The 57,092-nt window shown below is 75.2% G+C and carries 47 protein-coding genes (2 of these 47 running past the window's edge); 23 read left to right on the plus strand and 24 right to left on the minus strand.

Annotated elements, in window-relative coordinates; all coding sequences use genetic code 11:
* Positions 1-1,100: the 3' portion of an alginate O-acetyltransferase AlgX-related protein gene (locus tag EAH89_RS00260; protein WP_140880742.1), read on the plus strand. Its footprint begins 70 nt before the window's first position; only the last 1,100 of its 1,170 coding nucleotides appear in the window; the start codon falls outside the window, past its left edge; its stop codon occupies positions 1,098-1,100.
* 102 nt (positions 1,101-1,202) lie between these two features.
* A complete protein-coding gene (locus tag EAH89_RS00265; protein ID WP_140880744.1) occupies positions 1,203-3,779 on the plus strand; it encodes a tetratricopeptide repeat protein in 2,577 nt (858 codons plus the stop codon).
* 13 nt (positions 3,780-3,792) lie between these two features.
* Here EAH89_RS00265 and EAH89_RS00270 read toward each other — a convergent pair whose 3' ends face one another.
* The 5 genes from EAH89_RS00270 to galE all read right to left on the minus strand — a co-directional run bounded on the left by EAH89_RS00270 (position 3,793) and on the right by galE (position 8,559).
* Complete coding sequence (locus EAH89_RS00270) at positions 3,793-4,500, minus strand: ABC transporter permease (RefSeq protein ID WP_140880746.1); 708 nt, start codon at positions 4,498-4,500, stop codon at positions 3,793-3,795.
* The gene (locus tag EAH89_RS00275) at positions 4,497-5,489 is read right to left on the minus strand and encodes an alginate O-acetyltransferase AlgX-related protein (protein WP_140880748.1); all 993 of its coding nucleotides are present in this window, start codon (positions 5,487-5,489) and stop codon (positions 4,497-4,499) included. The genes EAH89_RS00270 and EAH89_RS00275 overlap by 4 nt, the downstream gene beginning before the upstream one ends.
* An 89-nt stretch (positions 5,490-5,578) precedes the next feature.
* Positions 5,579-6,574 carry an alginate O-acetyltransferase AlgX-related protein gene (locus EAH89_RS00280; protein WP_161993440.1) on the minus strand — a complete coding sequence of 332 codons (996 nt, stop codon included), beginning with the start codon at positions 6,572-6,574 and terminating at the stop codon, positions 5,579-5,581.
* A gap of 149 nt (positions 6,575-6,723) precedes the next feature.
* Positions 6,724-7,485 (minus strand): GDSL-type esterase/lipase family protein, encoded by a 762-nt coding sequence (locus EAH89_RS00285; RefSeq protein WP_162861300.1) that lies wholly within the window; start codon positions 7,483-7,485, stop codon positions 6,724-6,726.
* 63 nt (positions 7,486-7,548) lie between these two features.
* Complete coding sequence (galE, locus tag EAH89_RS00290; protein WP_140880752.1) at positions 7,549-8,559, minus strand: UDP-glucose 4-epimerase GalE; 1,011 nt, start codon at positions 8,557-8,559, stop codon at positions 7,549-7,551.
* Positions 8,560-8,697: 138 nt separating this feature from the next.
* Between galE and EAH89_RS00295 the strand changes: the two genes are divergently transcribed.
* Complete coding sequence (locus tag EAH89_RS00295; RefSeq protein ID WP_140880754.1) at positions 8,698-9,846, plus strand: glycosyltransferase; 1,149 nt, start codon at positions 8,698-8,700, stop codon at positions 9,844-9,846.
* Positions 9,847-9,922: 76 nt separating this feature from the next.
* Positions 9,923-11,380 (plus strand): DUF6212 domain-containing protein, encoded by a 1,458-nt coding sequence (locus EAH89_RS00300; RefSeq protein WP_140880756.1) that lies wholly within the window; start codon positions 9,923-9,925, stop codon positions 11,378-11,380.
* A 16-nt stretch (positions 11,381-11,396) separates the two neighbouring features.
* Here the strand turns inward: EAH89_RS00300 and pcaF are convergent, their stop codons facing one another.
* From pcaF to EAH89_RS00315, 3 genes are all read right to left on the minus strand, one after another.
* Positions 11,397-12,605: a 3-oxoadipyl-CoA thiolase gene (gene pcaF, locus EAH89_RS00305; protein WP_140880758.1), complete on the minus strand. Its 1,209-nt coding sequence runs from the start codon at positions 12,603-12,605 to the stop codon at positions 11,397-11,399.
* A 69-nt stretch (positions 12,606-12,674) separates the two neighbouring features.
* Entirely contained in the window at positions 12,675-13,802 is a 1,128-nt protein-coding gene (locus EAH89_RS00310; RefSeq protein WP_206667413.1) for an MFS transporter, read from the minus strand.
* A gap of 132 nt (positions 13,803-13,934) precedes the next feature.
* On the minus strand, positions 13,935-14,534 hold the full coding sequence (locus tag EAH89_RS00315) for a hypothetical protein (RefSeq protein ID WP_140880762.1): 600 nt from the start codon (positions 14,532-14,534) through the stop codon (positions 13,935-13,937).
* A gap of 268 nt (positions 14,535-14,802) precedes the next feature.
* Here EAH89_RS00315 and ugpA point away from each other — a divergent pair, with 268 nt between their 5' ends.
* From ugpA to EAH89_RS00350, 7 genes are all read left to right on the plus strand, one after another.
* Complete coding sequence (gene ugpA / locus EAH89_RS00320; RefSeq protein ID WP_140880764.1) at positions 14,803-15,684, plus strand: sn-glycerol-3-phosphate ABC transporter permease UgpA; 882 nt, start codon at positions 14,803-14,805, stop codon at positions 15,682-15,684.
* Complete coding sequence (ugpE, locus tag EAH89_RS00325) at positions 15,684-16,604, plus strand: sn-glycerol-3-phosphate ABC transporter permease UgpE (protein ID WP_140880766.1); 921 nt, start codon at positions 15,684-15,686, stop codon at positions 16,602-16,604. Before ugpA ends, ugpE begins: the two co-directional genes overlap by 1 nt.
* A 4-nt stretch (positions 16,605-16,608) precedes the next feature.
* Positions 16,609-17,676: a sn-glycerol-3-phosphate ABC transporter ATP-binding protein UgpC gene (ugpC, locus tag EAH89_RS00330; protein ID WP_140880768.1), complete on the plus strand. Its 1,068-nt coding sequence runs from the start codon at positions 16,609-16,611 to the stop codon at positions 17,674-17,676.
* Positions 17,677-17,729: 53 nt separating this feature from the next.
* On the plus strand, positions 17,730-19,976 hold the full coding sequence (locus EAH89_RS00335; RefSeq protein ID WP_140880770.1) for a glycosyltransferase: 2,247 nt from the start codon (positions 17,730-17,732) through the stop codon (positions 19,974-19,976).
* Positions 19,977-20,123: 147 nt separating this feature from the next.
* Positions 20,124-20,330 carry a hypothetical protein gene (locus EAH89_RS00340; RefSeq protein ID WP_140880772.1) on the plus strand — a complete coding sequence of 69 codons (207 nt, stop codon included), beginning with the start codon at positions 20,124-20,126 and terminating at the stop codon, positions 20,328-20,330.
* 54 nt (positions 20,331-20,384) lie between these two features.
* Complete coding sequence (locus EAH89_RS00345; protein ID WP_140880774.1) at positions 20,385-20,945, plus strand: NUDIX hydrolase; 561 nt, start codon at positions 20,385-20,387, stop codon at positions 20,943-20,945.
* Positions 20,942-21,367 (plus strand): hypothetical protein, encoded by a 426-nt coding sequence (locus EAH89_RS00350; RefSeq protein ID WP_140880776.1) that lies wholly within the window; start codon positions 20,942-20,944, stop codon positions 21,365-21,367. The genes EAH89_RS00345 and EAH89_RS00350 overlap by 4 nt, the downstream gene beginning before the upstream one ends.
* On the opposite strand, the gene EAH89_RS00355 is transcribed toward EAH89_RS00350, so the two are convergent.
* The 6 genes from EAH89_RS00355 to EAH89_RS00380 form a co-directional block, all read right to left on the minus strand.
* Positions 21,361-22,188, minus strand: coding sequence for a creatininase family protein (locus tag EAH89_RS00355; protein ID WP_241666774.1), 828 nt, complete (start codon positions 22,186-22,188; stop codon positions 21,361-21,363). The genes EAH89_RS00350 and EAH89_RS00355 overlap by 7 nt on opposite strands.
* Positions 22,188-23,237: a signal recognition particle-docking protein FtsY gene (ftsY, locus tag EAH89_RS00360; protein ID WP_408906279.1), complete on the minus strand. Its 1,050-nt coding sequence runs from the start codon at positions 23,235-23,237 to the stop codon at positions 22,188-22,190. Before ftsY ends, EAH89_RS00355 begins: the two co-directional genes overlap by 1 nt.
* A gap of 268 nt (positions 23,238-23,505) precedes the next feature.
* Positions 23,506-24,336: a diaminopimelate epimerase gene (gene dapF, locus EAH89_RS00365; RefSeq protein ID WP_140880780.1), complete on the minus strand. Its 831-nt coding sequence runs from the start codon at positions 24,334-24,336 to the stop codon at positions 23,506-23,508.
* Positions 24,337-24,384: 48 nt separating this feature from the next.
* Positions 24,385-24,924, minus strand: a complete 540-nt coding sequence (locus EAH89_RS00370) for a deaminase (protein ID WP_140880782.1) — start codon at positions 24,922-24,924, stop codon at positions 24,385-24,387.
* On the minus strand, positions 24,921-26,336 hold the full coding sequence (locus tag EAH89_RS00375) for a serine/threonine protein kinase (protein WP_241666775.1): 1,416 nt from the start codon (positions 26,334-26,336) through the stop codon (positions 24,921-24,923). The genes EAH89_RS00370 and EAH89_RS00375 overlap by 4 nt, the downstream gene beginning before the upstream one ends.
* 5 nt (positions 26,337-26,341) lie before the next feature.
* On the minus strand, positions 26,342-27,079 hold the full coding sequence (locus tag EAH89_RS00380) for a metallophosphoesterase family protein (RefSeq protein WP_140880785.1): 738 nt from the start codon (positions 27,077-27,079) through the stop codon (positions 26,342-26,344).
* Between the two features lie 227 nt (positions 27,080-27,306).
* Here EAH89_RS00380 and rpmI point away from each other — a divergent pair, with 227 nt between their 5' ends.
* The 5 genes from rpmI (at position 27,307) to EAH89_RS00405 (ending at position 32,274) form a co-directional block, all read left to right on the plus strand.
* Positions 27,307-27,513, plus strand: coding sequence for a 50S ribosomal protein L35 (rpmI, locus tag EAH89_RS00385; RefSeq protein WP_073132793.1), 207 nt, complete (start codon positions 27,307-27,309; stop codon positions 27,511-27,513).
* Positions 27,514-27,531: 18 nt separating this feature from the next.
* Complete coding sequence (gene rplT / locus EAH89_RS00390; protein ID WP_140880788.1) at positions 27,532-27,915, plus strand: 50S ribosomal protein L20; 384 nt, start codon at positions 27,532-27,534, stop codon at positions 27,913-27,915.
* A gap of 140 nt (positions 27,916-28,055) precedes the next feature.
* Positions 28,056-29,138 carry a phenylalanine--tRNA ligase subunit alpha gene (pheS, locus tag EAH89_RS00395; protein ID WP_140880790.1) on the plus strand — a complete coding sequence of 361 codons (1,083 nt, stop codon included), beginning with the start codon at positions 28,056-28,058 and terminating at the stop codon, positions 29,136-29,138.
* A gap of 6 nt (positions 29,139-29,144) precedes the next feature.
* A complete protein-coding gene (pheT, locus tag EAH89_RS00400; RefSeq protein WP_140880792.1) occupies positions 29,145-31,640 on the plus strand; it encodes a phenylalanine--tRNA ligase subunit beta in 2,496 nt (831 codons plus the stop codon).
* A 55-nt stretch (positions 31,641-31,695) separates the two neighbouring features.
* Positions 31,696-32,274, plus strand: coding sequence for a peroxidase-related enzyme (locus tag EAH89_RS00405; protein ID WP_140880794.1), 579 nt, complete (start codon positions 31,696-31,698; stop codon positions 32,272-32,274).
* 6 nt (positions 32,275-32,280) lie between these two features.
* Here EAH89_RS00405 and EAH89_RS00410 read toward each other — a convergent pair whose 3' ends face one another.
* Entirely contained in the window at positions 32,281-33,081 is an 801-nt protein-coding gene (locus EAH89_RS00410; protein WP_140880795.1) for a siderophore-interacting protein, read from the minus strand.
* Positions 33,081-33,674, minus strand: coding sequence for a PadR family transcriptional regulator (locus tag EAH89_RS00415; protein ID WP_140880796.1), 594 nt, complete (start codon positions 33,672-33,674; stop codon positions 33,081-33,083). The genes EAH89_RS00410 and EAH89_RS00415 overlap by 1 nt, the downstream gene beginning before the upstream one ends.
* Before the next feature lie 160 nt (positions 33,675-33,834).
* Here EAH89_RS00415 and lepA point away from each other — a divergent pair, with 160 nt between their 5' ends.
* The 5 genes from lepA (at position 33,835) to xdhB (ending at position 40,955) form a co-directional block, all read left to right on the plus strand.
* Positions 33,835-35,640 carry a translation elongation factor 4 gene (gene lepA / locus EAH89_RS00420; protein WP_140880797.1) on the plus strand — a complete coding sequence of 602 codons (1,806 nt, stop codon included), beginning with the start codon at positions 33,835-33,837 and terminating at the stop codon, positions 35,638-35,640.
* Between the two features lie 99 nt (positions 35,641-35,739).
* Positions 35,740-36,735: a tripartite tricarboxylate transporter substrate binding protein BugD gene (locus EAH89_RS00425; protein ID WP_140880798.1), complete on the plus strand. Its 996-nt coding sequence runs from the start codon at positions 35,740-35,742 to the stop codon at positions 36,733-36,735.
* Between the two features lie 117 nt (positions 36,736-36,852).
* The gene (locus EAH89_RS00430) at positions 36,853-37,215 is read left to right on the plus strand and encodes a response regulator (protein WP_140880799.1); all 363 of its coding nucleotides are present in this window, start codon (positions 36,853-36,855) and stop codon (positions 37,213-37,215) included.
* A 57-nt stretch (positions 37,216-37,272) separates the two neighbouring features.
* Positions 37,273-38,643, plus strand: a complete 1,371-nt coding sequence (locus tag EAH89_RS00435) for a xanthine dehydrogenase small subunit (protein ID WP_140880800.1) — start codon at positions 37,273-37,275, stop codon at positions 38,641-38,643.
* Positions 38,643-40,955, plus strand: coding sequence for a xanthine dehydrogenase molybdopterin binding subunit (gene xdhB / locus EAH89_RS00440; protein ID WP_140880801.1), 2,313 nt, complete (start codon positions 38,643-38,645; stop codon positions 40,953-40,955). Before EAH89_RS00435 ends, xdhB begins: the two co-directional genes overlap by 1 nt.
* Before the next feature lie 13 nt (positions 40,956-40,968).
* Here xdhB and EAH89_RS00445 read toward each other — a convergent pair whose 3' ends face one another.
* The 8 genes from EAH89_RS00445 to EAH89_RS00480 form a co-directional block, all read right to left on the minus strand.
* Positions 40,969-42,936, minus strand: a complete 1,968-nt coding sequence (locus EAH89_RS00445; RefSeq protein ID WP_140880802.1) for an AsmA family protein — start codon at positions 42,934-42,936, stop codon at positions 40,969-40,971.
* A 154-nt stretch (positions 42,937-43,090) separates the two neighbouring features.
* Positions 43,091-45,193 (minus strand): hypothetical protein, encoded by a 2,103-nt coding sequence (locus tag EAH89_RS00450; protein WP_140880803.1) that lies wholly within the window; start codon positions 45,191-45,193, stop codon positions 43,091-43,093.
* Complete coding sequence (locus EAH89_RS00455) at positions 45,190-46,497, minus strand: glycosyltransferase family 4 protein (RefSeq protein ID WP_140880804.1); 1,308 nt, start codon at positions 46,495-46,497, stop codon at positions 45,190-45,192. Before EAH89_RS00455 ends, EAH89_RS00450 begins: the two co-directional genes overlap by 4 nt.
* A 145-nt stretch (positions 46,498-46,642) precedes the next feature.
* Positions 46,643-48,037, minus strand: coding sequence for a putative O-glycosylation ligase, exosortase A system-associated (locus tag EAH89_RS00460; RefSeq protein WP_140880805.1), 1,395 nt, complete (start codon positions 48,035-48,037; stop codon positions 46,643-46,645).
* A 36-nt stretch (positions 48,038-48,073) separates the two neighbouring features.
* Positions 48,074-50,887 (minus strand): XrtA/PEP-CTERM system TPR-repeat protein PrsT, encoded by a 2,814-nt coding sequence (gene prsT, locus EAH89_RS00465; RefSeq protein WP_140880806.1) that lies wholly within the window; start codon positions 50,885-50,887, stop codon positions 48,074-48,076.
* Positions 50,884-52,317, minus strand: coding sequence for a PEP-CTERM-box response regulator transcription factor (gene prsR, locus EAH89_RS00470; protein WP_140880807.1), 1,434 nt, complete (start codon positions 52,315-52,317; stop codon positions 50,884-50,886). The genes prsT and prsR overlap by 4 nt, the downstream gene beginning before the upstream one ends.
* Complete coding sequence (gene prsK / locus EAH89_RS00475; RefSeq protein ID WP_241666776.1) at positions 52,314-54,428, minus strand: XrtA/PEP-CTERM system histidine kinase PrsK; 2,115 nt, start codon at positions 54,426-54,428, stop codon at positions 52,314-52,316. Before prsK ends, prsR begins: the two co-directional genes overlap by 4 nt.
* A gap of 28 nt (positions 54,429-54,456) precedes the next feature.
* Positions 54,457-55,851 (minus strand): exopolysaccharide biosynthesis polyprenyl glycosylphosphotransferase, encoded by a 1,395-nt coding sequence (locus tag EAH89_RS00480; protein ID WP_241666777.1) that lies wholly within the window; start codon positions 55,849-55,851, stop codon positions 54,457-54,459.
* 506 nt (positions 55,852-56,357) lie between these two features.
* On the opposite strand from EAH89_RS00480, the gene EAH89_RS00485 reads away from it, so the two are divergent.
* Complete coding sequence (locus EAH89_RS00485; RefSeq protein ID WP_241666809.1) at positions 56,358-57,047, plus strand: XrtA/PEP-CTERM system exopolysaccharide export protein; 690 nt, start codon at positions 56,358-56,360, stop codon at positions 57,045-57,047.
* A gap of 12 nt (positions 57,048-57,059) precedes the next feature.
* Positions 57,060-57,092: the 5' portion of an XrtA system polysaccharide chain length determinant gene (locus tag EAH89_RS00490; protein ID WP_140880809.1), read on the plus strand. 1,461 nt of this gene lie beyond the right edge of the window; only the first 33 of its 1,494 coding nucleotides appear in the window; it begins with the start codon at positions 57,060-57,062; the stop codon falls past the right edge of the window.

Genomic DNA, 57,092 nt, shown 5'->3' on the forward strand with positions numbered 1-57,092 from the left:
CCGCCGGCGCCTGGCAGGGCGTCGCGGCCCTCGCGAGCCCGGAGGGCGAGGCGCGGCTGCGCCCGGCGCTCGACCTTCCCGCCTTCCTCTCGGGACGGCTGACGGGCGCGGTCAACCACGTCATGGCGCACGACCTTCCCGCCGATCCCCTGCTGCGGGCGGCGGGCGGCGTGCTCCGGTACAACCTCTTCCACTCGGGCGGGCCGGCGGTGCGCGTCGGCTGCGGCGGGACCCTCTTCCTCACGGAGGAGCTGCGCCCCTGGCCGGACGCGGGGCCAGCGATGGCGGAGCGCGCCGCGGGCGTCCGGCGGCTGCGCGACGCCCTCGGCCGCCAGGGCATCGCGCTCGTCGTCGCGGTGGTGCCGGACAAGGCGCGGGTGGTGGCGGCGAAGCTCTGCGGCGCGCCGCGCTCCGCCCAGGCCGAGGCGCGCCACAACGCCTTCCTGGCCGCGCTCCGCGCCGAGGGGGTCGAGCCCGTCGCCCTCCTCCCCGCGCTCGCCGCGGTGGAGGCGGCCAGCGCCGCCTGGTACCGGACCGACACCCACTGGAACCAGGAGGGCGCGCGGGCCGCGGCCGGGGCGATCGCGGAGGCCGTCGCGGGCCTGCCGCTCACCCGCGGCGAGGCCTACCGCACCCGGGCGGCCGCGGAGGAGACGGAGGGGCCGGGCGACCTGCTCCGCCTCACCGGCCTCGACCGGGTGCCCGACGCGCTGCGCCCCCGGCCGGACCGCCAGCGGCTGGAGCGGACGGAGAAGGAGGAGGGCGGCGGCGGGCTGCTCGACGAGGCGCCGCCGCCCGAGGTCGCGCTGGTGGGGTCGTCCTACTCGGTGAACGCGAACTTCCACGGCGCGCTCCAGGCGGCGCTGCAGGCCTCCGTGGTGAACGCGGCCCTGGCGGGCGGCGGCTTCGCCGGCAGCGCGGCCGCCTATCTCGGCAGCGAGACCTTCCGGCAGTCGCCGCCCCGCCTCGTCGTCTGGGAGATCCCGGAGAGGGTGGCGGCGCAGCCGCTCACCCCGGCCGAGCGGGAATTCATCGGCCGCTGGCCGCCCACGGTGGTCGAGGCGAGCCGCAATTCACCTGTGCAACTTCTCGCGAGATGATTAAGAAGTGAACGCGTCGGCCCGGATCCGGGCGGCGCAGGAGGGGTCCTGATGTCCGCTTGCCGACCGCGCCGCCCTCGTCCCGCACGGGCGGGCCGGCCTGTGTCCGACCTCGCGCGGGACGAGGCCGCCCGGCCCCGGCGCGCGGTGGTCGCGGCGGTGGTGGCGGCGCTCGCGGGCGCGCCCGCCGCGGCGCAGTCGCCGGGCGCCGAGCCCGTCCCGGCGCCCCGTACCAGCCCCTCGCGCCCCGCCGGGCACGGCGCCGCCATCCTTCTCGACCAGGCCAACTACTGGACCGCCCAGGGCCGCCCGCAGCTCGCCCAGCAGGCGCTCGACCGCCTGCTGCTGCTCGAGCCGAACAACCCGGAGGTGCTGGCGACGGCGGCCGAGGTGGCCGCGCAGAGCGGCGACCGTCCGAACGCCGAGGGCTACATCGTCCGCCTGAACGGGGTGGCGCCGGGCAGCGCCGCCGCGCATCGGGCCATGACGGCCTTCCGCGCGATGCTGGTCGACCAGCCCACGCTGGCCGAGGCGCGCCGGCTCGCGCAGGCCGGGCAGCGGGAGGCGGCGATGCAGAAGTACCGCGAGCTGTTCCCGGACGGCGAGATCCCCCCGATCTTCGCGGTCGAGTACTTCCAGACGCTGGCGGGCACGAGCCCGGAGAACTTCGACCTCGCACGGGTGGGCATGGAGCGGCTGATCGCCCTCCACCCGGCGAACACCGCGCTTCGCCTCGCCCACGCGCAGATCCTCACCTACAGCGAGGCCTACCGCCTGACGGGGGCCGAGCACCTGCGCGCGCTGGCCGATGACCCCGCCATGGGCAGGGCCGCGCGGGTGGCCTGGCGGCAGGCGCTGCTCTGGTCCCCGACCGATCCCGACACGGCCGAGGCCATCGGGCACTACCTTCGCACGAACCCGCCCGATCCCGAGATCCAGGCGAAGTACGACGAGGCGCGGGGCACCGTGCTGCCGGGCTGGATCCTGGAGCGGATCAGCGGCTGGAACGCCTTCGGCGAGCGCCGCTTCGACGACGCCGAGCGGCACTTCCGGGCCGTGCTGGAGGGCGACCCCACGGACGCGGAGGCCTATATCGGCCTCTGCGTCGTCCGCAAGCTGCAGTTCCGCTTCGCCGAGGCCCGCGCCTTCTTCGCCAAGGCCGTCGAGCTCGCCCCCTACCGCGAGGAGGAGTTCGTCGAGAAGACGGGCAACCTCGACGGCTTCCCGGCCGCGCGGCCCGGCGCCGGGCGCGGGTTCCGCGGCGGGCGCGGCGTCCCGGCGCCGCCTGGCAGCGCCGCGCTCGCCTGGCAGAACCTCGGCCGCAACGCGCTGGACCGCGCGGCCGAGCAGGCCCAGCGCGCGCTGCGCGGGAACGCGGAGGAGCGCCTGCAGGGCGAGGTCGTGCTCGGCCTCGTGGCCCTCCGCCGCGACGACTTCTCGACGGCCGAGACGCGCTTCCGCAACGCGCTCGCGATCCGCCCGGCCGAGGCCTCGGCGCAGGGCGGGCTCTTCGAGGCGCTGCAGCGACAGGGCCGCTTCGCCGACGCCGACCGCCTCCTCGCCGAGACGGGCTTCCGCCCGCCCGAGGGCGCCCGGAGCTTCCGCGCCGCCGCCCTGCGCGGCGAGGCCCAGCGCACGCGCGACCGGGACGCGCGGATCGCCCTTCTCCGCGGCGCGGTCGCGGCGGACCCGGCAGACGCCTGGAGCGCCTTCGACCTCGCGCGCAACCTGAAGGAGCGCGGCCAGCTGGACGAGGCGCGGCGGCTCGAGCGCGACCTCGCCGCGCGCGGCACGCCCGACGCGCTCTTCGCCGCCTCCCTCCTCTCCAACGCCGACGGGCGGCTGACCGAGACGGTGGCGCGGCTGGATGCCATCCCGCCCGCGGCGCGGACGGAGGACGGGCGGCGGCTGCTCGAGGCGAACCGCCGCGCGCTCGAGGTCCGGGAGCTGGAGCGCGCCGCGCGCGGCAACCCGGCCTCCGAGGCGGCCCGTCGGCTCGTGGCGCTGGCGGCCCAGCCCGACCCCGGCGGCGAGACGGCCGCCGCCGTGATCCGCGCCTTCAACCGCCTGCGCCAGCCGCGGAACGCCGAGGCGGCCGCGCGGGCCGCGGCGGGCACGCCGGCCGCCCGCGTCGCGGTCGCCGCCGCGCTGCTCGAGGGCGGGCTGGTGGCGGAGGCGGAAGGGCTCTCCGCCGGCGTGGAGCGCGACGCCCTGGCGCCGGCCGAGCTGCGGCGGCAGGCGGCGGGGCTGCGCGCGGCCTCGGCCGCCTCGGCCGCGGATCGGCTGAACGACGGCGGCGACCGGCAGGGGGCCATGCGCCGCCTCGCCCCCGCCCTCGGACAGGCGCCGGGGAACGCGGACGTTCAGCTCAGCCTCGCCCGCGTCCTCGCGGGCTCCGGCCGCGCGGAGGAAGCCCTGCGCATCGCCGACGGTATCCTGGGCGCGAGCCCCGAGAACGTGCGCGCCCGCGCCGTCGCGGGGGAGGCCGCGGTCCTCGCCAAGGAGATCGGGCGGGCGGAGGATATCCTGCGGGAGGGCCGCGAGAGGGGCGCCGACGAGCTGCAGATGGCGCTGCTCGAGGCCCGCATCGCGCGGGCGCGGGACGACCGGCTGCGCGCGCGTCGCGCCCTCGAGGAGGCCGCCCGCCTGCGCGCGCGGCAGCTCCAGGCGAGCAACTAGGCGGCGCGCGCCGCTAGTTGCGCCAGCGCGCCGTCGCGTCGCGCCCGATGAAGGCGACCAGCCCCTGGCCCTCGGGGCGGAGGAGCCAGAGGCTGTACATGCCGCCCGCCTCCAGCCCCTCGAGCTTCACGTCGGGCGCGGCGGCGCCGGCGCAGCCGACGCGGAGCTCGGCCGTGACGGGCTGGACCGTGCGCGTCGCCATCGCGCCCGAGGCCACCGGCCCCGGGAAGACTGCGGGCCCGTCGGGCGCGAGCAGCACGGAGGCGTCCGCGCAGCCCGCGACGTTGTAGAAGCTCAGCCGCGCGCGGGCGCGGTTGAAGTCCACCGGGTCGGTGAGCGGCGTGGCCGCGATGCCGCCGTCGGCCGAGGCCTGGAGGAGGACGGTGTTGAAGCTCTTCGGCTGCAGATGGAGCACGACGCGCGCGCTGCGCCGCCCCGCGCTCGCCTCGACCACGATCTCGCGGCCTCCCGAGACGCGCGGCGCGACGTTGTAGACCGTCACACGCTCCTCCGGCCGCGTGCCGAGGCGGAGGGCGGGCATGAACGCGGGGCGCAGAGCGACCTCCTCGCCGAGCGCGTTGACGAAGCGGACATAGGCCGAGTCCGGCGGCGGCTCGGGGTCGTAGACCTGCCCCTGGGCGCGCGCGCCCGCCGGCGCGAGGCCGGCGAGCGCGGCGAGGGCGGCGGCGGCCGCGCGGCGGGCGGGGGCGCGCGGGCTCACGCGGCGACGGCCTGGCGGAGGTCGCCGAGGAATTTGTCCGGCGACATCGCGTTCGTGCCCCAGCCGGAGCTGCTCGGCCCGGCGGGCATGTCGAGCTCGAGCTGCGCCCAGACGAGCATCTTGGGACGGTGCTGGCGGAAATCGGCGCTGGTGAGGTACTGCATGAGGGTCGCGAAGGGTCCGATGCTGTTCGGCTTCCAGAAGAGCCCGACCGGCCGCCCGATCTGGTTCGAGAAGACCGGCTGGAAGGCGTAGCGCGGTTCCATGTAGCTGCTGCCGACGATCGTCACCTCGGCCGCGTCGTCCGCGAGGAGGGCGTTCTGCCCGGCGGGCGCGACGACGTCGCGGACCTGATAGGGCTCGGGCGGGTAGGCCGCCCGCTGCGCCTCCGGCAGGTTCCGCACGAGGTCGCCGCGGGGCGAGACGCGGTTGATCGGGGCCGAGACCTGCAGCCCCGGCCGGCTGCTCAGGGGAAGGGCGGGGCCCACCACCTTCGCCGTCTCGACGGCCGCGAGCTCCGCCCCCATCGGCGTCCAGTGCGTGTCCGACTTAAAGAAGAGCGGCGTGCTGGCCGCCCGCGCCCGGAACGCGGCCTCGAGGTCGGGCGAGAGGGCGCCGGCCGCGCGGAGGTCGTTCAGGTAGGCCGCGTAGCGCCGGTCCGCGCCCGGCGCGACCTGCATGCCGTCCGGCAGGAACTGGCGGTAGGTCCGTGCCTTGGAGGGGACGACGAGGACCGTCACCTCGATGCGGGCGGCCCTGAGGATGCCGATCGCGCGGGTGACGACCGCCGTCGCCTGCTTCACCTGGTGGGGCTCGTCCTCGGTGATCTTGTCCCAGACGGCGAAGAGCCAGCCGTCCTTCCCGACGATGGCGAAGGAGGATTGCGCCGCCGCCGGGCGCGGCGCGGCGAGGGCGGCGGCGCCGGCCGCGACGAGCGCGCGCCGGCCGAGTGTCGCGGCGGCACGGGGCGGATCGGGGAAGCCATCCATCGGGTCTCTCCGCGGTGTCCCCGGCGGCCTGCGACGCGCCGGGAGGAATGAAGCGTCGGGAAGAGGCGTCGCCGCGCCCCGGCCGCGACTCAGGCGAGGGCCTGGCCGATCCCCGAGAGGAATTCGTCGGCCGGGATCGCGTTGTTGGGGAAGGCGCGCCCGTCGGAGGGGAGCAGGCCGAAATCCTGCTCGATGATGTTCCAGACGATCAGCTTCGGCCGGTGCCGCTTGAAGCCCGCGCCCCTCAGGTAGTCGAGCAGCACGCGGTAGGGCCCCTTGAGGTGGTTCTCCCAGGAGAGCGAGACCGGGCGGTTCAGCAGCGAGGAGATCATCGGCGCGAGGTTGTACTTCGGCTGGGCGAAGCTGTTGCCGACCACCGCGACGTCGGCCGCGTCGTCCTGCACGAGGGCGTCGCGCCCGGCGGCGGCCAGCGGGCGGCGGACGAGGAACGGCTCCACCTGGTACTTCGAGCGCTCGGGCGCGGGCAGGAGGTTGAGCAGGTCGTTCTCCGTGCCCGGCATCTGCACGCGCTCGCCGAGGCGGGTGCCGGGGGCGCGGCTCGGCGGCAGGCGGAGGCGCGGGGAGAGCTGCGCGACGAGATCCGTCGCGGCCAGCTCCGCCGCAGCAGGGGTCCAATGGATGTCGTTGCGGAAGTACAGCGCCTCGCCCGGCGCGCTCCGGCGCTGGGCCGCGAAGACCTGGGCGAGGTCCGGCACCACCGCCCCGCCGGCGCGGAGCCCCTCCACGGCCAGGCCGTAGCGCTGCGCGGCCTCGGGACTGAAGGTCCAGTCCTCCGGCAGGAACTCCGGGTAGACGCGCGCCTTGGCGGGGGCGACGAGGATGGCGCACTCGATGCCGCGGGCGCGGATCAGGCCGACCGCGTCGTTGATGATCTTCGTGACCTGGCCAAGGCGGGCGCTGCTCGCCTGGCGCGGGTCGTCGAAGGCGAGGAAGAGCCAGCCGTTCTTCCCCACCACGACCCCGTTCATGATCGTCGCCGCCCGTGCGCCGGGAGGCGTGGCGAGGCCGGCGGACAGCCCCAGGCCCGTCCGCAGGGCGGTCCGACGCGAAAGATCCGCAGCCACGTTCAAGGAGACCTCGTCCGAAAACAATTTCGTGAGGTGTATCATGGTAACCGGCGATCGGAAGCGGCGGCGGGCGGCGCCGCCGCGTTCGTTGCGGGTTATGGCCGGGCGGACACAGCCTTGCCGCGTGCCGGGCGGATGGACCGGCCTCAGCGCGCGAGGAGGTCGCGGATCGTCGGCTCCAGCGCGGCCGAGAGGCGCGCGTAGCCCTCGGGCGCGAGGTGGAGGCGGTCGGGCGCGATCGAGGCGGCGAGGCGCCCCCGGGCGTCGAGCAGCACCGGCCCCGGATCGGCGTAGAAGACCCACTCGCCGTCGGCGCAGCGGGCGACCAGCTCGTTGACGCGGGCGTTGACGCGCCGGGTGGGGTCGCTGGCCTCCGCCCCGCGCGGCAGGATGCCGAGGACGAGCACCCGCGTCTCCGGCGAGCGCCGGCGGATGAACCGCACGACCTCCGCGATGCCGAGCGCCGTGTCCTCGGGCCTGGAGTTATAGCTCGCGTTGTTGGTGCCGATGAGGAGGACCGCGAGCCGCGGGCGGAGCGTGGCCGGCCAGTGCCCCTCCTGCTGGAGCCGCCAGAGCAGGCCCTGCACGAAGTCGCCCATCACCCCGAAGTTCACCGCGCCGCGGGCCGCGTAGTGGGCGGCCCAGGTCGCGGGGTCCCAGGCCTGAGTGATGGAGTCGCCGAGGAAGATCATCCGCGCCCCGGCCAGGCCGCCGGCCGCGACCCGGGACAGCTCCGCCACCCGGGCGAGCGAGGGCGGGTAGTGAAGCCTCTCCGGTCGCGCCTCGCGCGGCATCGGGTCGCGGGGGGGCAGCGCGGCGCAGGCCGGGGCGCCCTCGGCGGGCAGGGCCGCAAGCCCAGCCATCAGGCCGAGCGCCCCGGCGAGGCGGCGGAAGCCGTGGGGCGGCATGGGCGGGAGAGACCTCCTTGTTGGCGCCTCCCCCTCGCCGCCCCGCGGCGCATGGCCAGGGCCTCAGGCCGCGGCGTCGGAAACCGCGTCCTGGTAGCCGCGGGGATGCTTCTTCCGCCATGCATAGGCCGTGCCGACGATGTCGTCGATCGCGCCGAGCCGGGGCGTCCAGCCGGTGTCGCGCCGCAGCGCCGCGTTGGAGGCGACGAGGACCGGCGGGTCGCCCGCCCGCCGCGGGCCGAGGACGTGGGGCACTGGGCGCCCCGCCGCGCGCTCCACTGCCGCGATGACCTCGAGCACGGAGGCGCCGGTGCCGCTGCCCACGTTGTAGCGGCAGGAGGGGCCGTCCTTCAGCCGGTCGAGCACCCGCAGATGCGCGTCGGCGAGGTCGGTGACATGGACGTAGTCGCGGATGGCCGTGCCGTCGGGCGTCGCGTAGTCCGTGCCGAAGACGGTGAGCGCGGGGCCGAGGCCGAGCGCCGCGTTCACCGCGTTGGGGATGAGGTGCGTCTCGGGGTTGTGGTCCTCGCCCAGCCGGCCGCCGGGATCGGCGCCGGCCGCGTTGAAGTAGCGCAGCGCCGCCGAGCGCAGCCCGTGCACCCGGTCCGCCCATTCCAGCCCGCGCTCGACCATGAGCTTGGACTCGCCATAGGGCGAGACGGGCGCGAGGGCCTCGTTCTCGTCGATCGGGATGCGGGCGGGCTCGCCGAAGAGCGCGGCGGTGGAGGAGAGCACGAAGCGCCGCACCCCCGCCTTCACCGCGGCGTCGGCGAGCCAGAGGGAGTTGCCGAGGTTCTCGGCGAGGTAGCGCAGCGGCTCGCGCATGCTCTCGCCGACCAGCGACAGGGCGGCGAAGTGCAGCACGCCGTCGAAGCGCCAGCCGGCGAGCACCTCCTCCACCTTGCGGCGGTCGGAAAGGTCGCCCACGACGAGTTCCATGCCCGGCTGGACCGCGCCGCGATGCCCCTGGCGGAGGTCGTCGAGGATCACGACGTCGTCGCCCCGCTCCTGCAGGGCGAGGGCCACATGGCTCCCCACATAGCCGGCGCCGCCGGTCACCAGGTACCGTCCCATCAATGATCCTCTATGCTCGATGCGCTCAACATTCATCGCGGCGCGGCCATCGGCCGCCCTGGGGCTGGACGGCTTCGCGCATCCGTCGGAGACCGTCCAGTCACATAACCTAACGCGGGGCGGGGCTGGACGATGCGCATGGGTCGCCTTCTGGTCCTTCTGCCCGGCGAGGGCTTCGGGGAGGCCGGAGCCTTGGCCCTGCGCGTGGCGGGGGCGGCCGCTGGCCTCGGGGTGGAGGTCGCCGTCGCGGCGCAGGAGCCGGCGCGGGACCGCCTGCGCGCGGGGTCGCCGCCCGCGGGAGCCCTGGCGCTGGTGGATCCCCCCCTGCCCCGGAACCGCGGTCCCTCGGGCGTGGTCCGGCAGGCGCAGGCCGAGGCCACAAGCGCGGTCCTCGCCGCCGCGCGGCCGGACGCCGCTCTCCTTTCCCTTCCCTGGCCAGACAGCGGCGCGGGCGCCATGGCGGCGCTGGCCGTGGCCGCGCTGCCGGTCCTCGTTCTCCTCCATCTGGCCCCCCGCGGCGGTCCCCGGCCGGTCGCGCTCGACGACGCCGCCCTCGCGGACGCGGCGGCGATGCGGGCCGAGTGGGTGGCCGTCTCCGGGCCGGTCGCGGCGCGGGCGGGGCGGCTGCTCGGCCTGCCGGAGGGGCGGGTCGCGGTCATCCCGCCCGGGGCGGAGCGCCCGCGGCCGGCCGACCGCGCCGCCTGCCGGGCCGCGCTGCGGGAGCGGCTCGCGGTGGCAGCGGAGACGCCGGTCGCGCTTCACCTCGGGCCGCTCGAGGCGGCCAAGGGCGCGGACCGGCTCTTCGGCATCGCCGAGGGCTTCGCGGCCCGCTGCGGCGGCGTCGTCGCCTGCTCCGGGGAAGGCATCCTGGAGGCGGCCCTGCGCGAGCCCGCGGGCGAGGACTACCCGCTCCGGATGCTCGGCCACGACCGGGACCCGGCCGCGCTGCTCGCGGGGGCGGACCTGCTGGTCCTGCCCTCCCGCCTCGAGGGGGCGCCCACCACCTTCCTCGAGGCCGCGCTCGCCGGGCTTCCCGTGGCGGCGAGCGAGGAAGCGCTGGAGGCGCTCGGCGCGGAGGCGGAGCGCGTCGCCGCCCTCGCCGACGGGGACGACGGCCCCGCCATGGCCCGGGCCATGGCGGAATGCCTGGATCGTAGCGGCCCCGCGGCCGGCCGGGCCGAGGCCGCGCGGCGCCTCGCCCTCACCCAGGACGCCGGGGCCATGACGGCGCGCTACCTCGGGCGGCTGCGTCGGCTGGGCGCGCTTGGCGCGGCGGAGGGCGGGTGATACGCCGCCCCCGCCCGTGGCCCCGCGCGGCGGGCCATCCCGGGCCCGGGGCCCGCTTCGACGAGGTGCCTCTGCCTTGATCCCTCGCGCCGCCCCCGCCCACCTGCCGCGCCTCGCGGAGGGATCGCCCCTCGTCATCGTCTCGGAGGGGGTCGCGGACCCCTCGCCGATCGCCTCCCCGGCGCTGGACGTCTGGATCGCCTCGGTGCGGGCGGGCGGAATGCTGCTCCACCCGCTCGGCACGCGGGCGCCCGACCCGGCGGAGGCCGCCCCGCTCGCGCAGCCGCCGGCCGGCGCCCTGGCCCTGGTGGCGCCGGACGCGCGGGTCCTCGCCCCGCTCGCCCGCTGGTGGGAGGGCCCTTCCCTCCGGCCGCCGCCCTACCCGGTGGTGGCCGCGACGGGGGCCGAGGCCCTGGGCGGGCTGCTCGCCGCGGCGGCGGAGGCGCTCTCCACCGCGTGGCTGCGCGAGGCGGAGCCGCCGCGGCAACGTCCGGCCGAGGAGGACGCCGGCCCCGCTGCCTTGCCTCCCGAGGAAGCCTGCGTCGTCGGCGCGGACGGCGCGATCGACTGGGCGGCGGCCCGCGCGATGGAGGGGGGAATCGACCTCGTCGCCCTCGGGGACGAGGCGCCGCGCCCGCTGCTCCGGGCCCGCCCACGCGGCCGGGCGATCCTCCTCCTGCCCGGCGTCGAGGCCGGCGGGCGCGACCGGCTGCGGGTCTCGCTCGCGCATGGCAGCGGGCGCGGGGCGTCGGTGGCCGCCTGGCTTCGCCCGGAGGGAGAGGCGCCGGCGGACCCGGCCGACCTCCTGCGCGAGGCGCCCGGCGCGGCCTGGACGGGATGGCGGCCGCTGGAGGAGGGCGCCGCCCTTTCCCTGCCCGTCCCGGCCCTCCTCGGCCGCGGCACCCTTGCGATTGGGCTGCGGGCCGGGGAGGAGGAGGCGGTAGTGGAGGTCGAGGGCGCGGCGCTCTCCGCAGGGGCGGAGGCCGGCGATCCGGCCCCGGCCGAGGCGGAGAAGTGGGCGCCTCCCTCTGCCCCTTCCGACCCCCGGGAGGTGGCGGCGCCGGAGCCCCCGGCCGTGGCGCCGAACGCCGACGACGCGGTGGCGGCGACGCAGGAGGGCGTCCGGCTGAAGGGCTACGAGGCGGAGGGGCCGCACCGCCATCTCGACCTTGAGACCCGCAGCCTTGCCGCCGGGGCGGAGCAATGGCCGCTGGTCCGGGTGAACATCGCGCCCGGCGAGGGGGGGCCGCGGCTCGAGTTCCGGCTGGGCGCGGAATGGCCGCCCGTGTTCCAGGAATGGCTGGGGCGGCAGAGCGACCGCTTCGGCCCTCTCCTCCGCGTCGCCGAGGGGGAGGTCGCGGACTTCCTGGATCTCGTCTCCCACCCGCGCGACGCCGCCCTCGTGCGTGCCCTCCTCGCCGTCCTGCCGGCGGTGGTCGAGGAAGGATGCCGGCAGGCCGGGATCGATCCGGACGCCGCGCCCGAATGGGTGGAGGGCGCGCGGGCGCTCCGGGCCGCGGCCCGCCCCGCCTGAGGCGGGGCGGAGGGGCTCAGACGCGCTCGATGATCATCGCGATGCCCTGGCCGACGCCGATGCACATGGTGCAGAGCGCGTAGCCGCCGCCGCGGCGGTGCAGCTCGTGAGTCGCGGTCTGCACCAGCCGCGCGCCGCTCATGCCCAGCGGGTGGCCGAGCGCGATGGCGCCGCCGTTGGGGTTCACGTGCTCGGCGTCGTCGGGCAGGCCGAGGTCGCGCGTCACGGCCAGCGCCTGGGCGGCGAAGGCCTCGTTCAGCTCGATGACGTCCATGTCGGACAGCTTGAGCCCCGCCTTCTCCAGCACCTTCCGCGTCGCGGGCGCGGGGCCGAAGCCCATGATGCGGGGCGGCACGCCGGCGGTGGCGGAGGCCACCACCCGGGCGCGTGGGGTCAGGCCCTGGCGGCGGGCCATCGCCTCGTCGGCGAGGAGGAGGGAGCAGGCACCGTCGTTCACGCCCGAGGCGTTGCCGGCGGTGACCGACCCGCCCTCCTTGCGGAAGGGGGTGGGCAGCTTCGCCAGCGCCTCGGCCGTGGTGTCGGGGCGGAGGTGCTCGTCGGCCGCGAAGACCACCGGGTCGCCCTTGCGGCGGGGGATGGTGACGGGGACGATCTCCTCCGCAAAGCGCCCGGCCTTCTGGGCGGCGCCGGCGCGGGCCTGGCTGCGCAGCGCGAAGGCGTCCTGGTCGGCGCGGCTCACCTGGAAGTCCTGGGCCACGTTCTCGGCGGTCTCGGGCATGGAATCCACGCCGTGGGCCTTCCTCATCAGCGGGTTCACGAAGCGCCAGCCGATGGTGGTGTCGTATATCTCCGCGTGGCGGCCGAAGGCCTCGGCGCTCTTGCCCTGCACGAAGGGCGCGCGCGTCATGCTCTCCACCCCGCCCGCGATCATGAAGGAGGCCTCGCCGGCCTTGATGGCGCGGGCCGCGATGCCGACCGCGTCCATGCCGGAGCCGCAGAGGCGGTTGACCGTGCTGCCGCCGACGCTGTCCGGCAGCCCCGCCAGCAGGAGCGCCATGCGGGCGACGTTGCGGTTGTCCTCGCCGGCCTGGTTGGCGCAGCCGAAGACGACGTCGTCCAGCGCGGCCCAGTCCACGCCCTCGTTCCGCGCCATGAGCGCCCGCAGCGGCACCGCGCCGAGGTCGTCGGGGCGAACGGCGGCGAGCCCGCCGGCGTAGCGCCCGATGGCGGTGCGGGCCGCGTCGCAGATGAATGCCTCGGGCATGTGGGGTCCCCTGCTTCCTTGTCCGGGGGCGCCAGGAAGCGCATCCCGCGCCCCCTGCCAAGGGGTGCGCTAGCGCGGCCGCCGCAGGAGGGCGAGCGCGAGGAGGGAGAGGAGGCCGACGCCCGCGAAGATCCAGAGGGCGCCGAGCCCCGCGCGCTCCAGCGCCAGCCCGAAGGCGAGCGGCGCGAGCGCCTGCAGCAGCCGCATGGGCGCCAGGATGATGCCCTGCCGCGCGCCGTAGCCGCGGGCGCCGAAGAGCGCGAGCGGCAGCGTGCCGCGCACGATGGTGAGCAGCCCGTTCCCGGCCCCGTGGACGACGGCGAAGGCGAAGGGGCCGAGCCCGAGGCCGAGCGCGAGCGCGGCCAGCGGGTGCCCGGCGGTGGCGAGCCGCGCGGTGGTGAGCGGGTGCAGGCGGCGGAGGAGCACCACGTCGAGCACGCGCGCGAGGACCTGCATGGGCCCGACGAGGCTCGCCGCAGCGAGGGCGACCTCCGCCGAGGCGCCGCTGCGGGCGAGGAGCCCCGGGAGATGCGCCGCCATCGCCGCGATGTTGAAGCCGGAGCCGGTGAGCGCGACGGCGAGCAGCGCGAGCTGCCCCCAGCCGGCCGCGCCCTCCGGCTCCTCGGTGCTGGGCGCCGCGGCCGGCGGCGGGGGCGCGGGCGGCACGAGGAGGAGGTGGAGCGGCAGGGCCAGGCCGAGCTGGAGCAGCGCCCAGACCGCGCAGGCGCCGCGCCAGCCGAGCTCCGCCGCGAGCCAGGTGGTGAGCGGCCAGCCGATGGCGCTCGCGAAGCCCGCCATCATCGCGACCCCCGAGATCGGCCCGCGCGCGTCCTTCCCGTAGAGGCCCGCGAGGGTCGCGAAGGCCGCGTCGTAGAGGCCGAGCGCCATGCCGAGGCCGAGCAGCCCCCAGCCGAGGAAGAGCACGGCCGGCCAGGCCGGGGGCGCCACCGCGAGGGTCAGCAGCCCGGCGGCCAGAGCGAGGTTCGAGCCCGCCAGCACCGACCGGCCGCCGCTGCGGTCGATGACGCGCCCCACCCAGGGACCGAGCACGGCGGTGAGCAGGAGGGAGGCCGAGAAGGCCCCGAAGATGGCGCTCGGCGGCAGGGCGAAGCTTTCCGCCATCGGCGCGGCGACGATCGCGGGCAGGTAGTAGGAGCAGGCCCAGGCAAGGGTCTGCGCCGCGCCGAGCGCGCCCACCACCCGGCGCCGGCCGCCGGGGCTCCCCGGCGGGGATGCTTGGGTCCTTCGCACCCCGCCATGAAGCGGGAGAAGGCCCGCCCCTTCAAGCCCGCGCGGCCCCGGAGGCGCCCCGGCTCCAGGCGTCGAGGCTCAGGCGTCCTGGAGGATGGCGCGGGCGAGGCCGCCGCTGCCCCCGGGCGGGCCGAGGCGGAGCGAGAGGCCGGTGCCGACGAGGCGCCGCGCCTCGAGGTCGAGTGCCGCGCGGAGGCGGTGCACCGCCGCGGCGGGCACCGCGGCGGTCCAGGAGGACGGGGCCGCGCCGGGAGTGGGGAGCACCGCCGCCCGCGCCGCGCTGGCCAGGATGGCCTCGACCCGCTGGCCGATCAGGTGGCGCCGCGCCGCGCGGGCGGGCCCGGCGCCGGCGCCGCCCGCCAGGCCCTCGTCCCCGTCGCGCAGCCAGGCGGCGTGGCCGGCCGCGTCCTCGTGCAGCTCGATGCCGAGCTCCCGGCACCCCCCGATGGCGTGCAGCGCCGCGGCCAGCCGGGCCTCGCGCGCGACGAGCCAGGCGCGGAGCTCAGGCAGGCCGGCGAAGGCGAGTGGCTCGGGCAGGCGGAGGGCGCTCGGCGGAAGCGGCCCGGCGCCCTCCGGCCCCGCGACGAGCCCCGCGATGCGCCCGACGCGGACGGCGGGCCGGTTGGGCGCCTTGCGCAGGCCGATGCCGACCAGGAGGACGGGCGTTGACAATTCCATCCCCTCATCCTGCCGGGAGAAGGGTGAACGGGCTCTTGATGACCGCCCTTCCACATACGGTGACGTGCCTTCCACAATCCCCCCGGCCGGCTGTAGTCTGCCCCGGCGGGCCCGGACGGCGCGCCAAGGCCGCCGGGAGGGGCAGCGCCCGGGGGCGCCCGCCCCGCTTTCCCGGCGGGGCACCGGCGGCGGGGGCCTTCCCCGCCCCCCGCAACACCTGACAGGCTGGCGCCGCGCGGGGCATCCCGCCGGCGCGGGAGAGGGCGCGATGAGGAAAAAGGTCATCTTTCGCGGCAGGGTCCTGCCCCTCGCGCTGCTGGCGCCGCAGCTTGCCATCACCGTCGTCTTCTTCTTCTGGCCGGCCGGGCGGGCGATCTACCAGTCGCTCCTGCGCGAGGACGCCTTCGGGCTCTCCCAGGAATTCGTGGGGCTGGAGAACTTCCGGGAGGTGCTCACGGACCCGAACTGGCTCAACGCCGCGATGAACAGCCTTGTCTTCTCCGGCTGCGTGGCGGGGCTGGCCCTCGGGCTGTCGCTCTTCCTCGCGGTGCAGGCGGACAAGTCGCTGCGGGGGGTCACGGTCTACCGCAGCCTGCTGATCTGGCCCTACGCGGTCGCCCCGGCGGTCGCGGCCGTGCTCTGGCTCTTCCTGTTCCAGCCGCAGGTGGGGCTGATCGGGCGCTGGCTGAACGCGGTCGGCGTCGCCTGGGACTACCGGCTGAACGGCACCCACGCGATGATCCTCATCATCGTGGCCGCGGCCTGGAAGCAGATCGCCTACAACTTCATCTTCTTCCTCGCGGGCCTGCAGTCTATCCCCGCGAGCGTGCTGGAGGCGGCGGCGATCGACGGCGCGCGGCCGGCGCGGCGCTTCTGGTCCATCATCTTCCCGCTGCTCTCGCCGACGACCTTCTTCCTCCTCGTCGTCAACCTCACCTACGCGTTCTTCGAGACCTTCGGGATCATCCACGCGCTCACCAGCGGCGGGCCGGGCCAGGCGACGGAGACGCTCATCTACAAGGTCTACGTGGACGGGGTGCAGAACCTCAACCTCGGCCTCTCCTCGGCGCAGAGCGTCATCCTGATGGTGCTGGTGATCGGCCTCACCGCCGTGCAGTTCCGCGCCGTCGAGAAGAAGGTGCACTACTGATGGAGGGAACCGCGATCCCGGCGGCGGCGCCGCTCGCCGAGCCGATCCGCGACGACGCGCTGTTCCGGGCCACGCGCCGGCGGCGGGTGCTCTCCCGCCTGCTCGCGCACGGCGCGCTGCTGCTCGGGGTGCTGATCGTCGCCTTCCCGATCTACATGACCATCGTCGGCTCCACCCACGACGCCGGCACCATCGGGCGCGGCGACGTGCCCCTGCTGCCGGGCGCGCACGCGCTGGAGAACTACGCGACAGCCTGGAACGAGGGGGGCGGGCGGACCCACACCACCCCGGCCTCCACCATGCTGGTCAACAGCCTTATCATGGCCGTCGCCATCGCAGTCGGTAAGATCGCGATCTCGATCCTCTCGGCCTACGCGGTGGTGTTCTTCTCCTTCCCCGGGCGGATGCTCGCCTTCTGGGCGATCTTCATCACGCTGATGCTGCCGGTGGAGGTGCGGATCATCCCGACCTTCCAGGTGATCGTGGACCTGCAGCTCGGCAACACCTGGCCGGGGCTGGTGATCCCGCTGATCGCCTCGGCGACGGCGACCCTGCTCTTCCGCCAGTTCTTCCTCACCATTCCCGACGAGTTCGTCGAGGCCGCGAAGATCGACGGCGCGGGGCCGCTGCGCTTCCTCAAGGACGTCGTGCTGCCGCTGTCGCTGACGAACATCGCCGCGCTCTTCGTCATCCTCTTCATCTACGGCTGGAACCAGTATCTCTGGCCGCTGCTCATCATCAACGACCGCTCGATGGAGACGATCGTCGTCGGCCTGTCCAAGATGATCGGGCGGGGCGACTCCCAGAACGAGTGGAACACCATCATGGCCACCGCCGTGCTGGCCCTCCTGCCCCCCGTGCTCGTGGTGGCGCTGATGCAGCGCTGGTTCGTGCGCGGCCTGACCGAGACCGAGAAATAGCCCCATGGCCACCCTCTCCCTCCGCGACGTGAAGAAATCCTTCGGCGCCACCACGGTGCTGCACGGCATCGACCTCGAGGTGGCTGACGGCGAGCTCGTGGTGATCGTCGGCGCCTCCGGCTGCGGCAAGTCCACCCTGCTGCGCATCGTCGCCGGGCTGGAGACGCCGAGCTCCGGCCAGGTCGTCATCAACGGGCGCGACGTGACGGGGCTGGAGCCGGCGGACCGGGACGTCGCCATGGTGTTCCAGAACTACGCGCTCTACCCGCACATGACGGTCTTCGCGAACATGGCCTACGGGCTGAAGATTCGGGGCATGGGGCGCGCGGAGATACAGCGCCGCGTCGCGGCCGCGGCCGAGATCCTGGGCATCGGGCCGCTGCTGGAGCGCCGGCCGAAGCAGCTCTCGGGCGGGCAGCGCCAGCGGGTCGCCATGGGGCGGGCCATCGTGCGCGAGCCCGCGCTGTTCCTCTTCGACGAGCCGCTGTCGAACCTCGACGCGAAGCTCCGCGTGCAGATGCGCGCCGAGATCCGGCGCCTCCAGCGGCGCCTCGGCGTCACCTCGCTGTTCGTCACGCACGACCAGGTGGAGGCGATGACGCTCGGCGACCGCCTGGTCGTGATGAACGCCGGGCGCCCGGCGCAGGTGGCGCCGCCGATGGAGATCTTCTCCCGCCCCGCCGACACCTACGTCGCGGGCTTCATCGGCAGCCCCGCGATGAACTTCATCCCGGCCTCGCTCGACGAGGGCAACGGGGCCGCCCGGCTGCCGGACGGCACGCTCATCCCCTTCGCGGACGGGCCCCGCCCGGGGGCGGCCGGCATGCCCATCACCCTCGGGCTGCGCCCCGAGCACGTCGAGCCCGGCGACGGCCCGGGCTCCATCCCGCTCACGGTCGAGCTGATCGAGCCGCTGGGCTCCGAGACCGTGGTGCACGGCCGCTCGGCCGGCGGCATGGCGGTCACCGCGCGGATGCCCGGCGCCTTCCTCGGCGACCGGCTGCCGGTGCGCCTGCCGCCCGCGCACCTGCACGTCTTCGACGCCGACACGGGGCGCCGCCTCGATCCGTAACCGCGGACACGAACCCCTTCCGGCGGGCGCCCTCTCCCGCTAACCCATCCGCCATGGACGACCGGCACGACACCACCCAAGCGGCCCTTCCCCTGCGGGCGGAGGCCGCGCGGGCCTGGCACGCCGGGCGGCCGGCCGAGGCCGCGTCGCTCTACGGGCGCGCGGCGGGGCTCGCGGAGGCGCCCTGGGAGGACCTTCTCTGGCAGGGCCACGCCTGGCGGGCGGCCGACGACGCGGCGGCCGCGCTGCTCGCCTTCGACGCCGCGATCGCCGAGGCCCCGGCCGAGCCGCTGCCCTACCTGCACCGCGGCCACGCGCTCCGCCAGCTCGGGCGCGAGGGCGAGGCACGTCGGGCCTACGGGCTCGCCAGGGCGCTCGACCCCGGCGCGCCGGCGGCGGCCGAGGCGGAGGCGGGGCTCCAGGCCGCGCCCGGCGCCGGGACGCCCGCGCCCCCCCGGCCGCCCGTGCCGGCCGACGCCGCGCCTTCCCCCGCGGCTAGGGCGGCAGCGCCGCGGACGGCGGCGGTGCTGCGGCCGGGCGGCCGGGCGGCGCCCGCCCTCCCGCTACCGGGCAAGGAGGGCATCGCCTTCGACGTGACCGACCTGCTCATGCACTTCGCCCACCGGCGGACGCTGACGGGCATCCAGCGGGTGCAGGCGAGCCTGCTCGGGGCGGCGCTCCGCAGCGGCGCCGACGCCGCCTACCTCGCCTTCGAGCGGCCGCGCGCGACCTGGCGCGCCCTGCGGCGCGAGGACCTCGCCCGCCTGCTGGAGGCCGCCGGCGCGGGGGCGGACACGGCCGACCCAGCCTGGATCGAGGCACGGGACGCCGTGCCCGAGCTGGCGGCGGGCGCGCCGGCCCACGCCTTCGCCGAGGGGCAGGTTCTGGTGAACCTCGGCAATTCCTGGGGCATCCCCGACTACTTCCGCGGCCTGCGCGCGGCGCAGCGCGCCCGCGGCGTCCGCTACGTCCCCTTCCTGCACGACTGCGTGCCGCTCGTGATGCCCGAGCACTGCGTGCGGACTCTCGTGGAGGACTACGCGCGCTGGTTCGCGGCCATGGGGGTGCACGCCCACGGCGTGCTCTGCAATTCGGAGGCGACGCGGGCCGACGGGCGGCGCTTCCTCGACGCGTTGCTGCCAGGCCTCGACCTGCCGATGGAGGTCGTTCGCCTCGACGGCGACCCGCGCGGCACCGCCCCGCCCGACGCCGCCGCGCTGGAGGGCACGCGCGCGCCGCGGCCGCCCGAGCCCTACGCCCTGTTCGTCGCGACCATCGAGAGCCGCAAGGACCACCTGACGGTCCTCCGCGCCTGGCTCTCCCTTCTCCGCCGCCACGGGCCCGGGCGGATCCCGCGGCTCGTCCTCGTCGGCGCGGCCGGCTGGGGCGTGGAGGCCGCGACGAACCTCCTGGCCGGGAGCCCGGAGCTGTCGCGCCACGTCGTCGTGCTGCACGGCGTGTCCGACGGCGCGCTCTCGGCGCTGTACCGGGACTGCCTCTTCACCGTCTACAACTCGCACCACGAGGGCTGGGGCCTGCCGGTGACGGAGAGCATGGCCTGGGGGAAGGTGCCGGTGGTGCCGCGCCACTCGGCGCTGCTCGAATCCGGCGCGGGCGGCGCGGTCTTCGTCGAGCCGCAGAGCGACGGGGACATGGCGGCGGCGGTGGAGCGGCTGCTCTTCGAGCCCGGCGCCCTCGCGGCCGCGGAGCGGGTGGTCGCGTCGCGCGGCGCGCCGCGGCGTTGGGAGGCGGTGCTGGCGGACGTCACGGCCGGCGTCGCCGCCTTCGCCGCCCGCGCGGTCGTGCCGCCCGCCGGTCGCCTGGCGCTGCCGCTCGGGCTTCGCGTCGCGCTCCGGCGCTCCGACGCGACGCGGCCTGACCTCGCGATCGCCCTCTCCGACACGATCCGCGACGGCGCGGGCTGGCTCTCCCCGGAGGACTGGGGCACCCCTTTCACGGGCGGGACCGCGCGCCTGCGGCTGCGCCTTCCGGAGGGCGCCGCGGGGGCGCTCCGCCTCCACCTCGAGCTGCGAGGCGCCGGCGGCGCGCCGCTCGGCCTCGCGCTGCGGGCGGACGGCGCGCCCCTGGGCACGGCCGCCATTCCCGCCCCGCCCGGCGGCGACTTCGCGGCGGTGCTTCCCGTCGAGCTTGCGGAGGGCACGGAGGTGCTGGAGCTCGAGATCGACGCGCCCGCCGGGAGCGGGCTGCGCGCCCTCATGCTCTGCCGCGCGGACGACCTGCTGGCGCGGCTGGACTTCCTGGAGGCCCAGCGCCTGCCGCCCCTGCGCGCGGCATCGTGACGGCGCCGCACCGAATGCAGCCATAGGTTGCTGGAAGGTTAACGGCCGGCCCGGCGAGGCTCGGCCATGCGCATCCGCCCGGTCGCCCTCCCTCCTCGCCGCCGCCGCTTAACCGCGGATTCACGACTCTCGGGCACGATCCTGCGCATGATCAGCACCAACTCCCTGGCTGCCTTCACGCAGGACGTTTCCCGCGCCGCGGGGATCGGGGAAGTGCGGCCGGTCCGCCCGACCCCCGCCCGCTCGACGGAGGGGGTGGCCCAGGCCTCGCCGACGCAGCGCCTGCTCGAGACCGTCCCGCCCAAGCCGACCTCCCCCCTTCCCCGCGGCTCGCTGCTCGACCTCCGCGTCTAGCTCGGCGGGGCGAAGGGGGTTGTGGCGGCCGGGGGCGGGCGGCATGCTCCCCCCATGTCCGGGCAATTCGATCTCGTGCGGCATGACGGCGACGACCGCGATCGCCTGACCTGCCGAAGCTGCGGATTCGTCGCCTACGAGAACCCGAAGATCGTCGTCGGCTCCGTCGTCGCCGTCGACGGCGGCGTGCTGCTCTGCCGGCGCGCGATCGAGCCGCGCCGCGGCTTCTGGACTCTCCCGGCCGGCTACATGGAGATGAACGAGACCGTCGAGGAAGGCGCCCGACGCGAGGCCTGGGAGGAGGCGACGGCGCGGATCACCCTCGAGGGCCTGCTCGCCGTCTACTCCGTCGCGCGGATCGGCCAGGTGCAGCTCATGTTCCGCGCCCACCTGGCGGAGCCCGGCTTCGCCGCCGGGCCGGAAAGCCTCGATGTCCAGGTTTTTGCCTGGGAGGCGATTCCCTGGGACGAAATCGCCTTTCCCACCGTTCGCTGGGCGTTGCATGCTTGGCGGGAGGGCCTCGGCCATCCCGGCCCGCCCGTGTTCAACCCGCCCGAGGACGCGCGGGGCACCCGCCCGCTCCCCGGTGCCGCCATGGTCGGAGGTGCCGAATGATCGTCGGCCTCGCCCTCTCCGCGCTTCTCCTCGGGACGCCCGCCGCGGCCGCGCTGCCCCTCCTCGCGGTGCAGGCCGAGGCCGCGCCGGCCGAGGCGCGTCCCGCCCCCACGCCGCGCCGGCGCCCGGTTCGCCGCCCCGCGCCGCGCCGCCCGGCCCCGCCGCCCGTGGCCGAGGCGCCGCCCGCCCCGCCGCCGGTGCCGCGCGCGGAGATCGCGCCGATGCCCGACCGCTCCATCGAGGGGCCGCGGCCGCCGGCCGAGCGCCAGGTGACGCGCCTCCGGCCCGACCTGATCGAGCCGCGGAGCCTGCCCGACAGCCGCCGGCAGTCCGGCGGGACCAGCAGCTACACCGAGCGGCAGGACCGGCTCTACCGCGACCCCGCGGCCGGGGCGCGGCTGGAGATCCCCTTCTCCTACTGAGGCGCGCCGCCGCCCCGCCCGGCGCGGCCGGGAGTCCAGACGTCGTCGGGCGTGGACCAGAGGAGGGGGTCGCGCAGCCCGCGCGCGAGGGCCTCCGCGATGGCGGCCAGGATCCGCTCGCCCTTCTCCGCGGTCGCCGCACGCGGGTCGCCGCGGACGCCGGTGCCGGGCGCGCGCTCCGCGAAGGACCAGAAGCGCTGGAAGGCGCTGCCGCCGACCGAGGGGCCGCCGTTCGAGAGGGCGCCCGCCACCTCGTCCGTCCGCACCTGATCGGGGTCGAGCGCGAGCCAGAGGCTCGTCTCGGCCTCGCAGGCGTGCTGCGTCGCGGACTGGGTCTCGAGGATGCCGGCGATGGCCGCGGCCGCGGCCTGGTGCACGGTCACGGCCACGACGGGCATGCCCATCTCCGCGCCCAGCTCGCGCGCGATGACCTGCAGCGGCTCGATGTTGCCGCCGTGGGAGTTGGACAGCATCAGCTTGCGGAAGCCGCAGGCGCGCAGCGAGCGGGCGACGCAGGCGATGACGGCCTGCATCGTCCGGAAGTCGAGGCTGATGGTGCCGCCGAAGGGAAGGTGGTGCTCGCTGATTCCCTGCCACATCGGCGGCAGCACGAGGGCCGGCGCGTCCTCGGCCACCAGCTCCGCCGCGCGGATGGCCGCGGCATGGCCGATGAGGCTGTCGGTCCAGACCGGCAGATGCGGGCCGTGCTGCTCAAGGGCGGCGACGGGCAGGATGACGGTCGCGTCGCGCGCGGCCCACCCGGCGATCTCGGGGGCGGTCAGCCGCTCCCAGCGCACCTCGTGCATCGGGCTGGGCCGCATCAGGAGAGGCCGACCAGCGAGCGCGCGTAGTCCCGCGCCTCGAAGGGCCGGAGGTCGGCGGCCGTCTCGCCCACGCCCACCGCGTGGACGGGCAGGCCGAACTCCTCGGCCAGCGCCACCACGACGCCGCCCTTGGCCGAGCCGTCGAGCTTCGTCACCACCAGCCCCGTCACGTCCACCATCTCGCGGAAAACCTTGCACTGCTGCACGGCATTCTGGCCGGTGGTGGCGTCGAGCACCAGCAGCACGGCGTGGGGCACGGCCTCGTCGAGCTTGCGGAGGACGCGGACGACCTTGCGCAGCTCCTCCATCAGCCCGGCCTTGTTGTGCAGGCGGCCGGCGGTGTCGATGAGGAGGATGTCCGCGCCCTCGGCGCGCGCGCGCTGCAGGGCCTCGTGCGCGAGGCCGGCGGCGTCGGCGCCCTCCTTCACGGGGGCCACGACGGTGCTGCCCGTGCGCTCGCCCCAGATCTGGAGCTGCTCGACGGCGGCGGCGCGGAAGGTGTCGCCGGCCGCCATCATCACGCGCCGGCCCTCCGCGCGGAAGTTCTGCGCGAGCTTGGCGATGGTGGTCGTCTTGCCCGTGCCGTTCACGCCGACGACGAGGACGACGTAGGGCTTCACCCCCCAGTCCGGCTCGAAGGGCTGGGCCACGGGCTCTAGGATCGACGCGATCTCCTCGGCCAGCGCGGCCTTCACCTCGTCCTCGCCCACTTCCTTGCCGAAGCGCGTGCGGCGGAAGCCGGCGACGATGCGCTGGGCGGCGGGCAGGCCGAGATCGGCGGCGATGAGCGTCTCCTCCAGCTCCTCCAGCGCCTCGTCGTCGAGGCGGCGCTTCCGGAAGAGGCCGGTGAGGTTCTCGGTGAGGCGCGCGGTGGAGCGGGAGAGGCCGGCCTTGAGGCGCGCGAAGAAGCCGCCGGAGGGAACGGGCGCCTCCGGGGGCGCGGATGGCGGGAGGGCGGCCTCGTCCTCCTCCGGTTCCTCGAGGTCCGCGGGTTCCTCGACCACCTCGGGCTCGTCGACCCGCGGCTCCTCGGGAATGCCGGGCATGGCCGGGCGCGGGGCCTGCGGGAAGTCGCCCTCCTCCGCGGGCAGGGGCGCCGGGGCGGGGGGCGTGAAGCCGGGCAGGCCCGGCACGGGCGGCAGGAGGTGGTCCGGCAGGCCCGCCCCCGGCGCCGGCCCGGCGGGGACCAGCGCCGCGGGGGCCTCCTCCGGCGGGGCGGGGGGCGGCTCCGGCGGCCTCTCGGGCTCGGTGACCCGGTTGACGAACCGGCCCCAGAGGTCCTTCAGCGCCATGCCATCTCCTTCGCGGCCGCGGTCACGCCGGGAAGGCGTCCAGGTCGATCATGCCGGTGAACGCCGTCGCGACGGGCCCGGCCATCAGCACATGCCCGTCATCCCGCCAGGCGATGCGCAGGTCGCCCCCGGGCAGGCTGACGGTCGCCTCGCGCGCCGAGAGGCCGCGCCGCGCCGCGTTCACCAGGGCGGCGCAGGCGCCCGAGCCGCAGGCGAGGGTGAGGCCCGCGCCACGCTCCCAGACCACGAGGCGGAGGTGGTCGCGCGCGAGGACCTGCACGAAGCCGATGTTGGCGCGCTCGGGGAAGAGGGAATCGTGCTCCAACCGCGGGCCGAGCGCCGGGATGTCGAGGGCGTCGAGGTCGGGCACGAAGAAGGTGGCGTGGGGGTTGCCCATGGAGAGCGCCGCCGGGTCGGCCGCGCCGCCGGCCAAGAGGGGCAGGTGCAGCGTGTCCATCTCGCGCGCCAGCGGCACGTCGCGCCAGCCGAGGCGGGGGGCGCCCATGTCCACGCGGATCGTGCCGTCGGCCAGGCGCTCGGCGGGAAGGTCGCCGAAGAGGGTCCGCACCGTCGCGGCGCCGCGCCCGGCGCTCTCCATGGCCAGCTCGGCGACGCAGCGCGTGGCGTTGCCGCAGGCGCCCGACTCGGAGCCGTCGGGGTTGCGGATGCGCATGAAGACGTCCGCCCCCTCCCCGGCCGGCTCCATGACGATGAACTGGTCGCAGCCGATCCCCCGGTGGCGGTCCGCGATGGCGGCGGCGCGGGCGGGGCTGACGGGGAGCGGCGCGGCGCGGGCGTCCAGCACGACGAAGTCGTTGCCGAGGCCGTGCATCTTGCGGAAGGGGATGATCATCGCGGGGCCGATATAGGCGCCCGGGAGCCCCGCCGGAAGCGGCGGGCCCTAGCCGGCGGGCGTGGGGGTGGGGTCGAGGGTGGCGGCAGCGCCGGCCTCCCCCGGCAGGAGCGCGGCGAGGACGTCGCCCGGGACCGCGTCGAAGCGGAGCCCGGCCTCGACGAAGAGGCGGGCCGAGATGTGGCCGCGCCGGTCCCATTCGGAAGTGGTGCCGTTGCGCGGCGCGGCCGCCACCACCCGGCGCACCCCGGCCTGGATGGAGAGCACGGCGCAGTGGTTGCAGACGGGCTTGCCGACCACGTAAAGCGTGCAGCCCCGCGCCTCCCGCCCCGCGAAGAGAAGGGCGGACTGCTCGGCATGGACCATCATGTCGAGCTTCGTCGGCTTGTCTGAGAGGCGGTCCACGTCGTCCTCGACCCGGCTCGGGAAGCCGTTGAAGCCGGTGGCGACGATCCGGTTCAGCTCGGGGGCGACGAGCACGGCCCCGACGCGGCCGCGCGGGTCCTTCGACCATTCCCGGATATGGGCGGCCAGGCCCAGGTAGCGCCGGTCCCAGCGGGTGAGGACGCTCTCCGCCGCCGGCGTCACGGCAAGGCTTCCCGGGCGCGGACCACGGTGACGCTGCAGGGCGCGCGCGCCGCGACCTCCCCGGAGACCGAGCCCAGCATCGTCCGCAACATCGAGTTCGCCCGCGCGCCCATCACGATATGGTCCACCCCGTTCGCCTCCGCGTATTCCAGCAGCGGCGCGGCGGCGCCGGAACCCCCCAGGACGTGGAAGGTGATCCGCCCCTCCTCCAGCCCTAGCGGCGCGGCCCAGTGGCGGAGCTCGACGAGGCGCTGGACGTGGGTGGAGCGGCCGCGGTTGTCCTGCAGCGGGTCGCCGGCGAGGTAGCGGTCCAGCAGCACGTTCACGCAGGCCACCCGCGCGCCCGGCAGGGTGCGGAGAAGGTTGCCGACGCTGGCCCGCAGCGCCTCGGCGAGGGGCGCCGTCTGCTCGCGGAGGTCCACCGCGACCACGATGACGGGGGCGGCGTGGGCGGTCGCGGCCGGACGGCCCTGGCGGGGGGCGCGGTCCTGGTTCACGCGGCGCTCCAGCACCTTGAGCCAGCCGTCGCGCCGGCGGCGCTCGGCGCGGGCGGTCAGGCGGACGGCCTCGGGGTGGTTGAGGTCGAAGGCGAGCTGGGCGGCCGTCGGATGCCGCCGGGCGGGATCGACCTCGAGGCAGCGGAGGATCACCTCCTGCAGCCAGGGCGGCAGGTCCGGGCGCAGGCGCCGGGGCGGGATGGCGTCGCGCCAGAGGCGCTTGCGCACCGCGCTCAGGTGCTGGGGGTCGCCGAAGGGAAGCGCGCCGGTGGCGAACTGGTAGAGCAGCACGCCGAGGGCGAAGAGGTCGCTGCGGGGCTCGTTCCGCTGCCCCATGGCCTGCTCCGGCGCCATGTAGGGCGCGGTGCCGTAGGGAATGCGGAACTCCTCCTCGATGAGGTCCGGCAGGCGGCCGTGGTGCGAGAGGCCGAAATCGACCAGCACGGCCTCCGCGGCCCCCTTCCCGCCGGATGGGCTGTCGCGGAAGAGGATGTTGGCGGGCTTCACGTCGAGATGGGAGACGCGCTGGCGGTGGAGCTCGGAGAGGGCGACGGCCACCCGCGCGCCGATCGAGGCCACCTCCTCCACCGCGAGCGGCAGCTCCCGCAGGCGCAGGAGCAGGGAGGGGCCAAGGATGCGCTCCATGGCGAGGTAGGGCTGCCGCTCGAAGCCGGCGGCGGCCACGAAGCGGGGGACGTGCGGGCCGGAGAGGCGGGGCAGGATCATTTGCTCCATCTCGAAGGAGACGATGTGCGCGGGATCGCCCCCCTCGAGGTGCGGCAGCTTCATCAGCAGGGGAATGGCGTGGTCCGGGTGGGTGGCCTCGAAGATGGAGGCCATGCCGCCCTGGTGGAGCGCGCGGCCGAGGGTGAAGCCGTCGATCTCATCGCCCGGGTGCGGGCGGCGGGGGGACACGGGCCTTAGGCCCCGGCGAAGAGGCGGGTGGCGAGGCTTTCCGGCAGGCCGGCGCGGCGGATCTTCCCGGCCGCGGCCTCCACGTCGTAGGGCACGCGCATCCAGCGCATCTCGCTCGTGTCGGGGTCGAGCAGGGCGTAGCCGGCGGCCGGGTTGCCGTCGCGCGGCTGGCCGACCGCGCCCACCACGGCCAGCCAGCGGCGGGGGCGGGAGAGCGGCACGGGCATGCCGGGGGTCGGCGTGAAGCCCGTGCATTTCTCCGCAGCGGTGAGGCCGAAGAGGCGGGGGACGTGGACGTGGCCGCAGATCGTCACGCGCGCCGGCGTGCCCTCGAAGCTGCGGCGGGCCTCGAGCGGGCCGGTGACGTAGCGCCAGGCCGCGGGGTCGGAGGCGTCGGCGTGGACGAAGAGGCGGTCCTCCTCGGCGTGCTCGAGCGGCAGGGTGCGGAGGAAGTCGCCGGCATCGGGGCTGAGCTGGGCTCGGGTCCACTCCATGGCGGCCGCCGCGCGGCCGTTCATGCGGGCGCTGCGGGCGAAGAGGGCCTGGTCGTGGTTGCCGAGGATCGCGACGGCGCCATGGGCGATCCGGTCCATGACGGTGCGGAGGCACCAGGCGGGGTCGGCCCCGTAGCCGATGATGTCGCCGAGGAAGACGAGGCGGGTTGCCCCCGCGCCGTCGGCATGGGCGAGGCAGGCCGAGAGGGCCTCGCGGTTGGCGTGGATGTCGGAGAGGATGGCGATCATCGCGCCCCATCATCGCGCGGGGCGGGGCCGGGCGCCAGAAGCGGCGCGGCGGCCTTGCCGCGGGTCGTTGCATCCCCTATACGCGCCCCTCCACGCGTCCCGGGCCTCGATGGGCTGCCCGGCCGTGGATCCGGCCCCCGCCGCATGGTGCGGCCCGCTTCCGAGCCGAAAGGCACGGGGGCGGCGCAAGGTGGGGCCGTCCCATCCCCCACCCGAGGAGGACCGAAATGCCCAAGATGAAGACGACGTCTTCGGCCAAGAAGCGCTTCAAGATCACGGCCACCGGCAAGGTTCTCGCCGGCCCGGGCAAGAAGCGCCACAATCTCTCCGCCCGCTCGCAGAAGGTGAAGCGCCAGAACCGCGGCAACCAGGTGCTGCGCGACCAGGACGCGAAGACCGTCATGCAGTGGCTGCCCTACGGCCTGCCCCGGTAAGCGAGAGGGAGATCAGCAATGGCTCGTGTTAAGCGCGGCGTCACCGCCCACGCCCGTCACAAGAAGGTCCTCAAGCTCGCCAAGGGCTATGTCGGCCGTTCCTCCACCGCCTTCCGCCCCGCGCTCGAGCGCGTGGAGAAGGCGCTCCAGTACGCCTACCGCGACCGCCGCAACAAGAAGCGCGAGTTCCGCGGGCTCTGGATCCAGCGCATCAACGCCGCCTGCCGCGAGAACGGGATCGTCTATTCCCGCTTCATCGCCGGCCTGAAGGGCGCGGGGATCGAGCTGGACCGCAAGGTGATGGCCGCCATCGCCTATGACGACCCCGCGTCCTTCGCCGCTCTGGTGGAGAAGGCGAAGGCCGCCCTCCCCGCCCAGACGCAGGCCCAGGCCGCCGAGTAAGGGAAGCGAGGGCCCCCCGGGGCCCTCCGACGAAGGCCGGGGCCGCGCCGTTCGGGATGTTCCCCGGCGGCGCGGCCCTTTGTCTATGGGGCCCCCGCCGGCGCGGCCGATCCGCGCCGGGGCAAGGATCAGGTTCGGGAATGGCTGACGACCTCGACACGCTGCGCGCCGACATCGAGGCCGCGCTGGCCGGTGCGGCGGACCTGCGGGCGCTCGACGCCGTGCGCGTGGCGGCGCTCGGCAAGAGCGGGCAGGTGACCGGGCTGCTCAAGGGCCTGGGCGCCCTGCCGCCCGAGGAGCGGCGCGCGCGCGGCGCCGAGGTGAACGTGCTGAAGGGCGAGGTCGAGCGCGCCCTCGAGACCCGGCGCGCGACGCTGGAGGCCGCCGCGCTCGACGCGCGCCTGGCGGCGGAGCGGCTGGACGTCTCCCTTCCCCCGCGCGCGGCCGCGCCGGCCGGCCCGGAGGCGGGCAGCATCCACCCGATCTCCCGCACCATGGAGGAGCTCATCGCCCTCTTCGGCGCCATGGGCTTCGCGGTGGCCGAGGGGCCAGACATCGAGGGGGACTGGCACAACTTCTCCGCCCTCAACATCCCCGAGCACCACCCGGCGCGGCAGGACCACGACACCTTCTACCTGACGGCGCCCGAGGGCGGCCGACGCCCCGTGCTGCGCACCCACACCAGCCCCGTGCAGATCCGCACGATGCTGGCGCAGGAGCCGCCGATCCGGGTGATCGTGCCCGGCCGCACCTGGCGGGCGGACCACGACGCCACGCACTCGCCCATGTTCCACCAGGTGGAGGGACTGGTGATCGGCCGCGGCATCCACATGGGGCACCTCAAGGGCACGCTGGTCGACTTCCTTCGCGCCTTCTTCGGCATCGCCGACCTGCCGGTGCGCTTCCGCGCGAGCTACTTCCCCTTCACCGAGCCCTCCATGGAGGTCGACATCGGTTGGAGCCGGCGCACGGGCGAGCTCGGCCAGGGCGGCGATTGGCTGGAGATCCTCGGCAGCGGCATGGTCCACCCGAAGGTGCTGGCCAACGCGGGCATCGACCCGCGGGCGTGGCAGGGCTTCGCCTTCGGCATGGGGATCGAGCGGATCACCATGCTCAAGCACGGCATCCCCGACCTGCGGCCCTTCTACGAGGCCGACCTCCGCTGGCTGCGCCACTACGCGACGAGCCCGCTCTCCCCCTTCACCCTGCACGACGCGGCGTAGGAAGCGATGAAGTTCACCCTTTCCTGGCTGCGCGACCATCTCGACACCGACGCGCCGCTCGACCGCATCCTGGCCGCGCTCAACACCATCGGCCTCGAGGTCGAGGGCGTCGAGGACCGCGCGGCGGCCCTCGCCCCCTTCCGCATCGCCTATGTCGTGGAAGCGGTGCAGCACCCGAACGCGGACCGGCTGCGCGCGCTGAAGGTCGACATCGGCGACGGCACCATCCGCTCCGTCGTCTGCGGCGCGCCGAACGCGCGCACGGGGATGAAGGCGGTGGCGGCCCTTCCCGGCTCCTTTGTGCCGGGCACGGGCATCACGCTGAAGGCGGGCGAGATCCGCGGGGTGAAGAGCGAGGCGATGCTCCTCTCCTCCCGCGAGATGGGGCTCGGCGACGACCACAGCGGCATCGTGGACCTGCCGGAGGACGCGCCGGTCGGCGCCTCCTACGCCGAGTGGGCGGGGATGGGCGACCCCGTCATCGAGATCAGCGTCACGCCCAACCGCGGCGACGCGCTGGCGATCCGCGGCGTCGCGCGCGACCTGGCGGCGGCCGGGGTCGGCACGCTCAAGCCCTGGAACCCCGAGCCCGTCGCGCCGGCCTATCCCACCCCGCTGGAATGGGCGATCGACGATCCCCGCGCCTGCATCCAGGTGCTCGGGCGCGCCGTGCGCGGCGTGACGAACGGCCCCTCCCCTCAGTGGATGCAGGACCGGCTGACGGCCATCGGGCTCCGGCCGATCAACGCGCTGGTGGACGTCACCAACTTCTTCACCTTCGACCTCGGGCGGCCGCTGCACGTCTTCGACGTGGCGAAGGTGCGCGGGAAGACGCTGACGATGCGGCTCGGGCGCGAGGGCGACGAGTACCTCGCGCTCAACGGCAAGACCTACCGCCCGACGCCCGAGGACATCGTCATCGCCGACGAGGCCGGCGTGGAAAGCCTCGCGGCCATCGTCGGCGGCGAGACCACGGGCTGCGACGCGGCGACGCGCGAGGTCTTCATCGAGTGCGCGCTCTTCGATCCCGTGCGCATCGCCCTCACGGGCCGCCGCCACCAAGTCCACAGCGACGCCCGCGCGCGGAACGAGCGCGGCCTCGACCCCGCGGCCCAGCGCGCGATGCTGGAGGCCGCGACGCGGATGGTCATGGACCTCTGCGGCGGCGAGGCGAGCACCCTCTCCGAGGCCGGGGCGGAGCCCGCTTGGCGGCGGGAGGCGACGCTCCGCTTCGAGCGCATCGCGGGCCTTGGCGGCTCCTCGATCGCGCCGGCGAAGGCCGTGGCCTCGCTGGAGGCGCTCGGCTTCGGCGTGACGGCGCGCGACGACGCCTCCGTCACGGTCTCCGTCCCCTCCTGGCGGAACGACGTCGCCTCCTCCCGCTCGGCCTATCGCGCCGGCGGCACGGAGCTCGCGCAGGAGCCGGGGCTGGACCCCGCCCGCGCCGCCGCCGCGGCCGAGGGCGCGGACGCGGTGGAGGCCGAGTGCGACCTGCTGGAGGAGGTGCTGCGGCTGGAGGGGCTGGACGCCATCCCCTCCGTCTCCCTACCGGTGGCGAGCCCCCTGCCCCTTCCCGCCCTCACGCCGCGCCAGTCCCGCGCGGCCCTCGCCCGCCGGCTGCTCGCGGCCCGCGGGCTGGCCGAGGCCGTGACCTACGGCTTCACCGCCCGCGCCACCGCCGCCCTCTTCGGGGAGGTGCCGGAGGCGCTGCGGGTGGAGAACCCCATCGCCGCCGACCTCGACCAGATGCGCCCGACGCCGGTCGCGACCCTGCTGCTGGCCGCCGGGCGCAACGCGGCGCGCGGCCAGGCCGACGTGTCGCTCTTCGAGATCGGCGCCTCCTACGCCGCGCCCTCGCCGGAGGGGCAGCTCGCCACCGCCGCCGGGGTCCGCACGGGCCGCACGCCGCGCCACCCGCTGGAGCCCTCGCGCCCGGTGGACGCGCTCGACGCGAAGGGTGACGCGCTGGCGGTGCTGCTCGCCCTCGGCGTCGCGCCGGCCGCGCTCACGGTGACGACGGACGCGCCGGGCTTCTACCACCCCGGCCGCTCCGGCGTGCTGCGGAGCGGGCCGAAGCTGCCGCTGGCGCGCTTCGGGGAGCTGCACCCGCGCGTGCTCTCGGCGCTCGGGATCGACGGACCGGCGGTCGCCTTCGAGGTGCTGCTCGACTCCATCCCGGAGCCCAAGCGCCGCCGGAAGGCCGCGCCCGACCTGCCGGCCTTCCAGCCCGTGCGGCGCGACCTCGCCTTCCTCGTGGACGCCACGGTCCCCGCCGACAACCTTCTCCGCGCCGCGCGCGGGGCGGAGCGGGCGCTGGTGACGGAGGTCTCCCTCTTCGATCGCTACGCCGGGGACCGCCTGCCGGAGGGCAAGGTCTCGCTCGCGCTCGAGGTCGTGCTGCAGCCGCGCGAGCGGACGCTGACGGACGCAGAGATCGAGGCGGTTATCGCCAAGGTCGTCGCCGCCGTCACCAAGGCAACCGGGGCCACGCTGCGGGGCTGAGCCCTCCGTGCTAGCTCTCCCGGGCGCCGGTTTCGGCACCCAGGAGGATACGACCATGGCACAGGATGCCCCCCGCCCCTTCCGCTACCCCGTGCCCGAGCTGGCGTCGCTGCCCGAGGACGTGCGCGCGCGCATCCTCGCGGTGCAGGAGAAGGCGGGCTTCGTGCCGAACGTCTTCCTGCTGCTGGCCCGCCGCCCGGAGGAGTTCCGCGCCTTCATCGCCTACCACGACGCCCTCATGGAGAAGCGCGAGGGGCTGACGGCGGCGGAGCGCGAGATGATCGTCGTCGCAGTCTCGGCCGCGCATTCCTGCCAGTACTGCGTGGTGGCGCATGGCGCGATCCTGCGCGTGCGGGCCAAGGACCCGGTCATCGCCGACCTCGTGGCCACCAACTACCGCAAGGCGGGGCTGCCGCCGCGGCACCGGGCGATGCTCGACTACGCGCTGAAGGTCGGCACCCAGTCGCACCTGGTGGGCGACGAGGACCACGCCGCCCTGGCCGCGGCCGGCTTCACCGAGGACGAGACCTGGGACATCGGCGCGATCGCCGCCTTCTTCTCCATGTCAAACCGCCTGGCGAACGCGACGGACCTTCGCCCGAACGCGGAGTTCCACATGCTGGGGCGGCGCTAGCCCGCCTCAGTCCCCGACCACCTCGTGCGCGGCGACGGCGCCGCGGCGCCAGTAGCCGGCAGCCTTCACGCGCTCCTTCGGGATCCCGTGCCGCTCGGTGAGGACGCGGCGGAGCCGGCGGGCGACCTCGGCCTCGCCAGCCACCCAGGCGTGGCCCTCGCCGGGCGGGATGGCGAGGGCGGCGAGGGCGGGCTCCAGCCGCTCCGCCTCGCCGGCGGGGGCGCCGTTCCGCTCCAGCCAGCGGATCTCGAGGCCGGGGCGCGCGGGCAGGTCCTGGCGCTCGGCGGCGTCGGCCACCTCGATCAGCGCGACGGCCCGGGTGGCCGCCGGCAGTTCCTCGAGGCGGCGGCCGATGGCAGGGAGCGCCGTCTCGTCGCCGGCGAGGATCGTCCAGTCGAGGTCATCCGGCAGGATGAGGGAGCCGCGGGGGCCGCCGACGACCAGCCGGTCGCCCGGCCGCGCCGCGGCCGCCCATTCCGTCGCGGGACCCTCGGCGTGGAGGGCGAAGTCGATCGCGAGCTCCCCCCGGGCGGCGTCGTGGCGGCGCGGGGTGTAGTCGCGCGCCGGCGGGCGCGGGCCGTCGGGGCCTGTGTCCGCGGGGGCGGGTTCCTCCGCTCCGGGCAGGGGGAAGAAGAGCTTCACGTGGTCGTCGAAGGCCGGGCTGTGGAAGCCCTCGAGCTCGGCGCCGCCGAGGACCACGCGGAGCATCCGCGGCGTGAGGCGCTCCACGCGGCGCACCTCCAGCACGCGGCGGCGCGGCTCGTGGCGGACCCGGCGCCCGAGCGGCGCGGCGGGGGTTCCCTCCATCAGACCCGCTCCACCGCGACGGCGGCCTCGTCGATGAGGGAGACGATGCGGCGAAGCTGCTCCTCCGTGAGGGCGCCGCGCGAGAGGCGGAGGCGAAGCGCCATCTTGAGGTTGTGCATGGCCCGCACCGCCTGGAGGGAGGAGCCGTCCGCCCGCCCGCCGCCCGCCGCGTCCATGCGGGCCAGCAGGGCATCGGCCTCGGCGCGGCTTCCCTCCAGCGCCCGCTCCCCCTCGGGGGTCATGGCGTAGAGCCGCCGGCCGCCCTCGGTGCTGGCGACGGCGATCTGGCCGAGCTCCTCCAGCAGGGTCAGGGTCGGGTAGATCACGCCTGGGCTCGGCGAATAGGCCCCGGCGAGGCGCTCCTCGATCGCCTTGATGATCTCGTAGCCGTGGCGCGGGCGCTCGGCGATGAGGGCGAGGATGACGAGGCGGAGGTCGCCCGTCTCGAAGAAGCGGCCGCCGTGGCGCCCGCGGTGCTGCCCGCCCCGGTGCCCCTCCCCGGGGCCGCCGGGGTGGCGGCCATGGGGCGTGCCGTCGCGGTGGAAGCGGCGGCGGCCGGGGTCGGTGGCGCCGCGGTGGAAGTGGGGGAACATGCCGTGTCTCCGTGATTTTCGATATATCGATACCTATATCGAAAAGCACGGTGTCGTTTGCAAGGGGAAAGGGAGCGCTTGGTGCTGGGGCCAGCCTGCCTTATCTGGGCGGAAACCACGGGCGGGGCCGACCGCCCCTCCCCCGCCCCTCCGGAACCTCATGCCCGACACGCCGCTCGACCGCATCCGCAACTTCTCGATCATCGCCCATATCGACCACGGGAAATCCACGCTCGCCGACCGCCTGATCCAGCTCACCGGGGGCCTCTCCGCCCGCGAGATGACGGAGCAGGTGCTCGACAACATGGACATCGAGAAGGAGCGCGGGATCACCATCAAGGCGCAGACCGTGCGCCTCGACTACCGGGCGAAGGACGGGCAGGACTACGTCCTGAACCTCATGGACACGCCGGGCCACGTGGACTTCGCCTACGAGGTCTCTCGCAGCCTGGCCGCCTGCGAGGGCAGCCTGCTCGTGGTGGACGCCTCCCAGGGCGTGGAGGCGCAGACGCTGGCCAACGTCTACCAGGCGCTGGACGCGGGGCACGAGATCGTCCCCATCCTGAACAAGGTGGACCTGCCGGCCGCCGAGCCCGACCGGGTGAAGCAGCAGATCGAGGACGTGATCGGCCTGCCCGCCGACGACGCCGTGATGATCTCCGCCAAGACCGGGCTGAACATCGAGGGCGTGCTGGAGGCGATCGTCACCCGCCTGCCCGCCCCCAAGGGCGACGCGGAGGCGCCGACCAAGGCGCTGCTCGTGGACAGCTGGTACGACCCCTATCTCGGCGTCGTCATCCTCGTGCGCGTGAAGGAGGGGCGGCTCCGGAAGGGGCAGAAGATCCGTATGATGGCGGCGGGCTCCACCCACGTCATCGAGCAGGTCGGCGTCTTCCGGCCGAAGATGCAGCCGGTCGAGTCGCTCGGGCCGGGCGAGATGGGCTACATCAACGCCGCCATCAAGACAGTGGCCGACACCAACGTCGGCGACACCATCACCGACGACCGCCGCCCCGCGCCGGAGCCGCTGGCGGGCTTCAAGCCCTCCATCCCCGTGGTCTGGTGCGGCCTCTACCCCGTGGACGCCGACGACTTCGAGAAGCTGCGTGACAGCCTGGCGAAGCTGCGGCTGAACGACAGCTCCTTCCACTTCGAGGCGGAGAGCTCGGCGGCGCTGGGCTTCGGCTACCGCTGCGGCTTCCTCGGCCTGCTGCACCTCGAGATCATCCAGGAGAGGCTGTCGCGCGAGTTCGACCTCGACCTCATCGCGACCGCGCCCTCGGTCGTCTACCGCATGAAGATGAACAACGGCGCGGAGCGGGAGCTGCACAACCCCGCGGACATGCCGGACCCGACGCTCATCGCCTCGATCGACGAGCCCTGGATCAAGGCGACGATCTTCGTGCCCGACGAGTACCTGGGCAACATCCTGACGCTGTGCAGCGAGCGGCGCGGGCAGCAGGTGGAGCTCACCTATGTCGGCACCCGCGCGATGGCGGTCTACCGCCTGCCGCTGAACGAGGTGGTCTTCGACTTCTACGACCGGCTGAAGTCGATCTCCCGCGGCTACGCCTCCTTCGACTACCAGATGGACGGCTACGAGGAGGGCGACCTCGTGAAGATCAGCATCCTCGTGAACAACGAGCCGGTGGACGCCCTCTCCTTCATGGCGCACCGCGGCCAGGCGGAGCGGCGCGGGCGCTCAATCTGCGAGAAGCTGAAGGACCTCATCCCCCGCCAGCTCTTCAAGATCCCCATCCAGGCCGCCATCGGCGGCCGCGTCATCGCGCGCGAGACCATCGGGGCCATGTCGAAGGACGTGACCGCCAAGTGCTACGGCGGCGACATCTCCCGCAAGCGCAAGCTCCTCGACAAGCAGAAGGAGGGCAAGAAGCGCATGCGGCAGTTCGGCAAGGTGGAGATCCCCCAGAGCGCCTTCATCGCCGCCCTGAAGATGGATTCGTGATCGGCCGAAGGGCCGCCGGAGACGCCGGACGGGCTGGCGGCCGGGCCGCGGCGGCCCCATATCGTCGCCGTCGGAACGAATGAAGAAAGATCCATCTGCATGACCGAGCTGACGCGCCGCCGCGCCCTGGCGCTGGCCGCCGCCCTGGCCACGCCGGCGCTCCTCCCCGGCACCGCCCGGGCGCAGGCCGCCTATCCCAACCGCCCGATCAACATCATCGTTCCCTTCGCGGCCGGCGGCCCGACGGACGTGGTCACGCGGCTGGTCGCCGAGGTGATGGCGCGCGACCTCGGCCAGCCCGTGGTGGTGGAGAACGTCGGCGGCGCGGGCGGCACGCTCGGCGCCCAGCGCGTCGCCCAGGCGCGGCCGGACGGTTACACCCTGTTGCTGCACCACATCGGCATGGGGACCACGCCGGCGCTCTACCGCCGCCTCGCCTATGACCCGGTGAACGGCTTCGAGACGGTAGGCCTCGTCACCGAGGTGCCGATGACGATCATCGCGAAGAAGGACTTCCCGGCCGCCAACCTGGCGGAGATGGTCCGCGTGATGCGCGAGCAGAAGCAGAGCATCAACCTCGCCAACGCCGGCGTCGGCGCGGCCTCTCACCTCTGCGGCCTGCTCCTGCAGTCGGCGGTGCAGACCCAGGTGACCACCATCCCCTACCGCGGCACGGGCCCGGCCATGACCGACCTCATCGGCGGCACGGTGGACCTCATGTGCGACCAGACGACGAACACGACCCAGCAGATCCGCTCCGGCGCCGTCCGCGCCTTCGCGGTGACGACGAGCGAGCGGAATGCCGCCCTGCCCGACCTGCCGACCGCCGCCGAGGCGGGGCTGCCGGGCTTCGAGGTCTCGGTCTGGCACGGCCTCTACGCGCCCAAGGGCACGGACGCGGCGATCGTCGCCCGCCTCTCCCGCTCCCTCCAGGTCGCGCTGCGCGACGAGCGCCTCGTCGCCCGCTTCGCCGAGCTCGGCACCACGCCGGTGAGCCAGGAGCGCGCCACCCCCGACGCGCACCGCGCCTACTGGCAGGCGGACATCGCCAAGTGGCGCCCGATCATCCAGGCGGCGGGGCAGTACGCCGACTGAACTATCTGTTACTGTCCCGCCGCCTCCCCTGCCGGACTTGACAGGGGGGCGGCCGGACGCCACCCCGAGAGGGAAACCGCGCCGGTCGCGGCACGATCAAGAGCGGAGATTGTCTGCATGGCCAGCCTGACCGGACGACGCGTCCTGGTGGTGGAGGACGAGACCCTGGTCGCCATGCTGGTCGAGGACACCCTGGCCGATGCCGGCGTGGTGGTGCTCGGCCCGGTCGCGACCGTCGCCGAGGCGCTGGCCATGCTCGAGCAGGACCGGCCCGACCTCGCCGTGCTCGACCTCAACCTCGCCGGGGAGACCTCCGAGCCCGTGGCGGACGCGCTGATCCGGCTCGAAGTGCCCTTCGTGGTGGCCTCCGGCTACGGCGCCGCGGGCCTGCCGCAGCGGCTGGCCGGCATCCCCGTCCTCGCAAAGCCCTACGCGCCCGAGGACCTGACGGCCGCCCTGGCGAAGCTTCCGGTCGCCTGAGGGCCGCGGGGGACCGCCGGTCTGGCCGGCGGCCCGCGGCTTGCTAAACTCCGGGGCATGACCGCTGGCCCCATCGCGCTCCTCCTGAACGGCACGCCGCGTGCCCTGCCGCCGGGGACCTCCCCCACCATGACGCTGCTCGATTGGCTGCGCGGCCCCGCGGGGCTGACCGGCACGAAGGAGGGCTGCGCGGAGGGCGACTGCGGCGCCTGCACCGTGGTGATCGAGGAGCCCGACGGCGCCCGCGTCCCGGTGAACGCCTGCATCACCCTTCTCGGCCAGGTCCATGGCCGCGCCCTCCGCACCGTGGAGGGGCTGGGCGGCCCCGCCGGCCCGCACCCGGTCCAGCGGCTGCTCGCCGAGGCCGACGCGACGCAGTGCGGCTTCTGCACCCCCGGCATCGTCATGACCGCCTGGGCCCACGCGCGGGAGGGCGGGGACGTGCACGAGGCGCTGGCCGGGAACCTCTGCCGCTGCACCGGCTACCGCCCGATCGTCGAGGCCTTCGCCGGGCTGGCCGACGACGGCGCGGCCCCCGTCCCCGCCCCGCCGGCGGCGGCCACGCGGCTGGAGGCGCCGGGGCAGGTGTTCCACCGCCCCCGCACGCTCGAGGCGCTGCTCGCCATTCGCGCGGCCCGCCCGGAGGCCTGGCTGCTGGCCGGCGGCACCGATCTCGGGCTCCGCGTCTCGGAGGCGCGGGAGGCGCCGGCCGAGGTGATCGCCCTCGCCGACGTGCCCGAGCTGAACCGGCTGGAGGCGACGCCGGAGGGGCTGCGCGTCGGCGCGGCGGTGAGCTACCGCCGCCTGCTCGCGGCCTGCGCGGGGGAGCCGGGCCTCGCGCCCCTCGCCGGGCTGCTCCGCCGGCTCGGCTCCCGCCAGATCCGCGGCATGGGGACGCTCGGCGGCAACCTCGGCACGGCCTCGCCCATCGGCGACATGCTGCCCCCGCTGCTGGCGCTCGGCGCCACGCTTCGGCTGGCCGGCGCCGGGGGCGGGCGGGCGATGCCGGTGGAGGAGTTCCTGACCGGCTACCGCACCAACGCGCTGCGGCCGGGGGAGGTAATCCTGGACGTCCTCATCCCTCGCCCGCCCGCGGGCGCCCTCTTTGTCGCGGAGAAGCTGTCCAAGCGGCCGGACCAGGATATCGCGACCGTCGGCCTCTCGGCGGTCATCGCGCTGGAGGCGGGGCGCGTCGCCGGGGCGCGGATCGCGCTCGGCGGCACGGGGCCGCGGGCGGAGCGCTGCGCCGCGGCCGAGGGGGCCCTGGTGGGCCAGCCCTGGGCGCGGGCAACGGTGGAGGCGGCCGCGGCGGCGCTGGAGGAGGCGATCGCGCCCCTCTCGGACCTTCGCGCCAGTTCGGAGTACCGGCGGATCGCGGCCGGGAACCTCCTGCGGCGCCTCTGGCACCGCGCGGCGGAGGCCGCCTGATGGACACGCTGCCCCACCCCCCGGCGAGCGCCCTCTCCGGCCCCGGCGCCGCGCTGCGCCAGGACAGCGCCCTGAAGCACGCGACCGGCGAGGCCCGCTTCGCCGACGACCTGCCGATGCCGCCGGGCCTGCTGCACGCGGCGCTCGTCCTCTCGCCGGTCGCGCACGGCCGCCTCGCGCCCATCGACCTCGCGCCGGCGCTCGCCGTGGCGGGGGTGGTCGCCGCGATCGGGCCCGCGGACATCCCCGGCCGCAACGACATCGCCCAGGCCAAGCGCGCACCGGAGCACATGCTGGCCGAGGGGCTGGTGGAGCACTGGGGCCAGCCGCTGGCGATCGTGGTGGCGGAGACGCGCGACGCCGCCCTGGCCGGGGCAGCGGCGGTGCGTCCGTCGATCGAGCCGCTCCGCCCCGTGCTCTCGGTCGAGGAGGCGCTCGACGCGGGCGCCTTCCTCATGCCGCCGACGGTGCTGGCCCGCGGCGACGCGCCCGCCGCCCTCGCCGCCGCGCCGATGCGCCTCGCCGGCACCTTCCACGCGGGCGGGCAGGAGCACTTCTACCTCGAGGGGCAGATCGCGCTGGCCGTGCCCGGGGAGGACGGCGACCTCGTCATCCACTCCTCCACCCAGCACCCGACGGAGGTGCAGCACGTCGCCGCCCGCGTCCTCGGCCTCGACCACAACCGCATCTCGGTGGGCGTGCGGCGGCTCGGCGGCGGCTTCGGCGGGAAGGAGAGCAACGCCTCCTGGGTGGCCGCCTGCGCGGCGCTGGCGGCGCGGCGGACGGGGCGGCCGGTGAAGCTGCGGCTGGGGCGGAAGGGCGACATCGCCGCGACGGGCAAGCGCCACCCCATGCTCTACCGCTGGGAGGCGGGCTTCGACGGGACAGGCCGCCTCCTCGCGCTGGAGGCGACCTTGGCCGCCGATGGCGGGCACAGCGTGGACCTCTCGGCCGGGGTGGTGTTCCGCGCCGTCACCCACGCGCTGAACTGCCTCGACGTGCCGGCGGTGCGGATCACCGGCGTCGCCTGCAAGACCAACACCGTCAGCAACACCGCCTTCCGCGGCTTCGGCGGGCCGCAGGGCGTGCTGCTGATGGAGGACGTGACGCACCGCGTCGCCCGCCACCTCCGCACCACGCCGGAGGCGGTCCGCGAGCGCAACCTCGCGGGCGGCGGGAACGACGCGGTGACGCCCTACGGCCAGGCGCTGGAGGGCGACCTCATCCGCCGCGTCTGGGCGGAGTGCCGCGACGGCGCGGAGTGGGACCGGCGCCGGGCGGAGGTGGACGCCTTCAACGCGCGGCACGAGGTGGTGCGGCGCGGCCTCGGCAGCTTCGTCCTCGCCTTCGGCATCTCCTTCGGCGTCATGTCCATGAACCAGGCGGGGGCCCTGGTGCATGTCTACGAGGACGGCTCCATCCGGCTGAACCACGGCGGCACGGAGATGGGCCAGGGGCTGTTCATCAAGATCGCCCAGGTGGTGGCCGGCGTCTTCGGCGTGCCGGTGGAGCGGGTGCGGATCACCGCCACCAGCACGGCGGAGGTGCCCAACACCGCCCCCACCGCCGCCAGCACGGGATCGGACCTCAACGGCTGGGCGGCGCAGATCGCGGCGGGCACCATCCGCGGGCGCATGGCCGAGGTTGCCGCCGCCGAATGGGGCGTGCGGCCGGAGGAGGTCGGCTTCGAGGACGAGGAGGTCTTCGCCGGCAACCACCGCATGCGCTTCGGGGAGCTCGCGCACCGCTGCGTGCAGGCGCGGGTTTCGCTCTCCTCCACCGGCTTCTACCGGACGCCCGGCATCCACTGGGACCCCGCCGCCATGAAGGGCGAGCCCTTCTTCTACTTCTCCTACGGGGCGGCGGTCGCGGAGGTGGAGCTGGACCTGCTGACGGGCGAGCACCGGATGATCCGCGCGGACCTCGTGCAGGATTGCGGCCGGTCCCTGAACCCTGCGGTCGACCTCGGCCAGATCGAGGGCGCCTTCGTGCAGGGCCTCGGCTGGCTCACCTGCGAGGAGCTCTGGTGGGACGCGGAGGGGCGGCTGCGCACCCTCGGCCCCTCCACCTACAAGATCCCGGGCTCGCGCGACGTGCCGCCCGTGATGAACGTCCGCCTGCTGGAGGGGGCGCCGGCCCGAGCGGACACCGTCTTCCGCTCCAAGGCCGTGGGCGAGCCGCCGCTGATGTTGGCGACGGCCGTCTGGAACGCGCTGCGGGACGCGGCCGGGGTGGACCGGCTGGACCTGCCGGCCACGCCCGAGCGTCTGCTGATGGCCGCCCGCCGTGGAGCGGGCGCGCCGCGGGGCTGACCGGCGGCGGGGCCTAGCGGCCCGGGCGGGCCGCCGGGCGCCGGCCGCGCACGAGGGATTCGCAGCGGTCGTCCTCGCCGACGCCGAACTGGATCGTCGGCAGCAGCCCCGCCACGGGCGCGACCAGGGCCGCGAGGCCGCCCACGAGCCCGCCGCGCGCGGCCAGCTCCGTCATGTCCGGGCCGACGGAGGGATTGCGGAAGCTGCCGTCGATGAGGATGGAGGTCGGCAGGGCGCCGATGGTGAAGCTCTTTGAATCGCTCCGCAGGCGCACCTCCATCCGCTCGTTCCCGAGGTTCACGTTGCCGGTGCCGTTCACGATGACGTCCTCGGTGTCGATGATGACGGTGCGGAGCCCGAGCACGCCGCGGTTGAGGGAGAGGTTGCCGACGAAGCACTCGACCGTCGTGCGGCCGGGCACGCCGAGCGCCGAGAGGAGCGCGTTGCCGAGGCGCAGGCCGGAGAGGTCCACCAGGAGGGCGGAGAGGTTGCCGCCGGACATGCCAAGGGTGATCTCGCCGTTGCCGCGCCCGAGGAGCTCCGCGAAGGAGCGGCCGGTGCCCTCGATCCGGCCGCGGCCGTTGATGCGGCCCGCCCCCTCGAAGGCGTTTGTCGCGCGCATGAGGCGGGAGAGGTCAAGGCGCTGGAAGCGGAGGTCGGCGCGGGCGTGGAGCTGCCCGCCCTCCTGCGGCGTGAAGGAGAGGTCCCCCTGGATCTGCCCGGTGCCGACGGCGAGCGCCACCGGGCGCAGCGTCAGGGCGCCGTCCTTCAGCTCCATCTCGGTGCGGAGGGAGTCGAAGGGCATGTTGCGCCCCGTGATCCGCTCGGCCCGGTAGGTCATGTGGACGTTGGCGGCCTCGAACTTGGGGAAGTTGATGGGGTCGTCGGGCAGAACGCGGCCGCGAGCCTGATCCCGCGCCCGCTCGCGCCGCTGCTGCGCCGTCTGGCCGGGGGTCGAGGCGCGGCCGGGCTCCTCGCCGATGAAGCCGCCGAGGTCGGCCAGGTCCACCCGGTCGGAATGCAGCTCCGCCTCGATGTCCGGCTTGGGGCCGGCGGTGCTGACGGCGATGGTGCCGGAGAGGTCGCTGCTGCCCATCCGCCCCTGGAAGTCGCGGAAGCGGACGCGGCCCTCGGCGTAGTCGAGCTGTCCGCCGATGCGGTAGGCGGGGGTCTTGGGGATCGGGACGCCCGAGAGCGCCTGCAGCAGCCCCATGTCCGGCCCCGCGAGGTCGAGCCGGACATCGGCGCCCTGCAGCTCCAGCGGGTCGCGGAGCGTGCCGCGCAGGTCCACGTGGGTCGGCCCGTTGGCGAGCTGCATCTCGATCGGCCAGGGCTTGTCGCCGTCCTGCAGGGCCAGGATGGCGCCGCCCCGGGCGCGGCCGGTGATGGGCTGGCCCGCGTAGGTGCCGCTCGCCTCCACCTCGATGCGGGGATCGGGGGTGTTCTCCTCCCGCGTCGCGACGCCGAGGTTGAAGTCCGCCTTCAGGCCGGGATGCACGACGTGCGCGCGGCCCTCGACGATCCGGAGAAGGCCGATCCGCGGGGCGGCGCGGGGCTGGTCCGACGCCGTCTCGCCGGCGGGCTGGCCGAGGTCGAAGAGGTAGTTCGCCCGCCCGTCCTCCAGCGCGCGCGCCTCGACCACGGGGCGCGTGACCTCGATCGAAGGGATCACGACCGAGCGGTCGTGCCAGTAGGCCCCGATGTCGACGCCCGCGGAGAGGCGCTCGGCCGTCGCGAAGGGCGGGTCGTCGGGGAAGCCCTCGGGGTTGCCGATGCGCACCCCCTCGGCCGAGATCTCGGTCACGCGGCCGAGGCGGACGTGCAGGTGCGCGATCGTCACGGGACGGCCGAGGGCGGCGGAGGCGCGCCGCTCGGCCAGCGGGATGAACCAGTCCCAGGACCAGACGGCAGCCAGCAGAAGCAGGAGGGCGAGCGGAACCCCCGTCCAGATCGCCCAGCGTGGCACCCGGCGCATGACCATCACGTCCCTCCGTCGGCTTCTCGCGGCCAGGGATGTAACCGGTTAGGGCGGCGGCGGTTCACCCGATAAAACGGCCCGCGCGAGAGGGCGCCCGCGCGGGGGCAACCGCGGGTTGCCGGGCGCCGGGCGACCTCCGCTCGCCGCCCGGCACCGGTCAGCGCGAGGCCCGGCCCCGCGACGGCCGGCAGGCCTCGGCGGCCTCGCGCGGGACGATGTCGAACTGCGACCCCGCGCGCTGGGCCGGCGCGGTGAAGGGCGCGCCCGCCCGCACGAACCAGGTATAGGCCTCCCGCGCCCGCGGCGTGCCCGTCACCTCCAGGAGGAGGGAGAGCGACTGCAGCGCGAGCTGCCCGTAGTCGCCGCCGCTCTTGGACCAGCCGTTCCCGTTCGAGAGGTTGCGCGCGCGCGTCGCCTCGCCGATGGCCGCCCAGGTCGTGTAGGGCGACTGCGGCGCGTTCTCCGGCGAGATCGCGATGAGGTAGGCGCAGCCGTCGTTCGGGCTGAAGCCGCGGCCGCCCGCGAGGAAGCGCCCCGCGAGGAAGTTCTCCATCCAGTCGAGCACCGCGCGCGCGTCCGCCGAGCCCCGCCGCGCCGCGTGGGCCGCCGTGGAGGCGAAGTAGTCCTGCTGCCAGGGCGGCAGCGCGCCGGGCGTGCCGTATTCCCCGGGGATCCAGCCATGCGCCTCGCCCTGCCGCCGCGTCCAATCGGGAATCTGCGCGCGCACCCAGGCCCAGTTGGTCGCGGCGGCGCCACGGAGGTAGTCGCCGGTCGGGTCGCGGGCGGGGGCGGCCCAGGCGGCGTTGTCGAGCTGCCGCAGGCTCCAGGCCGCGCCGCGCACCTGGGTGTAGCGCACGAGGTTGGCCTCCCCGTTGCCGCGGGGGTCCGGCCACTGGCCGATGATGTTCCAGGCGGACTGCGCCAGCAGCTCGTCGAGGAAGGCGCGGCGGCCGGTCAGGACGAAGGGCACGGTGGCGAGGTCGGGCTGGTGGGCGCTGTCGAGCTGCCAGCCGGACTCGGTCGCGATCTGCTGCATGAGCCCCGTCGGCGGCGACCCGCCGCGCGCGTCGGTCCAGAGGCGCGGCCACTTCTTCACGTCCAGCCAGCCGTTCGTGGAGGCGTCCCACATGTGCCAGGGCACGGAGCCCGAGGCCTCGGCCTGGCCCATCGCGACGATCGCCGCGCGGTGGTCGCCGGTCATCAGCCAGACCGCCTGCGGCTGGGTGGAGGGGCCGATGTCGGAGCGGCCGCCGGTGGCCGGCATGTCCTGGCGGATGCCGCGCGTGCCGAGCGGCGCCGCCCAGCGTGGGTCGGAGGCCAGCCCCGCGACCTGGCCGAGCACGCCGGCCGGCACGCCCGTCTCGGTGTTGTAGCGCGGCACGGCGCCGGCGTCGGCGAGGTAGTTCACGTCGTGGCGCGCGCGGGGGGGCTCCGCGACCGGCCGCCCGTTGTCCACGGCGAGCAGCCGGCCCCAGCCCGTGTACTGCCAGTGCCGGAGCGGCCCGGTGCGGAGCGCCTCACGCCCGTCGAGTAGCACTCGCGCGGCGTAGGAGGCGGTCCCGCCGCCCGGCCGCATGGCGATGTCGTTGCGCAGCCAGGCGTCCACCCAGAGCGTGCCGTCGCGGCGAACCGCGACGTCCGCCACGAGGCGCAGCGAGGTGACGCCGCCCACCGAGGCCGGCGGCACCGGCAGCGTCAGCCGCCGCTGCACCGCGAGCGGGCCGGATTGCCAGGACGCGGCCGCGTCGGTGGCGCGGAAGGCGGAGAGCAGGTCCACGCGCCAGGGCGCGCCGCCACTGGCCTCCACCTCCAGCACGGCGCCGCGGCCGGTCAGGGCGCCCGCGACGTCGAGCGGCGACGCCGCGGCCTCGCCGCCGGCCATGAGCATGAAGGCCTTCTCCTGACCGCGGCCGAGGGCCGGCGGCGCGAGGGAGAGGACCCCGAGGCGAGCGGAGCCGTCCGGGTGGGTGGCGAAGACGTCGAGCTGCGACGGCACCTCGCGCCCGTCCGGCCCGCGGACGCGGAGCCCCGTGCCGCGCGGCAGGTCGCCCGGCCGGAAGGCGTGGCCGACGACGACGACCGTGCCGGCCGGCGCCCCGGTCCCCTCCAGCAGGAGGCCGACGATGTCGCCCGCCGCCGTCGGGCAGGGCACCGCCGGCGCCGCGACGGCCCCCGCGGGCGCGAGCGCCGCCGCGCCGAGCGCGAGGGCGGCGCGGCGCGGGAGGACCGGGCGCGGCGAGAGGGAGCTGAAAGGGTTCATCCGGTCTGTCCCAGCACGCGGCGGAAGAGGGAGACCTGCCCCGCCGTGGTTTCGTCCCAGCCGAAACGCTCGGCATAGGCCCGGGTGTCGGCGCGGGACGGCGGTGCCGCGAGAAGGCGGCGGACGCCCGCGGCGATGGCCTCGGGCGTCGTCTCGTCCAGGACGAGCCCCGCGGCCGGGGAGGAGACCGCCTCGCGGCTGCCCCAGGCCGGGCTCGCGACCACGGGCGTGCCGCAGGCCATAGCCTCGAGCAGCACGTTCGCCCATCCCTCGCGCGAGGAGGCGAGCACGAGGGCGTCGGCGGCGCTGTAGAACTCGGGCAGGCGGCCGTGCGGCTGCGGCCCGACCAGGAGCACCCGGTCGCCGACCCCGCACCGCTCCGCCAGCGCGAGGAGCGCCCCCCGCTCGGGACCCTCGCCCGCGATGAGCAGCGTGTGCCCGGGCAGGTCGCGCAGGGCGGCGATGACGTGGTGGTGGCCCTTGCGCTCGATCAGCAGCCCGACCGAGAGCAGCACCGGTCCTTCCCCGAGCCCGAGCGCGGCCCGCGCGGCGGCGCGGTCCCGCGGGGCGAAGGCGCCGAGGTCGACGCCGTTGCGCAGCACCGTCACCTTTTCCCGCGGCGCGCCGAGCGCGTGCAGGCCCTCGGCGAGACCGGCGCTGACGGAGATGAGCGCGTCCGCCCCGGCGATCGCGACCTCGCGGATGAGGCGCCCGGGCACCGCGTAGCGCGGCAGGAGGCTGGTGTCCGAGCCGCGGGCGGTGATCACCACCGGCTTGCCGAAGCGCCGCCCGAGCCAGACCGCCGCGACGCCGTCGGGGTAGAGGTAGTGCGCGTCGATGGCGTCGAAGCGCAGCCCCTCCTCCACCATCCGCGTCAGGGCCCGGGCCGCGGCGTCGTAGAGGAGGAAGGGCGCGGCCGACATGCCCACGCGCGGGATGGCGAGGTAGCGAGGGTGGTGGACGGCGAGGCCGTGGCGCGTCTCGAGGCGCGGGGCGGCGGCGTGGCGCGCCCACTCGCCGAAGCGCGGGGAGCGCGAGGGGAACCAGGGGACGGGGGCGAGGACGGTCGCCTCGGCCTCACCGCCGGCGACGAGGTGCCGCAGCCTGTTCTCGACGAAGACGCCGTGGCTGGGCCTGGACGCGCTTGGGAAGAGGGTGCTGAAGGTCAGCAGGCGCAGCCTCAGCGCCGGCGCGCTTGCGGTCGCGCCAGGACGGGGTGCCGGCGCGGCCGCGCGCCCCTCCCGCGGCGGGGAGAGGCTCGTCGGGCTCTCCGGCCATGTCGAAGATAAAGCCGAGCTTGTCACGCCGCTGCGGCTCCGGCCGGACCACCCAGAAGGCGAGCCAGCCGATCCCGATGAGCATGCACAGGAAGTAGATGCCGTCCATGGCCGTTGGTTCCGTCTTCCGGCGTTCCGCCGCGGGAGGGTCGATGCTGAGGCAGGGTCCGGCTCATCGCGCGACCGCCGGCCGCTTCGCGAGAGGGCGCGGGACGCCGGGCGCGGCGGTCACCGCCACCGCGGCGGCCTCCTCGAGCGCGCCGGCCGCGGGGCTCGGGGCGGCCACGCCGCGCTTGCGCCAGCCGACCGCGTTCGCGCGCTCCTCCGCCTTCACCACCTGCCGCGCGAGCGTGTGCGTGGCCGCGATGACCACGAGGAGCGTCCAGTAGAAGTCCCAGTAGGAGAGCGAGAGGAAGGTGCCGCTCACGAGGTAGGCGACGATGGAGACCTGCGCCATGCGCCCGAAGTCGTAGGCCCAGGCGAGCTCCGGCCGTCGTCGGGTCATCGAGACGATGCGGAAGGTGTAGTAGACGCCCGCCAGCGTCATCGTCACCCACACGAAGAAGGTGGGAAAGCCGTTCTCGCCGAGAAGCTCGAACCAGATGCTGTGCACGGCCCGCGCCGGGCCGTCAGGCGCCACGGTGTCGACCACCTGCCGGTTGTAGGGGCCGGTGAAGCCCGAGCCGGAGAGCGGGTTGGCGAGGGCGAGCTTGAGGGAGATGCCCCAGAGGACGAGGCGCTCGGAGGCGGAGGCGTCGGCATCGTAGGAGCCGATCGACTGCATGCGCTCGGTCCACTGGGCCGGCATGAAGGCGAGCGCGCCGGTGAGGACCACGCCGAGCACCGCGCCGGTCACGACCTTCCGGGTGCTGCGCCACCAGAGGATCACCGTCGCGGCCGCGAGGCCGAGCAGCGCGCCGCGGGAGTAGCTGGTGATCGTGGCGAGGAGGGTGAAGCACATCGCGGCCGCGAGGCCGATCCGGACCGGCGCGTTGCGGGACTGCAGGCGGAGGTAGTTCATCAGCGGCAGCGTCACGAGCATCGCGGCCGCGAGATGGTTGTTGTCGAAGATCATCGTCTGGTCGGGGCCCCAGATCCGGTAGGAGCCGCCCGTCAGGAGCGAGAAGATCCCGCCGCGCACGCCGTAGTAGCCGATCGAGATCACCATGACCCAGATCAGCGCGTGCACGCGCCGACGCTCCGTCAGCAGCGACGCGGTGAGGAGGAGCCCGAGCAGCACCTTCTCCACGAACTGCCACTTCGCCCAGACCGCCGTCGGGTCGCCGAGCGCCATGATCGTGGTGAAGGTGAAGAGCAGCATCAGCGTGAAGATGAGCCCCGTGACGGCGTTCAGCGCCAGTCGCTTCGGCTCGCCCGCCAGGAGGCAGCCGAGGAGGGTCGCCGCGAAGACCATCATCGCCCAGGGCATGGGCCCGGCCGGCCCGTAGACCAGCCGGTGCGGATTCATGAAGGAGATCCAGGACCACAGGAGGATGCCGACAAAGGGCCGCGCCACCGCAAGCGGCAGCAGCAGCAGCATCGTCGCGAGGAAGACGGCGTCACGCACGGCGCGGACCCTCCCCCGGCCGCCGGCCCCGCGGCCTCACCGGCCCGCCTTCAGGTCGGCCAGCAGGCGCTCGGCCTCCGGGCGGCCGTCGAAGGCGGCCGTGTTGGCGAGGACCGGCGTGAGGATGCGGAGCGCCTCGTCGCGGTTGCCGCTCTGGTGCAGCGCGTAGGCGAGGCGGTAGGCCGCGGCCTGGTCGGGGCGCCCCGCGGCCTCGCGCCCGTTGACGGACTGGCGGAGCAGGGAGACGCCGAGCCGCGGGTCGCCGGCCCGGGTCACGATCCAGCCGAGCGTGTCGGCGGTGTCGACGTTCTGCGACAGCGCGTAGGCGCGCTCGGCCATCTCCCGCGCCTGCGCCGTCGCGCCGCGCCGGTCGACCAGCCAAGCGAGGTTGTTGAGCGCCACCGCGTCGTTCGGCGCGCGCTCCACGAGCTTCGTGAGCCCCGCCTCCGCCTCGGCGTAGCGCCGCTGCATGATGTCCATGGAGGCGAGGGCCTGGAGCGCGTTCAGGTCGTCCGGCTGGCGCGCGACCCAGGCGCGCAGCACCGCCGCGGCCTCGGGCACCTTGCCGGCGTTCCGGAGCATGGCGGACTGGCGGAGCGCCAGGAAGGAATTCGGCGTCTTCTCGTTCGCCGCCGCGTAGGCGCGGGCGGCGTCCTCCAGCCGGTTCTCGCCGGCCAGCAGGTCGCCCCGCAGCCCGGCCGCGGCCGGCAGCGAGGTCGGCTGCAGGGCCAGCCGGTCGGCCTGGGCGAGGGCGGCGTCGAGGCCGCGCGCCTGCTTCACGAGCCCCACATAGGCCTGCTGCAGCCGGACGTCGCCGGGCGCCGAGCGCAGGCCCTCCTGGATGATCGACTCCGCGGCGCGCGCGTCGCCCTGCCGAAGCGTCAGCGCCGCCAGGCGGAGCCGCGCCTCGATGGAGGCGGGATCCTCCGCCAGCGCCGCGCGGGCGGCCTCGCGCGCGTCGTCCCAGCGGCTGAGCGCCACCAGCGCCTCGGCGCGCGCCATCGGCAGCAGCGGGCCCCGGTTGCGGGGGTTGGCGCGGAGCGCCGGGCTCTCGACGAGCGCCAGCGCCTTCTCGCCCTCGTTCGAGCGGACCAGCACCTCGGCCAGCGCGAGGGTCAGCGGAAGCTCGCCGGGCGCGGCGGCCTGGGCCGCCTCGAGCACGGCGCGCGCGGGCACGGCGCGCGGGGAGCCCGGCCGGGCCGCCGCGCCGAGCTGGCCCAGCGCGTCGGCGTTGCCGGGGTCGCGGCGCAGGACCTCGCCGAGCAGCTTCTCGGCCTCGTCCGGCCGCCCGCCGGCCGCCGCCACGCGGGCGAGCCCGAGGCGCGCGCCGATCGAGTCCGGGTGGTCGCGCAGGACAGCCTCGTAGGAGGCGCGCGCGCCGACGAAGTCGAGCTTGGTGAGCTTCAGCGTGCCCTCGGTGACCCCGGCGGCCTCGCCGCGGCGCCCCGCCTCGCCCAGTCGGTCGAGCTGGGCGGAGGCGCCGCTCATATCGCCGCGGAGCATGGAGGCGGTGGCCAGCAGCTCCCGCACCGGCGGCTGCTCCGGCTGCAGGGCGAGGGACTTCTCCGCCGCCTCCACCGCGCCGCGCGCGTCGCCCGCGCCCAGGCGGGCGGCGGCGAGGCGGTTGAGGACGCCGGTGTCCTGCGGCGCGAGGGCCGCGGCGCGGCCGAGCGCCTCGGCCGCCTCGCGCGGGCGGCGGGCCGCGCCGTGGGCGCGCCCGAGAAGGTCGTAGGTGTCGGCGTCGGCCTGGCCCTGGGGCCCGAGCCGCGAGAGGTAGCGGGTGAGCGTGCCCGCGGCGCCGTCGGGGCGCCCCGCCTCCATATCCATGGCCGCGAGCAGCTTCACGCCGCGCACGTCGTCCGGGCGCCGCGCGACGTGGCGCCGGGCCGAGTCCTCGGCCTGCGCGGTCTGGTTGAGGGCGCGCTTCGTCAGGGCCTGGATGAGGTAGCCGTCCGGGAAGCTCGACAGCACGGGCTGGATGCGCTGCAGGCTCTCGTCGGCCCCGCGCCAGTCGCCGGCCCGGGCGAGCAGCGTCGCCCGCAGGTAGATCGCGGCGGCGCTGCCGGGCTGGCTCGTCAGGGCGGCGTCCACGTCCTGCTTCGCCGCGGCGTTGTCGCCGAGCTGCATCAGGGCCTCGGCGCGCGAGAGGCGGGCCGGCACGTTGCCGGGCGCGATCGCGACGACGCGGCCGATCGTCTCCGCACCCTCGCGCGCGGCGCCGCGGGTCATCTGCAGCGTGCCCTTGCGGAGCAGCGCCTCGATGGAGTTGGGGTCGGCCGCGAGCGCCTTGTCGGCCTCGGCCTCGGCGCCGGGGCGGTCGCCCTTGGCCAGCGCGAGCGCCGCGGCCGCGAGGTGGGGCTCGGCGACGTTGGGGCCGAAGCTGAGCGCCTCCGCCACCGAGGCCGCGGCGTTGTCCTGCTGGTTGAGCGAGAGTTGCGCGAGCGCCCGGCCGGAGGCGACCTGCGCGCCCAGGGCCGGGTTCCCGGCCGGCACCGGGAAGTCGCGCAGCAGGTCGGCGTGGCGGCCCTGCACGAGGTAGGCGCGCAGCAGCGCCGCGGTGGTCACGACGGGGTCGGCGCCGATCTCGAGCGCGGCGCGCGCCTCCTTCTCGGCCGTCACGCCGTCGCCGAGGTCGATGCTCGCCTGGACCAGGGCGAGGCGGGCGGCGGTGGAGCGCGGGTCGTCGCGGACGGCGTTGCGAAGCTCGATCTGCGCGGTCCGGAGGTCGCCCTTCGCCTGGGCCGCGCGGGCGCGCTCCATGGGCTGCGCGAGAGCCGGCACCGCGGCCGCCGAGAGCCCCGCGAGGAGGGCGAGAGCCAAGGGGCGCGGGAGGGCCTTGCGGCGGATCATGGAACGTCTCCGGAAAGGTTGTCTTCGGCCTGGGCCTCGGGATGCGCGTCGCCGTTCTGGCCGGGGCCCCGCGCGCCGGGCCGGGCGGTCAGCCCGTGCTCGTCGAGGAGGCCGTAGAGGGTGGGGCGGCTGATGCCGAGCAGGCGGGCCGCGGCCGCGACCCCGCCGTCGCTGAGCGCCAGCGCGCGGGAAATGGCCGCCCGCTCCGCGGCGGCGCGCGCCGTCCGCAGGTCGAGCGGCTGGTCGGAGGGCGGGCCCTCCTCGAGCTCGAGGTCGGCCGCGCTGATCTGCGGGCCCTCGGTCATCAGCACGGCGCGGCGCACGCGGTTCTCGAGCTCGCGCACGTTGCCGGGCCAGTGGTGCGCGGCGATGGCGTCGGCCGCGCTCGCGTCGAGGCCGCGGAGGCGGCGGTCGAATTCCTGGGAGTGGCGGGCGAAGAACCAGCGGGCGAGCAGCAGCGCGTCGCCGCCCCTTTCGCGCAGCGGCGGGATGCGGACGGTCACGCCGTTCAGGCGGTAGAGGAGGTCGCCGCGGAAGCCGCCGTTCTCCGCCAGCGTCTCGAGCGGCTGGTTGGTGGCGGAGACGACCCGCACGTCGACGCGGAGCTGGGTGCGGCCGCCGACGCGCTCCACCACCTGGTCCTGGAGGAAGCGCAGCATCTTCGCCTGCAGCGACATCGGCAGGTCGCCGATCTCGTCGAGGAAGAGGGTGCCGCCGTTCGCCGCCTCGATCTTGCCGGCCACCTGGCGCACGGCGCCGGTGAAGGCCCCGCGCTCGTGGCCGAAGAGCTCGCTCTCGAGCAGCGCCTCCGGGATGGCCGCGCAGTTGAGCGCGGCGAAGGGCTTCTTGGCGCGCGGGCCGAGCTCGTGCAGGGCGCGGGCGAGCGCCTCCTTGCCCGTGCCGCTCTCGCCGAGCAGCAGCACCGGCACCGAGACCGCGGCGAGGCGCTCCACGGTGCGGCAAACGCGCAGCATGCCGTCGTCGGCGGTGATGATCGCGCTGATCGGGCTCGGCTTCGGCGCGGCGGCGAGCTGGCGGTTCTCCTCCTCGAGCGCGCGGAGGCGCAGCGCGCGGTCCACCACGGTGCGGAGGACGTCGAGGTCGACCGGCTTCTCGCAGAAGTCGTAGGCGCCGGCCGAGACGGCGCGCAGCATGTTCGCCCGCTCGTCCCGTCCGCTCGCCACGACGACAGGCAGGCCCGGCGAGATGCGGCGCAGCGTCTCAAGCGTCGCGAAGCCCTCGGACACGCCCTCGGGATCGGGCGGGAGGCCGAGGTCGAGCAGGGCGGCGGAGGGGTGCTCGCGCCGCGCCACCGCCTCGGCTTGGCGACGGTCCGAGGCGAGGACGACGCGGCAGGCCGGGAAGGCCCAGCGGTACTGGGCGAGGAGACCGGCGTCGTCCTCGACGATAAGAAGCGTCGGCTTGCTCAAACGAAGGCCGCCTGTGAACGGTGGTTGGGTGAGGCTTGGCCGGACGGGGCAGCCTCCGTCCGGGCGGCCGGGGGCAGGTGCAGGCGCATGGTCGTGCCCTTGCCGGGGGCGCTCTGCACCTCGAGGTCGCCGCCGGCCTCGCGCAGGAGCTCCCGCGCCTGCCAGGCGCCGATGCCGTTGCCGTCGGGGCGCGCGGTGCGGAGCGGCCGGAACAGCTCGTCGCGGATGAAGTCGGCGGTCATGCCGAGACCCTGGTCCACGATGTCGACCAGCGGCGCCTCGGGCGCCCCGTGCAGGCGGAGCAGCACGGGCGACCCCTCGGGCGAGGCCTCGATCGCGTTGTCGAGGAGGTGGCCGACCGCGGCCTCGAAGGATTCCGGCCGCATGGCGGTCCCGCCGGCCAGGGCGCACTCGACCGCGACCTGCGGGCCGCGCCCACGGGCGATGGAGCGGAGCCGGTCCGGCAGGTCGCGGACGCTGCCGCGCGGGTCGGTCGCGTCGGCGCTCGTCAGCGCGTCCGCGGGCTCGCGCAGGCGGGCGATGAGGGTGTCGATCCGGGCCGTCGCGGCGCGGACGGTGATCAGCATGTCGCGCTGGAACTCCGGGTCGCTGATGTTGTCCTCGGCGTTGCCGAGCAGCAGCTTCAGCCCGCCGGAGACGGTCTTCACGTCATGCGCGACGAAAGCGAAGCGGGCGGCGTAGTTCGCCAGGCGCCGCCCGTCGGCCAGGCGCTCCGCCGCCTGCCGCTCGGCGAGGAACATCGCGACCTCCCGGCCGAGCGCGCGAAGCAGCTCGAAGACCTCGGTGTCCAGCGGGAAGGAGGCGCGGGGCGGCGCCAGCAGGGCCGCGCCGAGCACGCCGTGGCGGTGGTGCAGCAGCGGCACGGCGAGCCAGAGGGCGCCATAGGCCCCGCGCAGCGCCGCCGCGGCCGGCACCGCCTCCGTGAGCACGAGGACCCGCTCCCCCGCGCCGAGCGCGTCCAGCAGGGGCCGCGCGTCGGGCGCGGGCACGGCGGGGCTGTTCCAGGAGCCCGCCCAGCGAAGGCCGCCGGCGCCGCCCTCCTCCCGCAGGAGGAGCACGCCCGCGGGGCTGTCCACGGCGTCCGCGATGGCGCGGACCGCGCGCACCGCCGCCGGCGCCTGCCCGTCTGGGCCGGAGAGCGCGGCGATGCAGCGCATCCACTCCCAGCGGTAGTCGTAGCGGGCGCGGAAGAAGGGATCGACGAGGAAGCGGCGGATCCGGGAGCGCGCCGAGCGCGAGGCGAGCGCCACCACCAGCGCCATGACGCCGCCCGCCAGGAGGCTCGCCTGCGCCGTCGGGCCCCAGCTTCCCCCGAGGCTCTCGAGCATCTGCCCGGCCGCGCCGACCCCGAAGAGGAAGGTGCCGCTGACCACGAGCGTCGCCCCGTGGAACACCGCCTGCCGCGAGACCGGCGGGCCCCGGCGCCAGCGACGGTCGCGCAGCGCGGCCACGAGGAGGAGGCCCGCGGCGAGCATGCTGAGCGCCGCGCGCGAATCGAGGAGGATCGGCGAGAAGCGGTGGGCGAGGACCGCCTCAACGTAGAGGACGAGGTCGAAGACGCCGAGGCCGCCGATGGCGATGCAGGGCAGGTTGACGTGCCAGCGCGCCGCCTCGCCCGCGCCGCGGTAGACGTTCTCCGCGAGCAGGACGACCAGCACCGCCAGCGCGAGCCGCGCGACGATCGACGGGGTGGCGAAGACCGCGCCGGCGACGGGGTTGCCGGCCATGACCGTGGCGGAAGGGAGGAGGGTGACGGCCGCGAGCAGCACGGCGCCGCCCATCCAGAGCCGCGGGCGCAGGCCCGCCGGACCGGACCGCTCGCGCTCGTGCAGGTGCAGCAGCAGGGCGCACCAGAGGCAGGCGCGGAGGGGCTCCAGCACGCCCGCGACGCCGTTGAGCGGGGCGTCGATCGGCCAGATCGCCGTCGCCGCCGCCCAGGCCGCCAGCGCGGCGCAGGCCCCGCCGAGCAGCCAGGTGGTGAGGCCGCGCCGCCCCGTTGCCCAGATCAGAACGGCCACCAGGACACAGACACCGGCGCAGGCTGCGTGGAGCGGCCATGACACGAGGACGGTCATGCCGAAGCCGGTCATGGGCGAGGTGGCGCTCCGCGCTGTGGCCTCAACGCGAGCCCTCCTGGAAGAGGATCACGCGCACCGTCGCGACGAGGATCAGCAGGTCGAGGAAGAGGCTGCGGCGGCGGACGTAGTAGAGGTCGTAGGTGAGCTTCTGCCGCGCGTCGTCGACCGAGGCGCCGTAGGGGAAGTTCACCTGGGCCCAGCCGGTGATGCCGGGCTTCACCACCGCGCGGTCGGCGTAGTGCGGGATGGCGAGGGAGAGCTGCTCGACGAAGGCCGGGCGCTCGGGCCGGGGCCCGATGAAGGCCATGTCGCCCTTGAGAACGTTGAGGACCTGCGGGATCTCGTCGATCCGCGTGAGGCGGAGGAAGCGCCCGACCCGGGTCACGCGCGGGTCCCGGCGCGTCGCCCATTGCGGCGCGCCGCCGACCTCGGCGTCGACGCGCATGCTCCGCAGCTTCGTCAGGTGGATGATGCGCCCGCCCTGGCCCACCCGCGCCTGGCGGTAGAAGATGGGACCGGGGCTGTCGATGCGGATGGCGATCGCCGCCAGCACGGTCAGCGGGAGGGTCAGCAGCAGCAGGGCGAGGGAGACGATCACGTCGAAGGAGCGGCACACGAAGGCCTCGGCCCGCCCCATATGCGCCCCGCGCGCGGTCTCGAGCCAGTCGGGCTCGAGCGCCTCGAGGTCGACGCGGCCGGAGAGCCGCTCGAGGAACTCGACCTCGCCGACGAGCTTCACGCCCGCCTCCGTCCAGCTCTTCCGCAGCGCGGCCGGCACGGCCTTGGGCTGCGGCGCCACGACCCAGCGGATGCCGCGGGAACGAAGCTCCGGCGCGGAGAGCCCGACCGCCGCCTCGGGCCGGCCGGCCTCGGCCAGCGCCTCGCCCGCGCCGAGCCGCAGCGCCACGCGGAACGGTTCCTCGGAGGCGGTAGGGCCAGCCGGGGGAAGCTTCACCAGCGCGGCGCGCGAGCCGTCGAGCACGGCGATGGGCTGCGTGAAGAGCCCCGTGCGCGACACGCCGAGGAAGAGCAGGCGCGTCACCAGCACGCCTCCCGTTCCCGCTGCCGAAAGGAGAATCACCGCGGCCGCCGGGCTCGCCGCGCCGCCCGTCGCGCTGCCGCCGAGGTCGACGCGGAGGAACTCGACCGCGACCCAGGCGAGCGGGGTGAGGAGCAGCGCCGTCAGCAGGGTTCCCGTGAGGAGTCCCCGCGCCTTTCGCCAGCCCGTCGGCGTGTGCATGCCCGTCGCCGCGGCAGCGACGCCCGTCGACAGCGCGAGAACCGCCGCAAGGGACGCGGCCTGGAAGGCGCCCGGCGAGCCCGAACCGCCAGTAGAAGCGGAGAGAAGGTAAACAACGGCGAAGCATACGATGGCTTCCGCCATGTAGAGCGCGAGCCCTTCCGAGCGAACACTATGGCCGAAAAGGCTGGTCATCCTGGTCCGCTCCCTCTGGAAACCCACCCGACATGGTTCGACGCCACGCATAGGTGCCGCTTCGCTCAAGGAAGGATCCTCCTTCCATCAAGCGAGCGGATAAATGTCGTGGTCGCGGCACCGTGGATCACGGCAGCGAGGATTGGCTTCAATCGCCCCCTAAAGGATGCCTTATCCCCCGGAAGAGCAAGGCTAAACGGTCTCAACATTCTGTCATTGCGGAGGAGAGCCACGGGAAAATCCACGAAGGTGTAACGTCTGCCCAAGGGACAACGCGGCTCGGAAGGGTGCTCCTGGAATTGTGATCGGTGCGCCGAAAAAAGGATATGCATCCGAACCGAGAGATGTCTTCTAAACAGGTGGGACTTACAACATCTTTAACATGTGATGCTCATATCAGGACTGTTTTCGTCTAGGGACGGCCACAGCAACGCTTGGGTTACGATCCCGGTCCGATGGTATGTTGCATCGTTCCGATGAGCTGCTGGGAGTTGAATTTGAACGACATGCCGAAGGATGGAGCGCTGAACATGATGCCGAGGGGCTTCCACCTGCTCCGCGCCGGATTCGCAAGGCGCGCCCTGCGCCCGGCGGTCGCGGCTCTCCTGCTGGCGGGCATCCTGCCGGCCTGCTCGGGCACCTCCACCGCCCCGGTGCAGGAGGCCTCGCGCGCGGCGCCGGACTACGTCATCGGGCCGGGCGACGTGCTGAGCGTCTTCGTCTACCGCGCGCCGGAGCTGAGCGCGTCGGACCTGCCGGTGCGCCCGGACGGCCGATTCTCGCTGCCGCTGGTGCAGGACGTGCAGGCGGCCGGCCGCACGCCGAGCCAGCTCAGCCGCGACATCGAGGCGCGGATGAAGCAGTACGTCCGCGAGCCCGTGGTCTCCGTCATGGTGCGCAACTTCGTCGGCCCCGCGGACCAGCAGATCCGCGTCATCGGCGAGGCCGCCGAGCCGCTCGCCCTTCCCTTCCGCGAGGGCATGACCGTCCTCGACGCCATGATCGCGTCGCGCGGGCTCACGCGCTACGCGGCCGGCAACAACGCGCGGATCGTCCGCGTCGCCAGCGGCCAGCAGAACGCGCCGCGGCAGATCATCCCGGTGCGCCTGCGCGACCTCCTGAACGAGGGCGACGTGGCACAGAATGTTCCGCTGCGCCCGGGCGACACGCTGGTCATCCCGACCGGCTGGTTCTGAGCGGACGGCGCCATGAATATCTCCACCCAGCTCAGGCGGCACGTC

This window comes from Muricoccus nepalensis (genome assembly GCF_006438825.1).
Lineage (GTDB): Bacteria > Pseudomonadota > Alphaproteobacteria > Acetobacterales > Acetobacteraceae > Roseomonas > Roseomonas nepalensis.

Coding starts and splice junctions, on each gene's coding strand:
- EAH89_RS00355 (WP_241666774.1), bottom strand. CDS start 22,188: ATGCGGCCCAGCCCGATGCACGAGGTGCGCTGGGAGCGGCTGACCGCC.
- galE (WP_140880752.1), bottom strand. CDS start 8,559: ATGGGACGGTACCTGGTGACCGGCGGCGCCGGCTATGTGGGGAGCCAT.
- EAH89_RS00405 (WP_140880794.1), top strand. CDS start 31,696: ATGGCACAGGATGCCCCCCGCCCCTTCCGCTACCCCGTGCCCGAGCTG.
- ugpA (WP_140880764.1), top strand. CDS start 14,803: ATGAGGAAAAAGGTCATCTTTCGCGGCAGGGTCCTGCCCCTCGCGCTG.
- EAH89_RS00335 (WP_140880770.1), top strand. CDS start 17,730: ATGGACGACCGGCACGACACCACCCAAGCGGCCCTTCCCCTGCGGGCG.
- rpmI (WP_073132793.1), top strand. CDS start 27,307: ATGCCCAAGATGAAGACGACGTCTTCGGCCAAGAAGCGCTTCAAGATC.
- EAH89_RS00315 (WP_140880762.1), bottom strand. CDS start 14,534: ATGGAATTGTCAACGCCCGTCCTCCTGGTCGGCATCGGCCTGCGCAAG.
- pheT (WP_140880792.1), top strand. CDS start 29,145: ATGAAGTTCACCCTTTCCTGGCTGCGCGACCATCTCGACACCGACGCG.
- ftsY (WP_408906279.1), bottom strand. CDS start 23,237: ATGCCCGGCATTCCCGAGGAGCCGCGGGTCGACGAGCCCGAGGTGGTC.
- EAH89_RS00340 (WP_140880772.1), top strand. CDS start 20,124: ATGATCAGCACCAACTCCCTGGCTGCCTTCACGCAGGACGTTTCCCGC.
- EAH89_RS00275 (WP_140880748.1), bottom strand. CDS start 5,489: ATGGATGGCTTCCCCGATCCGCCCCGTGCCGCCGCGACACTCGGCCGG.
- EAH89_RS00450 (WP_140880803.1), bottom strand. CDS start 45,193: ATGAACCCTTTCAGCTCCCTCTCGCCGCGCCCGGTCCTCCCGCGCCGC.
- prsK (WP_241666776.1), bottom strand. CDS start 54,428: ATGACCGGCTTCGGCATGACCGTCCTCGTGTCATGGCCGCTCCACGCA.
- prsT (WP_140880806.1), bottom strand. CDS start 50,887: ATGATCCGCCGCAAGGCCCTCCCGCGCCCCTTGGCTCTCGCCCTCCTC.
- pcaF (WP_140880758.1), bottom strand. CDS start 12,605: ATGCCCGAGGCATTCATCTGCGACGCGGCCCGCACCGCCATCGGGCGC.
- dapF (WP_140880780.1), bottom strand. CDS start 24,336: ATGATCATCCCCTTCCGCAAGATGCACGGCCTCGGCAACGACTTCGTC.
- EAH89_RS00445 (WP_140880802.1), bottom strand. CDS start 42,936: ATGGTCATGCGCCGGGTGCCACGCTGGGCGATCTGGACGGGGGTTCCG.
- pheS (WP_140880790.1), top strand. CDS start 28,056: ATGGCTGACGACCTCGACACGCTGCGCGCCGACATCGAGGCCGCGCTG.
- EAH89_RS00430 (WP_140880799.1), top strand. CDS start 36,853: ATGGCCAGCCTGACCGGACGACGCGTCCTGGTGGTGGAGGACGAGACC.
- EAH89_RS00485 (WP_241666809.1), top strand. CDS start 56,358: ATGCCGAAGGATGGAGCGCTGAACATGATGCCGAGGGGCTTCCACCTG.
- EAH89_RS00380 (WP_140880785.1), bottom strand. CDS start 27,079: ATGATCGCCATCCTCTCCGACATCCACGCCAACCGCGAGGCCCTCTCG.
- EAH89_RS00480 (WP_241666777.1), bottom strand. CDS start 55,851: ATGACCAGCCTTTTCGGCCATAGTGTTCGCTCGGAAGGGCTCGCGCTC.
- rplT (WP_140880788.1), top strand. CDS start 27,532: ATGGCTCGTGTTAAGCGCGGCGTCACCGCCCACGCCCGTCACAAGAAG.
- EAH89_RS00295 (WP_140880754.1), top strand. CDS start 8,698: ATGGGTCGCCTTCTGGTCCTTCTGCCCGGCGAGGGCTTCGGGGAGGCC.
- EAH89_RS00410 (WP_140880795.1), bottom strand. CDS start 33,081: ATGGAGGGAACCCCCGCCGCGCCGCTCGGGCGCCGGGTCCGCCACGAG.
- EAH89_RS00435 (WP_140880800.1), top strand. CDS start 37,273: ATGACCGCTGGCCCCATCGCGCTCCTCCTGAACGGCACGCCGCGTGCC.
- EAH89_RS00350 (WP_140880776.1), top strand. CDS start 20,942: ATGATCGTCGGCCTCGCCCTCTCCGCGCTTCTCCTCGGGACGCCCGCC.
- EAH89_RS00285 (WP_162861300.1), bottom strand. CDS start 7,485: ATGCCGCCCCACGGCTTCCGCCGCCTCGCCGGGGCGCTCGGCCTGATG.
- EAH89_RS00415 (WP_140880796.1), bottom strand. CDS start 33,674: ATGTTCCCCCACTTCCACCGCGGCGCCACCGACCCCGGCCGCCGCCGC.
- lepA (WP_140880797.1), top strand. CDS start 33,835: ATGCCCGACACGCCGCTCGACCGCATCCGCAACTTCTCGATCATCGCC.
- ugpC (WP_140880768.1), top strand. CDS start 16,609: ATGGCCACCCTCTCCCTCCGCGACGTGAAGAAATCCTTCGGCGCCACC.
- EAH89_RS00345 (WP_140880774.1), top strand. CDS start 20,385: ATGTCCGGGCAATTCGATCTCGTGCGGCATGACGGCGACGACCGCGAT.
- xdhB (WP_140880801.1), top strand. CDS start 38,643: ATGGACACGCTGCCCCACCCCCCGGCGAGCGCCCTCTCCGGCCCCGGC.
- ugpE (WP_140880766.1), top strand. CDS start 15,684: ATGGAGGGAACCGCGATCCCGGCGGCGGCGCCGCTCGCCGAGCCGATC.
- EAH89_RS00425 (WP_140880798.1), top strand. CDS start 35,740: ATGACCGAGCTGACGCGCCGCCGCGCCCTGGCGCTGGCCGCCGCCCTG.